Raw genomic sequence first — 57671 nt, forward strand, 5'->3', positions numbered from 1 at the left:
GGGGTTTTTAAGAAGCATTGTAAGGGAGCTTCAAAATGCAGATGAAAAGAAATATATAGATGATGTTTTAAGGGAGATACAATACCACCTCTTTAGAATGGGCGTTGAAATTTCAAGCAAATTTAAAGATATACATATAACAAATGAAAACGTTAAATTCCTTGAGGAGAATATTGATAAGATGACATCAAGGCTTCAGGAATTGAAAAATTTTTTATATCTTTCAGGAGTTAAACAATCAACATATTCAAATGTAATAAGAAGCATAACAAGAAGGGTAGAAAGGATATTTGTAAGGGCACTTGAAGGCAGAAATTATCCTGAAAGTTATCAATATATAAACAGGCTTTCTGATTTCTTCTACACACTTGCAAGATACTTTAATTTCATAGAAGGAGAGCAGGAAGAGATAATGAAGTTAAGATAAATTATGCTGACAAGGCAAGTGCATTCGTGAAGCTTGCTCGTGCTCAGGCACCGCGCGAACCATTCTAAGGCTCTGTTTCATCCTATATGCCAAGAACTTCTTTGTTAAGTGTGCTGGTGAATGAAATATATCTTTTATCGCAGCGCCGATATGTAATTTATCTAGTACAGCGGGCTAAATAATAAGCTTAGTTTTTAAAAGAAAGCAGCTCAAAATTAACTGAGCTGCTTTTTAATATTTAAAAAAACATTTAGTCCTGGATTATTTCAACAGCACCGGATTGCTCCATTATTTCTCTGACCCTGGAGGCCTCGTGCTTTGGGGTTTTGACTGCAACGATTATTCCTTCCTCTCCCTTTAATCCTTCAATTCCGCTTGAGAATGTCTCTATTTCATCAAAACCCTGGCGTTCGGTCTTTATAAAGGATATTTCACGGGCTGCATTATCAACTGTCCTAAATTCCTGAACCTCTGCAAGGTCACTTATAATCATATCTCTTCTATCAAATCCTATATTTCTTAGTGAATCGACGAGGAAGCTGGCCTGTTTATTGTTTGGAAATCTGGCAATAAGACGCATTATATCCATCTCCTAAAATGCTTAATAACAGTTCGATTATATTTTTCGAGATTTATTGTTTCTCACTGTTTATTATGTTTATATAAATAATAACTTATACTCTGAAAATCTTTTATAAATTTAACGAGTTGTGCTGCTCTGAAAACCTTATTGCAAAAGAATCAGCACGACAAGTAAGTTTAACAGAGTTGGAGTGATAGAAATGAATGAATTTGACTGATTATCAAAATAATAATGGCGAAATTTGACACAATATGATTGATTTTGAATGTTTTATATATTAAAATATTTATAAAGAGGTGACTAAATTGATCATAGAAGAAAGACATAGGTTGATTATGGATACACTAAAGAAAAAGGGAACGGTTAAAATCAGTGAACTTGTGGAATTAACAAACACCTCAGAATCTACAATTAGGCGTGACTTAACGTTTCTTGAAAGTATAAACGCCCTTAAGAGGGTTCATGGAGGAGCGACTCTTTTAAAGGGTGGATTTAATGAACCAAGCTATAACGAAAAACTTATTCAAAATATAGAGGAAAAAAAGTTAATCGCTGGATTTGCAGCTTCATTAATAAATCATGGCGATAGTATCTACCTGGATGCAGGTACAACAACCTTTGAGATGATAAACTACATAGACAAAAATGATATTGTTGTTGTCACAAACGGGCTTAAACATATTGATGCCCTTATAGAAAAAGGGATAGATGCCTATATACTTGGAGGTAAAGTCAGGGCTAAAACAAAGGCAATTGTAGGAATAGACGCCATAAAAAGCCTTGAAAAGTTCAGATTTGACAAAGCCTTTTTGGGCATTAATGGAGTTCACTATGAATATGGATATACAACCCCCGATTCGGACGAAGCAATATTAAAGGAAAGCGCTATAAAGCTTTCAAAGGAATCGTTTGTACTTGCAGATGAAAGCAAATTTGGAGAAGTGGCCTTTATTAAGGTAGCAGAGCTGGATAAAGCTGCGATTATTACTAATAATAAAGTAGAAAATTATGAAAAATACTCGGAAAAAACTGAAGTAAAGGTAGTGACAGAACAATGATTTATACTGTAACTTTTAATCCATCAATAGACTATATAATACATGTTAACGATTTTAAACCAGGCTATGTTAATAGAGCAGAGTCAGACAACATGTATCCCGGCGGAAAAGGAATAAATGTATCAAGAGTTTTAAACAATTTAAATGTAAAGAGTAAAGCTATGGGTTTTATAGGGGGCTTTACTGGAGAATATGTTAAAAAATACCTCGAAGATGAGGGGCTTGAAACTGATTTTATATATGTCAAGGGTGATACAAGAATAAATGTAAAGCTCAAATCCACTGAAGAGACAGAAATAAATGGATCAGGACCTGATATAGAGGAGAAGGATATAGAAAAACTGTTTGAGAAAATAGAGAAGCTAACTTCTGAAGATTTTTTGGTAATAGCAGGAAGGGCACAGAAAAGCCTGCCGGAGGATATTTATGCACAAATTTTAAAGAAGTGTTCTAAAAATGGTGTAAATGTAATAGTTGATACGACAGGAAAAACACTATTATGCACATTAAAATACAGGCCGTTTTTAATAAAGCCAAATAATCATGAATTGGGTGAAATATTCAATGTTGAGATGGTTTCCATAGAAAAAACTATTGAATATGGTAAAGAGCTTCTTAAAATGGGCGCACAAAATGTTATAGTATCAATGGCAGCTGAGGGAGCCCTTTTAATAAGCAGTGAAGGGGTATTTCATGCTTCTGCACCCAGGGGCGTCGTTAGAAATTCAGTTGGAGCAGGAGATTCTCTTATAGGTGGATTTCTTGCAAAGTATTCTGCAAACTTTGATTTAATAGAAGCCTTTAAATGGGGAGCAGCGTCGGGAAGTGCCACTGCTTTTTCATTTGATCTATGCAAAAAAGAAGATGTGGAAGCTTTATTGGATCAAGTCAAAATAACAAAGCTTATGTAAAGGATGCATGAACTACGAGGAGGTTTAATATGAAGATAACAGAGTTGCTCACTAAAGATACAATAATTCTTGAACTTAAATCCAGGACTAAAGCAGAAGTAATAGACGAACTTGTAAACAAACTCTACAGTGCAGGAAAACTCAACGATAAGGATGAATATAAGAAAGCTATTTTAGAAAGAGAAGCACAGTTCACAACGGGTGTAGGAGACGGAGTTGCCATCCCCCATGCAAAAACCTCGGCGGTTAAAACCCCAGCCTTAGCCTATGGATATTCCAGGGAAGGCATTGACTATGACTCACTTGATGGAAAACCTGCCCACATATTCTTCATGATAGCAGGTTCGGAAGGAGCTAATAACGAACACCTGGAAACCCTGTCAAGGCTTTCTGTAATGCTTATGAACGAAGAGTTTAGAAGGAAGATTGAAAACGCAAAAAGTGAAGAAGAAATTTTAAATATAATAGATGAACAGGAAAGGCTTGATGCAAAGGAAGAAAATAATAGAGGCAGCAGTACGGATAAACTAGTACTTGCTGTAACAGCCTGTCCTACAGGCATAGCTCATACCTACATGGCAGCAGATGCCTTAAAAAACAAGGCTAAAGAAATGGGCGTAAACATTAAGGTAGAAACTAATGGCTCAACGGGAGTCAAGAATAGATTAACTGAAGAAGAGATTGCAAAGGCAGAGGCAATAATAGTAGCAGCTGACAAGCAGGTAGAAATGGCGAGATTTGAGGGGAAAAAGGTAATCCAGGTTCCCGTGGCACAGGGGATAAAGAACCCTGAAGAGCTTATAAATAAAGCCCTTAGGGGAGAAGCCCCAGTATATCATCACACAGGAAAAACTGAAGAACATGCAGAAAATGGCAGAAGAGAAGTGAGAGGATTTTATAAACACCTTATGAACGGTGTTTCAAATATGCTTCCTTTTGTTGTAGGTGGAGGTATATTAATAGCCATTTCATTTATGTTTGGAATTAAGGCCTTTGATCCTAAGGACCTATCATTTAATCCATTTGCAAAACTTTTAATGGATATAGGTGGAGGAAACGCCTTTGCCCTTATGGTTCCTATACTTTCAGGTTTTATAGGTATGAGTATTGCAGATAGGCCAGGATTTGCACCGGCTATGGTCGGAGGTTTTATTGCAGCAAACAACGGAGCAGGCTTCCTTGGCGGACTTATTGCAGGCTTCCTTGGAGGATATATCGTTGTATTTTTAAAGAAGGTATTCAATAAGCTACCAGCCTCCCTTGAAGGCATAAAACCTGTACTTTTATATCCACTATTTGGTATATTCTTAACAGGTGCAATTATGCTGCTCGCTGTTGTTGGACCTGTTAAGAGTTTAAACATGGGAATACAGCACTGGCTGGGTTCAATGGGTACAGCCAATAAAATCATTTTAGGGTTGGTACTCGGTGGAATGATGGCCGTTGACATGGGTGGACCGATAAATAAGGCGGCATTTACCTTTGGTATTGCTATGATTGATGCTGGAAACTATCTGCCCCACGCTGCAGTTATGGCAGGGGGTATGGTTCCTCCACTTGGAATTGCTATAGCTACGACATTGTTTAAGAATAGGTTTACAGAAAGGGAAAGGGACGCAGGTAAGACATGTTATATTATGGGAGCATCCTTTATTACAGAGGGTGCAATACCATTTGCAGCCTCAGATCCGGGCAGGGTAATACCCTCATTAATTGTTGGTTCAGCTGTGGCAGGAGCCTTATCCATGGCATTTAACATAGGGCTTCCGGCTCCCCATGGAGGAGTATTTGTAATACCAATAGTTAAAGGCAATCCATTATTATATGCTCTGGCTATATTAATAGGATCATTTACAACTGCCTTTATGCTTGGCATGCTAAAAAAGCCGGTAGAAGAGAGGTAAATAGGCCACGGCATGTACCGTGGCCTATTCCTTTGGAAATAACAATCCTTAGCAGTAAACAAGTTTTAGACTATAATATTTTCCTCTTTATAACCTCCAGTACGCCATTCCTTTTATAGCTTCCTGCAATATATCTGGCCTGTCTTTTAACTTCTTCGGGGGCATTCTCCATGGCGTAGCTGTGATATGCTGATTTAAACATCTCCAAATCGTTAAAATAATCTCCAAACACCATTGTTTCCTCAGGCTTTATATTGAATTTTTCCTGAAGAAATTTTATGGCTACCCCCTTGTTTACGCCTTTATCCATAATATCAAGCCAGATCTTGGCGGATACAGTAACTTGCAGCTTATCGCCCCAATCGGGTTTTAAAATTTTGTTGGAGTTTTCAGCAGATCCTTTAAAGTCACATATTGCTATCTTTAAAATATCGTCATTTACTTCTTCAAGGTTTTCTATTATTTCATATTTTAAATAATATTTTTCAACTTCCTTTATAAAATCATTATAGTTTTTTTCCACATACGCTGCTTTTTTGCCGCATAAAATTATCTCACAACCCTCAATTTGTCTTATGATTTTTATAAGAGAGTTAACTACTTCTTTATCAAGGGTTTTAGAATATAGTTCCTTATTTTTATATACAACGTAGCTTCCGTTTTCAGCAACATATATAATATCATCTTTAACTTTAGAGAATTTATTTTTCAGATTGTAATATTGTCTGCCGCTTGCGGCAACAAATAGTATATTTTTTTTCTTTAACTTTTCAATTATATGAAAAAATTCATCACTAAGTTTGTCATGTTCATTAAGCAGTGTGCCGTCCATATCGCTGGCGATTAGCTTTATCATATGCATCTTCCTCTCTATTGATGTGTCTTGCTTTATTGTTTATGAGGTAATACTATGAAAAATCATACCTGAAATAATCAGAATCATCCCTATCAACGATAACCCTTCAGGAAATTTTCCATGAAATACCAATATTTCTCCCAGTAAAGTAAATATTACTGATCCTGATTGTGTAGCTTCAACTGCTGCGAGATTCTTGACATCACCATTTGTGATATCAGTAGCTGAAAAAAACAATATGGTGGCGACAACCCCGGCACAAATGGCTACTATTAAAGACTGTAATATTTGTTCTCTGCAGGGAGCACCAATAAATATTATACCATAAATCGACAGAATAAGCCAAAAAGGCATGCTTGCCAGGGTCATACCAAATACTCTCTGGTATGCATCCAGTTTTCCTTCGCAAATTTCCATCATTTTACGATTACCAATGGGATAAGCAAATGCGGCTACAAGGACTGGAACAATACCAATAATTACTTCTTTGATAGACGAATTGTTTGCTCTATTTATTTGTATTAAACCTATTCCTATTAGAATTATAGAAGAAATCATTAAAGATTTAAAAGGAATTTTACATCTGACCTTGTAAAATCCACTTTGAGTTATAACTACTTTATAAAATAACGGAGAAAGAAGTGAGCCTGCGATAATTGTAATTTGCCAAGTTCCTGCAATTAACCACGCAGGACCATAACTAGCTGCAAAGCTTAATGGTGCATAAAATAACCCAAATCCAACGGTGCTCCAGAGGAGCCATGAGAATATGTTCTTTCTTATTTCTTTTAAAGCAGGTATTAAGTTTCGCCTGCTCCCCACAATTAATATTAGAAAGGGCAGCATAAATATATAACGTAATGAAGCACTCCATACCCAGCTTCCTCCTGAAATGTTCATCTGTCGGTTTAATATAAAGGTAAAGGCAAAAAAGAAAGAAGCTAATATCCCGAGCAGAATTGCCTTCAAGATAATTTCCCTCCTGATTAACAATATACATTTTCAATTAATATACAGTATATTCCAAGTCTTTTCCCAGTGTGAATTTAAAAAATATCTTCCTTATACGATTTATGATGTAGAAGAATTTATTTAGGAAATTTTTAAATTAGCTTTTTTAATTGCAGCAAATGTGGTCAAGTTTATATCAACAAAACATTTCCAAAAAATGAATGCTTCAATTGAACTGTATATTATTCGGTAATTGAACTCAGTTGAAATCAGAATATATTGTGTAGATTGAAGAAGTATGACTTGTTTTTCTGGGGCTGCTAAGCCTTTATGGATTAGATATATATTTGAGGTTGCCATTTGAATTATGTATAATATGATTAAAATGTAATAGATAAATGATAGGATCTTTAATATTTTATAAGATAAAGGAGGAAATATATGAAAAGCATTATTCCTAACATTTACGTTGAAAATTGCAAGGAAGCGATTAAATATTATCAAGAAGTTTTTGGCGGACAATTAAAGAATGTTCAATTAGCGGATAATGTTGAAATGTTTAAAGGACATGAAGGAAAGATTATTCATGCTGAATTACATATCAATGATGAATGCCAAATATATTTTGCAGATATATTTGGCGAGAAAAAAGAGAGTGGTAATATAGATTTAGTCCTTGAATTAGATAGTGAGGATGAGATAAACAGGTTATATTCAGCACTTTCTCAGGAAGGTTCTATAGAGTTTGAATTACAGAAAACATTTTGGGGTGCTTATCACGCAGTGGTTACTGATAAATTTGGAAACACATGGTCATTAAATTATGCTTTAAAATAAACAATTATTATTGGGAAAAGATATGGAGGTTTAATTATGAAACCCAGGGTAGCATTTATATGCGTTCACAATTCCTGCAGGTCACAAATGGCGGAGGCTTTGGGAAAGCTCTTTGCTTCCGATGTATTTGAATCATACTCAGCAGGAACGGAAACAAAGCCGCAGATTAATCAGGACGCTGTGAGAATCATAAAAGACTTATATGGCGTTGATATGAATGAAACCCAGTATTCGAAGCTTCTTACAGATATACCTGAAGTGGATATCGTTGTAAAAATGGGCTGCAATGTCGTGTGTCCATTTTTACCATCAAAATATGAAGAGGACTGGGGGCTTGAGGACCCAACTGGCAAGGGTGATGAGGAATTCATAAAAACAGCCAGAAAAATAGAAGAGAAGGTTAAGGATTTAGCCAAGAGAATTAAGAATAAGGAAATTAAGCTTTAGAATACAAGTAAAGGTGGTGGCGTTAATGAAGGTAAACGCATCAAAGGAAGTTATAGAAACATTAAAAAAAGCTCTAAAGAATGAGGGCAAGGATGCAGTAAGATTTGAAATTGAGGGTTTTGGCTGAGGCGGTCCAAACTTTAAAATTGTTCTGGATGAACAAAGGGAAAATGACAGTGTTTATGAAGTTGATGGAGTGAAGTTTGTAGCTGAAGAAGAAATCTCATTCCTCGTTGAAGGCCTTGAACTTATTGTTTCAGGTGGAAAAGTATCAATTAAAACCTCTGGATGCTGCTAAAAAAAGGGCGGTCTTTTTAAGAGACCGTCAGATTGTTGATAAACCCCATGATTTTCAAGAAAAATCATGGGGTTTTAATATTTACGGTTTCAAAATTATGCGATAGCATAAAAAATTAAAAACAGTCGCAATTTTAGTAGATGGTTTATACTAAAATTTTTAAAAAATAATTGGGCTAACGCCCTAGCAATCTTTTTCATATTCTGTACTGCCGCAGTAAGTAAGCACCTTTTAATATTATAACAGTAATAAATGGTAACATTAACCGAAGTGGTGCATAGAATGGTTTATATAGATAATGATATATATTAGTTATTTTTAAGTTAATTTTAATTATATATATTGACCTTATATAGATAATGGTATATATTTTACATAGATAGTTATCTATATAAAGGGGGGATTAAGTGAAACGGAATTATGATGAAAATGCAAAAATCATCAAAGCACTTTCAGACCCTAGTAGACTTAAAATAATAGATATCCTTTCCTGCGGCGAAAAGTGTGCCTGCGATATACTGCAGTACTTTGACTTCACTCAGCCCACACTTTCACATCATATGAAGGTGTTAATGGAATGCGGTATTGTAGAATGTAGAAAAGAAGGGCTGTGGAGCTACTATTCCCTTAATAGCTCAAACTGCAATAAACTTATATTATTTCTTATGAATCTTGTAACAGATACAGATGAATGTATCTGCAAGGACAAAGCTAAGTGTGAATGTAAATAGAAGGGGTGTATGATTATGAAAAAAATGATTATTTTTGAGCCGGCAATGTGCTGCCCGACAGGAGTCTGTGGCCCATCAGTTGACCCGGAACTGTTAAGGATTTCTACTGTGATAAACAACTTAAAAAATAAGGGTATAACAGTTGAAAGATATAATCTTACCAGTAATACACAAATATTTATTGAAAACAAAGTAATAAATAAGATGCTGATTAAGGAAGGTGTAGAGATACTCCCGATTACTATGGTTGACGACGTTGTGGTAAAAACAAGGGCCTATCCAACGGATGAGGAGTTCTGCAGTCTATTAGATGTTCCAGCCGATTATCTAAAAGCCAGTGTGAAAAAAACATCCAATGAATGTGGTTGTGAGGGTGGATGCTGCTAAAATAGAAAAGAGGGATGTTAATGTTTAAGAACTTTAATATATCAGATATAAAGCTAACGAAATATTTGTTTTTCACGGGAAAGGGTGGAGTCGGCAAGACTTCAACAGCCTGTGCCACAGCAGTAGCTTTAGCCGATGGGGGCAAGAAAGTCATTCTTATCAGCACTGATCCAGCTTCAAATCTTCAGGATGTTTTTAATACCAATTTGAACAATAAGGGGGTACCCATAAAGGAAGTTCCTAATTTAGTAGTTGCAAACTTTGACCCGGAGGAAGCTGCTGCTGAGTATAGAGAAAGCGTAATAGCTCCCTATAGAGGCAAGCTCCCGGAGGTCGTTTTGAAAAATATGGAGGAGCAGCTTTCGGGTTCATGTACCGTTGAAATTGCTGCATTTAATGAGTTTACAAACTTTATAACCGATGAAAAAGCAGCACTGGAGTATGATCATATTATATTTGATACTGCACCAACAGGCCATACCCTTAGAATGCTTCAGCTGCCTTCTGCATGGAGCAATTTTATAAGTGAAAACACCCATGGTGCATCATGCTTGGGACAGCTTTCCGGACTTGAAGACAAAAAAGAAGTTTATAAAAATGCAGTTAATACATTGTCAGATGAAGAGAAAACTATGCTTATACTTGTATCTCGCCCTGAACCGTCGCCATTAAAAGAAGCTGAAAGGGCATCCAAGGAGCTTAAGGATATAGGGATAAATAATCAGGTATTAGTTATAAATGGTGTGCTTGAAGAACATGATGACAAGCTTTCAAAGGCTATTTTTGAAAAGCAGCAAAGGGCATTAAAGGATATGCCTGAGGGTCTTAAAAATATTGAAACCTTTAAAATTCCACTTAGACCATATAATGTAACTGGAGTGGAAAATGTAAGGGCATTTCTGAAGAACGGTGATGCTAAATTTAGAGGTGAAAATTTAAATGTTGATAGTATTCCTAAACTAAAGGATGTACTAGAAGACCTGTATAACAGCGATAAAAAAGTAATCTTTACAATGGGCAAGGGTGGAGTAGGTAAAACAACCATAGCTGCTGCAATTGCTTTAGGTTTAGCTAGGAAAGGCAGGAAGGTCCATTTAACAACTACCGATCCGGCGGCACACTTAAAATTTGTGTTGGATGAAAGCTATGGTATTACCTTAAGCAATATCGATGAAAAGGAAGAGCTTGAAAGGTATAAGGAGGAAGTGTTAAGCAAGGCAAGAGAAACGATGAGTGAAGATGATATTGCTTATATAGAGGAGGATTTAAGATCCCCTTGCACCCAGGAAATTGCAGTATTTAGGGCCTTTGCTGAAATAGTTGAAAGGTCGGAAAATGAGGTTGTGGTTATTGATACAGCACCAACAGGGCATACGCTGTTGCTTTTAGATTCCACTCAAAGCTATCACAAAGAAATCCAGCGTTCCCAGGGAGCTATTCCAGAATCAGTTAAAAAGCTTTTACCTAAGCTTAGGAATGAACAGGAAACAGAGGTAATTATCATAACTCTTGCTGAAGCAACTCCTGTTTACGAGGCTGTGAGGTTACAAAGCGACCTGAATAGAGCAGGTATCCACAGTAAGTGGTGGATTATTAATTCAAGCTTCTACGCCGCTGACACAACCAATTATATTTTAAAGGCAAAAGCAAGTAATGAAGTGCACTGGATTAACAAGGTAAATGAAATTTCCGGGGGGAATTTTGCGGTTATAGAGTGGATTGCAGAAGAGGTTAAGGGGAAAAAACTTAATGATTTGCTGGATTAGATACCATAGAAAGGCTGTTTCAAACTATTATGCAGCCTTTCAAATTCTAGTCTTATCAACCAATTCATTTTATTGTAAACTTGTCTTCAACTTTTATTATTTCAAGATTACTTAAACTATTTTCCATCCGTCTTCCGTAGAGTTGTAGCAGTACCGGCATCTATACCCCTATGGTTTCTCATTTCATCAGAAGCTCAATTAGTCGAAGATCAAAATAGAGTCATCAGAAATATAGTTGATAAAATAACATATGCAAAGGAAGGGGATAATATAAACGCAGAAATAAATTTTTTTGGCATACGGGATATTAGGATGCTTTGATCATAAAACCATGAGATGAAAGAGAATGTGAGGGGAATGAAATTTATGAATGGGATGAAACAAAAACCAAACCGCTTGATAAATGAAAAATCTCCGTACCTGCTTCAGCATGCATATAACCCTGTGGACTGGTATCCCTGGGGAGATGAGGCATTTGAAGTAGCAATTAGAGAAAATAAACCTATTTTTCTAAGTATAGGTTATTCTACATGCCACTGGTGTCACGTTATGGCACATGAAAGCTTTGAGGATGAAAAAGTTGCAAGGCTTATAAATGAAGTATTTGTGCCTATAAAGGTCGATAGGGAAGAAAGGCCGGATATAGACAACATATATATGACTGTCTGTCAGGCTATGACAGGACATGGAGGATGGCCCTTAACTATTATTATGACGCCTGATAAAAAGCCCTTCTTTGCAGGTACCTATATTTCAAAGCACAGCCGCTACGGGAGAAAGGGATTGGTGGACCTTATAAATGAAATTAGAATGCTGTGGGAAAATGAGCATGATGAAATTATAGACTCTGCTGAAAAAATTACATATACTATTCAAAAATTCCTGAAGGAATCTCCAGGGGATGAAATGGGGGAAGATACACTTTACACAGCATATATACAGCTTGAGTCAATGTTTGATATGCAGTATGGAGGCTTTGGTACTGCTCCTAAATTCCCAACTCCACATAACCTTTATTTCCTGTTGAGATTTTACAGAAGATTCAATAAAAATGAAGCATTGGATATGGTGTTGAAGACCCTTGATTCTATGTCCCTTGGTGGTATATTTGATCATATTGGATTTGGTTTTCACAGGTACTCCACCGATAGGAGATGGCTCCTGCCCCATTTTGAAAAGATGCTCTATGACCAGGCTTTAATAGCCATGGCCTATACAGAGGCATATCAGATAACCGGGAGCGAGAAGTATAAAGAAATGGCTGAAAAGATTTTTGAATATGTAATGAGGGATATGATGTCGGAGGAAGGGGCTTTTTATTCTGCTGAGGATGCAGACAGTGAGGGAGAGGAGGGAAAATTTTATACATGGTCAGTCGATGAAGTTATGGATATACTTGGAGAAGAGGAAGGAAAGCTTGCTGTTAAGTTGTTCAACTTTAAGAAGGAAGGAAATTTCAGGGATGAAGCTACGGGGGAAAGAACAGGATTTAATATAGTAAATTTTTCAAAGGATATTGAAAAACTAGCAGAGGACTTAAAGATAAATGATATTAAAGAAAAGCTTAAGAACATAAGGGAGAAGCTTTACAATGCCAGAGAAAAAAGGGAGAGGCCCCATAGGGATGATAAGATACTTACTGACTGGAATGGACTCATGATTGCATCGCTGAGCAAAGCAGCTGCCGCACTTGGAAATAAAAAATACGCTGAAGCTGCTAAAAAGGCTGCGGATTTTATACTCGATTCATTTGGAGAAAATGGAAGGCTTATGCACAGATACAGAAAGGGAGAGTGGAAGGTAATTGCAAATGTAGATGACTATAGCTTTCTTATATTTGGGCTTCTTGAACTCTACGGTGCCTCCTTCGAAGAGAAATATTTAAAATATGCCCTAAAGCTTAACGAAGAATTGATAGATTATTTCTGGGATGAGAAAAACGGAGGATTTTATTTTACATCAAAGGATGAGGAAGAGATACTTATAAGAACAAAAGAAGTATATGATGGGGCTGTACCTTCAGGAAATTCTGTAGCACTTTTAAACTTATTAAGGATAGGAAGGATTACAGGAAATTCAAAATATGACGATTTTGCAGCAAAGCTTCAAAGAGCCTTTTCAAAAAGTGTTATGGATACTCCCATGGGTTATACACAAATGCTTGTAGGTTTGGATTTTAGCCTTGGTCCATCATTAGAAATTGTGATAGCAGGGAAAAGAAACTCTGAAGATACTCTAAATATGATAAAGGTACTTCAAAGAAGGTTTATACCAAATGCGGTTTTACTTTTAAATCCGGCAGGGGAAGAAAATCCAGAGATACATTCAATTGCTGAATATACCAGATTGCAAAAAAGTATAGATGGCAGGGCAACCGCATATGTGTGCAGGAATTTTGCCTGTTCAGAACCTGCAACAACTGTAGAGGAAATGCTAAATAAATTATAATAACCCGGTCGGTGGAAACACTGGCCCGGGTTATTATATAAATATTAATTTTTTTATAACAATTTATTATACCTTATGACAAAATGCGAATAATAAGAATACTATAAATACCAGTATATGGAATAATGTGCTTAATAATTACATTTTTTTAAACAAAAAAAAGAGAATATGTCGTTTTACATCAGAAGAATATGATTATTCCATACCACAATACAACACAAAATTATTTTTTAAAATGTTAAAATGAAATCAAAGGTATGTGGGGAGGGGTATTATGCTTGAAAAGAAGGAAATATGCTCATGCAGAAATATACTTGATGGCAGCATTGAGTACATATATCGATATTTTTTGATTGAAGATACCAAGAGTATTATAATTAATGAACAGAGGGTTGACGTTCCATCCTATGGAATCGAAATATTAAGGGAGCTTATCTTAAATGGACAAACTGCAGACCTGTATGGAGAGAGGCTTGATAGCATTTCTTCAACTATGGGCAAAGTTCTGGAATTAATAGAATATCTGAAGGATAATGAAGTATCACCAATCCATCTTGTTGATATAGTTGGAGAAAAGGCTGATGAATGGGTGGTAGATTTTGAGGAGGCAGCAAAGTCATTATTAAAATCTATGGCTTTGGCATGATATATAGAATGCCGTTATAAAAATCTATGTCAAATTATGATAGATTTTGTATAACAAAAAATATTAATAATTTGAAACTTTCCTCGATATTCCTCCGTCTAATACTATGAGGAGGGAAAGGGAATGAAACTAATAAACAGACTTCTGCTTATCTTAACAAGCATGGTTTTAATATTAATGATTGCAGATGGAATAGCAGGTGCTATCAAGGGTTAGGGGGCCTTAATGAGGCTCTTTTTATTTTTGAAATTTCAAAAAGCATAAACTATAATGTATGTGAGGGATGAAGATGATTATTGGTGTAGGAATTGATATAGTTGAAATAAAAAGAATAATTAAACTGGTTGAAAATACAAAATTTATGGAAAGATTTTTTACTCCCATAGAGAGGGATTACCTTAAAAATAAGAACCCTGAAAGCACCGCAGGTTATTTTTGTGCTAAGGAAGCTGTAGTCAAAGCTATGGGCACGGGTTTTAGCGGCTTTAAATGGACAGATGTGGAAATAATAAAGATAAATTCTGTTCCATGTGTAAGACTTCATGGAAGGGCTGAAGAGATTGCAAAAAGTATGGGTATTAAGAAAATACACCTTTCCATTACCCACTCAAAGGAATATGCAGGTTCAACTGCCATTGCGGAGGGATAACTATGTATGCTGCCTTTGTAAAGGATATGAATGAGATAGATAAAAGGGCTGTTGATGAATATAAAATACCTGGAATACTTCTCATGGAAAATGCGGCCATTGCCATTTATAGGCGAATAAGGAAGCATGGTTTTAAAAGCGTTGTAATAGTATGTGGAAGCGGCAACAACGGAGGAGATGGATTTGCACTTGCAAGGCTTTTAAAAGTAAATGGCTATGACGTGAACGTATTTTGTTTCAATGACACATCTAAGATTTCAGGGGATGCAAAAATAAACTTTGATATAATAATTAGCATGGGATTTGAAATTAAAAATAACCTTAATGAACTTGAACATAAAATCAGGGAATGTGATGTGGTAGTTGATGCGCTGTTCGGTACAGGATTTAAAGGTGAGGTAAAGGATATTTATAGGGACGTAATAGATTGTATTAACAGAAATGCAAAATATATTATATCGGTTGATATACCCTCGGGAATAATGGGCGACAGCGGTGAAAAGGGAGGTATTTGCATATATGCGAAGGAAACAATAACCTTTGGATGTTTAAAAATGGGTCACATCCTTGGGGATGGAAGAATTGCATCAGGCAGGGTTTTTGTTGACCCTATATCCATTCCTGAAGAATGTATAAAAAAACAAAATATATTGTACACAACAAACTATGGGGATTTTCCATTATCGATCATTGACAAAAGAGAAATAGATACCAATAAAGGGGATTATGGAAAGGTATATATAATTGGAGGAAGCTTCCTCATGTCAGGTGCAGTGATACTGGCAGCAAGGGGAGCACTTCATGCAGGTGCCGGCCTTGTAACCTGTGTTGTTCCCGAAGAAATACTGGATAGAGTGGGAAGTTCAGTTGCAGAAACTACTTATATGACATTTGACAGAAGGGATGGACATAGCTTCATATCCTGCAGCAATCTGGATGCTATAATAGAAAGGGCAGACGTAATTGCAGCTGGGGTAGGGCTTGGAGCATCTCAGCAGATGACGGATTGTATTTCATATATTTTACGTAAATCTGAAAAACCGGTTGTTGTAGATGCAGATGGGATTAACATGCTGTCGGGCATTAAGGATGTTTTGAAAATTAAAAAATGCCCCCTTGTCCTGACACCCCATCCCGGAGAGATGTCAAGGCTCACAGGTCTTTCCATAGATTATATAAATAAAAACAGGGTAAGGGTTGCACGAGAATTTGCAAAGAACTATAATTGTATAGTACTTTTAAAGGGGGCAAGCACCGTTGTAAGTGATGGTACAAGGGTTTACATAAACACAACGGGAAATCCCGGCATGGCATCTGGAGGATCCGGAGATGCACTTACAGGAATGATAGCGGCATTAATAGGCCAGGGATATAGTTCCTATGATTCTGCGGTGCTTGGAGCCTATATACACGGCAGGGCTGGCGACGATGCCTATGAGCAGTACGGATATGGCCTTACAGCATCGGATATAATAAAGTTTATTGGCAAATATATCAAATAGTAATACGAAGCCTCAGAGGGGAATAAGTATAATATATGAGTTCTTAAAAAAGGTGGTATAACTTTGAAAAAAATCCTTCCGTTTATATTGCTTATTCTCCTTATGGTTCCATCCTGCAGCGGAAGAAAGGCCGATGAATTCTATAGAGCCAATAAAAAGCTTACCACTATGAAAAGCTATAGTGCCCTTGCAGAAGTTATGGTATATGGCAACAAGGGGATGTCAAGATACATGGTGAAGCAGTACTGGATGGAGCCAAACAAGCTAAGAATCGAAACAATTGAACCGGATTTTTTAAAGGGCAAAATATTAGTTTATGATGGCCTTAAATGGAAGATTCATCATCCTCTAATAAATCAGAAGTATGAGGTTAACAGTTTAAAGGGTGATGATCAGCTTATATACATAGGAATAGTACAAAAGAGTGTATTGTCAGGGGAGGATGCAGTTTATAAATTTGCTGAAAAAAACGGATTAAAATATATAGAAGTAAAAAGCACACTTGCTGACGGAAATGAGTATAGAAGGCATGTGGCGCTTTTCATGGAAAGGAATGAGTATTATCCTGAAATACTGGAGATATACGATGATAAAGGAGATGTTAGGATTAGAGTTAGTTATTCTGAATTTAACTACAATGTTGAACTGAAGGATTCTCTTTTTAATCTGGATTAAAGCATAAAATTACAGAGGAGGACAGAGATGTTTGAACACTACAGACCATATTATGCCGAGATAAATCTTGATAATTTCAGACATAATTTTAGGGAAGTAAAAAGGCTTGCTGCAGGGAAAAAAATTATTGGAGTTATAAAGGCGGATGGCTATGGACACGGTGCGGTGGAACTTGCAAGGGTACTTGAAGAAGAAAATGTTGATTATTTTGCAGTTGCTGTAATAACTGAGGCTATTGAACTTAGAAAAAGCGGATTTAAAAAACCTATACTGATACTTGGTTATACACCTGAAACCTTTGCAAAGGAAATAGTAGAGTATGATATAACTCAGGGGGTTTTCACCTATGAACTTGCAGAGGCCATATCAAAGGAGGCACAGAGGCAGAATAAAACTGCAAGGATTCATATTAAATTAGATACAGGAATGGGAAGGGTTGGTTTTCTTCCATATGAAGACTCCGTGAAAAGAATCAGGGATATATCAAAACTAAAAAACATTTGTATGGAGGGCATATTTACACATTTTGCTGCTTCGGATGAGAAGGATAAAAGCTTTTCATACTTTCAAATGGAAAGATTTACAAAAATGATAGATATCCTAGCGGGGGAGGGGATAGAGTTTGAAATTAAGCATATGGCAAATAGTGCAGCCATAATCGACTTAAAGGATAGTTATTTCGATGCGGTAAGGCCTGGTATAATGCTCTATGGATATTATCCATCGGATGAGGTAAACAGGGATATAATATCCTTAAAACCTGTAATGTCCTTAAAGGCAAGGATTGTCCACATTAAGGAAGTTCCAGAAAACACTCCAATAAGCTATGGAAGAAAATTTTATACCAGAAGGATGAGCAAAATTGCAACACTGCCCTTTGGCTATGCTGATGGCTATACACGTCTTTTATATGGCAAGTCCCATGTTATTGTTAATGGAAGGCTTGCACCAATTGTGGGAAGAATATGTATGGATCAGTGCATGGCTGATGTAACAGAATGTGGTGATGTAAATGTTGGAGATGAAATAATAGTTATGGGAAGTCAGAATGGTGTATCAATAACTGCAGACGACATTGCAGCAAATCTCGGTACCATAAATTATGAAGTTTTATGTACCGTTTCAAAAAGGGTCCCCAGGGTGTTTGTTGAAAATGGTGAAATTGTTAAAGTAAAAAACTATATTTAAACATATTTTTGCGAATAATGGAAAGAATGTTATATAGAATAAAAAAATCCCTCAAATCTTTGACACTATAATGTACATAGAGTATAATTTATATACATAGGTGAATTTAGGGGGTAAAAACATGGCGGAAAATAAAAAAATTGTTGTAAGCCTCCCGAAAAGTTTGCTCGAAGAATTTGATAATGTATTAGATTGTAAGAACAGCAAAAATAGAAGTCAATTTATAAGGGAAGCTGTCATATTATATATTAAGGAGCGTAAGAAGAAGAATATGAGAGAACTTATGAAAAGGGGCTATGAGGAAATGGCTGAAATAAACTCCGAAATAGCAGAGTGCAGCATAGCGTGTGAAAGCGCTGAACTAGCTAAATATGAAGCAGTATTAGCGGAGAGTGATTTTATAGATGGCGCAGGTGGTGAAAAGAGGAGATATATATTATGCTGATTTAAGCCCGGTCATAGGTTCAGAGCAGGGTGGAATTAGGCCAGTTCTTATAATACAAAACGATATAGGAAATAAATACAGCCCTACGGTGATTGTTGCTGCTATTACATCTCAGATTAACAAGGCTAAGCTTCCAACCCATGTGGAAATCAGCTCTGAAGAGTATGGACTGAACAGGGATTCCGTAGTTCTTCTAGAACAGATAAGAACTATTGATAAAAGAAGGCTCAGGGACAAGATAGGCCATATAAGTGATAATTTGATGACTCAGGTAGATGAATCGCTTATGATAAGCTTAGGGCTTGTTGAATTATAACCCGGCATTTGTGCTGGGTTTTTACATTTTATATATTGGATATGAAAATATGGAAGAGGATAAACTATCAAGAAAGTATGGAGATAATATAAATGGGGAAGTGATAATGTGAAGTATGTAATTCTCACAACCAGGGGATGTAATAGATGTGATCTTGCAAGGAAGCTGCTTGAAGAAAATGGTGTTGAGTACAGGGAAGTTGATGCAATTACATCTGGGGGTATAGAGCTGGTTTTAAAATACAACACAAATATGATGCCTTCAATAATAGATATTGAAAACAACAGGGTTTTCAGTATAAGTGATTTCAAGAGGTTTTTGGAGATGCAAAATTACCGGTATTAATTAAAAATGTTTTAAATACTGGAATAAATTGATATAATAAAGATGATTTGATAATATGCCATTAGGCTTAATATAAGGAGGTTAAAATATGGAGAGAGATATCCAGAAGCTGCGTGGAGTGGCTAAGACCATAAGAGAGGATATTATCAAGATGTTGACTGAGTCAAAGTCAGGCCATCCTGGCGGCTCTCTATCGGCGGTTGAAATATTAACTGCACTGTACTTCAGCGAAATGAAGGTTGATCCTAAGAACCCGAGATGGGAGGAAAGGGATAGGTTTGTTCTTTCAAAGGGACACGGGGCGCCAGTGCTTTACGCAGTTCTTGCTGAAAGGGGATTTTTTGAAAAGAAGCATTTAAGTACCCTCAGAAAGATAGGCTCAATTCTTCAGGGGCATCCAAATATGAACGACACCCCTGGAGTTGACATGTCAACAGGTTCACTTGGGCAGGGACTTTCAGTGGCAAATGGAATGGCACTTGCAGGAAAGCTTGATAACAAGGACTATAGGGTATATGTTCTCCTCGGTGATGGTGAACTTGAAGAAGGTCAGGTCTGGGAAGCTGCAATGTCAGCAGCCCATTATAAGCTTGACAATTTAACTGCCTTTGTGGATTACAATGGGCTTCAAATAGATGGACCAGTTGCAGAAGTTATGAATCCCGCTCCAGTAGGTGATAAATTCAGAGCCTTTGGATGGAATGTCATTGAAATCGACGGACACTCTTATGAAGAAATATTTTCAGCAATAGACAATGCAAAGGCAACCAAGGGCAAACCTACAATGATAGTTGCAAAGACTGTTAAGGGCAAGGGAGTCAGCTTCATGGAGAATTCTGTAGGCTGGCATGGTTCAGCGCCAAACAAGGAACAATGTGAGGCTGCTTTAAAGGAAATAGGGGGTGCTATATAAATGGCTAATCTTGCAACAAGGGAAGCCTATGGAAAGGCTTTAGTTGAGCTTGGAAAAGAAAATAAAAACGTAGTTGTTCTAGATGCGGACCTTTCAAAATCAACTAAGACAGCTGATTTTGCAAAGGTTTTTCCGGAAAGATTCTTTAACATGGGAATATCAGAGCAGGACCTTATGGCAACGGCTGCAGGGTTTTCAACCTGTGGAAAGATACCATTTGCAAGTACATTTGCCATGTTTGCAGCTGGCAGGGCCTTTGAACAGATAAGAAACTCCATATGCTATCCTGAGCTTAACGTAAAGATAGCTGCGACCCATGCAGGGCTTACCGTGGGTGAGGATGGTGCATCTCACCAGGCTATTGAAGATATATCCCTCATGAGGAGCCTTCCAAATATGACTGTAATAGTTCCTGCAGATGACATAGAAACCATGGCTGCAGTGAAGGCTGCTGCAGAGCATGAAGGACCCGTTTATATCAGGCTTGGAAGGTCATCTGTTCCAACGATAAATGATAATCCATCATATAAGTTTGAAATTGGAAAGGCTGTAACCTTGAAAGAGGGTAGGGACGTTTCAATATTTGCAACAGGTATAATGGTGAGCATAGCGCTTAAAGCGGCAGAAATGTTAGAAAGCGAGGGCATAGATGCAGAAGTTATCAACATACATACAATAAAGCCTATAGATGTTGATGCTATTGTTAAATCCGTAAACAAAACAGGTGCAGCAGTGACATGTGAAGAGCACAACGTTATAGGAGGCCTTGGAAGTGCGGTATGTGAGGTGCTTTCTGAAAATATGCCGGCTCCTGTAAAGAGGATAGGAGTCATGGACACCTTCGGAGAATCTGGAAAGCCTGATGAGCTTTTAAAGGAATATGGACTTACTGCTGAAAATATTGTAAATGCGGCTAGAGAAGTAATAAATAGAAAGAAGGTTAAATAAAGCCTTTAAAAAAGATTTTATTAAAGTTCTAAAGCTCATGGTGGCTGAGAAGGCAGGTGAATTCGCTAAACCAACATACACGCGAATTACACTTGGTCTTCTCAGCCACCTTTTTTTGAAAGTACTGCTATGTTTAAGACTTCTTAATCCACCGTTTGGCAAGCGTATTAGTGAATGAAACATATTTTTTTATCGCAGCGTCGGTCTGCAGGTATTTTTTGTTCTTATGCAATGGGCTTTTCAGAGTATCACAACGCGTTAACTTTATCTTTTTAATAGACACCGTAAAAATAAGAATAACTTGTAAAGATAAGACGCTTATGATATATGTTATAGTAAGGAGGGGTTGGCGTATTATGAATAAGCTGTTAGGCTTTTTAAAGGATATTTTTAAATGTGCAGCAATTGGAATAATCATTTCCTTCATAGTGATGATTATTTCCTGGGGAACAGGTTACATTTCTTATAAAAGAGACATGTCAATTTTTAAAAGAGATTTAAAGCCTGAAATGGAAGGCAATGATATTAGAAGAGTTCAGATGCTTCTGAAAAAAGGTGGATATTTTACCGATGATATAACAGGAAAATTTGATGATAAAATGGATAAAGCTTTAATGCTTTTTCAGGAAATGAATAATCTTCCTGTTACGGGAAACATTTTAAAAAGTGATTTTGAGCTTCTTTCAAAGAAGGTTCACCTCTACAACAGGGTGAAAAATGCGGCATACTACGTTAGTGCTTTGGGATTGATGTTAAGTACAGCCTTTTTTATTACAAGGGATGGAACTAGACCTTTGATTTATAATGATGAATGGAGGAAGCATTTTGTTGTACTTAATTTAGCTCTTGTAATAATGTTTATAAGCTTCACTATAGGAATTTCGGCCATGATCTTTCAAGGGCTTGTGCATTAAAAACTGCCATATGGCAGTTTTTTTATGTGGATTTTTATTTTAAAGGATAAATGTAAAGATAATACAAAAAATAAAATATAATTTAATATGTGCCAATTTACGAATAAAGAAAAGTAAAATTAAGTATAAATAAGCATTGAGATGACAATATGCATCTATTGCATAAAGTATTAAATGAAGAATTTGCAGTGTGTAAAAGTGGGTGATAGTATATTTTATGCATAGCGAAATGTTAAAGAAAAGAGGGATAAGATGAGGGACAAGATAAAAAAAACTATCATGGATTATTTTTATATTACTATTGGTATTATGCTCGTGGCATCAGGCATTTATTACTTTCTGGTTCCAAACGATCTTGCGGCAGGAGGGGTAAGCGGCCTGGCGATAGTCATTAATCACTATATACCAACCATTTCGGTAGGACTCTTAATGCTTACAATGAACATAATCCTGTTTATAATTGCATTTATACTGATTGGACCGAGTTTTGGAGGAAGAACTATATATGCAAGCCTTGGACTGTCAGGGGCTATATGGATTTTGGAGAGACTCTTTCCCATTAAGGAGAAAGTAACAGGGGATTTACTTCTTAGCGTTTTATTTGGAATACTTCTCACAGGCATTGGAATGGGAATTGTATTTAATAGAAATGCCTCTACAGGAGGAACTGATATAATTGCTAAAATGCTGAATAAATTTTTTCATATTGATGTTGGGAAAGCTCTTCTTATGTCTGATTTTTCAATTACTCTGATGGCGGGACTGACTTTTGGAAAAGAAGTTGGTATGTATGCACTTCTTGCAGTAATAATAAATGGATTTCTAATAGATGAGGTAATAAATGGCCTTAATATGGCAAAACAGGTGACTATTATAAGTACAAAGGGTGATGAGATTAAAAAATACATAATGGAACATCTTGGAAGAGGGTTGACGATATATAATGCCAAGGGTGCATATACAGGAGAAGAAAAGGAAGTTTTGATGGCAGTTATGAGCAGAAAAGAGTTTGTAAGGCTGAGGGAGTTCATAAGGGAGATAGATCACAAAGCCTTCATAACTGTAAGCAACGTGCATGAAGTTTTAGGAGAAGGATTTAAAGAACTAATCGGTGATTAGGAATTTACGGTACTGGAGTATTATTACTCCAGTTATTTTTATGCCATTATATATCGATATTCAAAATATGAATGGAATCTTATATAATTTTACCGTATTATAATATTTTTTTTATAAAATTAAAATATAGAGAAGAAAAATTGTGATTTTAAGTATATCCGATACACTATTTTAAAATGGCAATTAATGTTTTTTTAAAATTTTTATTAAAACGCACACAATTTTATATTTATGTGTTATCATAATAACAAACAACCAAAGGAACTTAAATAATTTAGCTGAGGAAAATGATGAAAAAAGTCTAAAAGTTATTTAATAGTATGTTTAATGTTTTATGCTATAATATCCTTAGAGGTTGATTAAAATTGTGTCGAAGCAAGGAGTGTTGGTATGATAGAATTAAAAAACGTGTCTAAGGTATATAGAAATAATCACATCGCCCTATCCAACATCAACCTGACTATTAAAAAAGGAGAATTCGTATTTGTTGTTGGTCCTAGCGGTGCAGGAAAATCCACTATAATAAAACTGCTTATGAAGGAAGTTGAACCTACAAACGGTGAAATATATGTAAACGGTATGAAACTTACCGAGTTAAAAAGAAAGGAAGTACCGTATTTTAGAAGGAACCTTGGAGTAGTTTTTCAGGATTTCAGACTTCTTCAGGATAGAACGATATTTGAAAACGTTGCTTTTGCTATGGAAATAATTGAAGCAAGCAGTAGGGAAATAAAAAAGAGAGTTCCACAGATGCTTACACTGGTTGGATTATCCTCAAAGGCAAATCAGTATCCTCATCAGCTTTCGGGTGGCGAACAGCAGAGAGTCGCCATTGCAAGGGCACTTGCGAACAACCCATCTATTTTAATATGTGACGAGCCGACGGGAAATCTTGATCCGGATACCTCGTGGGAAATAATGAAAATCATAGATGATATAAATAAATCAGGAACTACAGTCATTATGGCGACCCATGCCAGAGATATAGTAGATAAGATGAAAAAGAGAGTCGTAGCTATTGAAAAAGGAGTCATAGTAAGGGATCAGCAAAGGGGTGTTTATGGATATGAAGATTAGAACATTTGGATATTACATAAAGGAGGGGCTAAAGAGCATAGTTAAAAACCGGGTTATGAGCATTGCTTCAATTTCTACTGTAGCTGCTGCGCTTTTTATACTTGGAATATTTATGATACTGGTTGCAAATGTTAACAGCCTAATAGGTGATGTTGAAAATACCATTGAAATAAAAGCTTTTTTAGAGGATAACGTTACTACTATCCAGAGAAATCAGATAGAAAAAGATATCAAAGCTATAAGCGGTGTTAAAGACGTTAGATATGAGTCTAAGGAAGAGGCCCTTGAAAAAGTTAAAAACAGATTAGGTAATAATCAGGAACTGACGAAAGGATTTGAAGCTGAAAACCCTTTTCCTGCAGCATATATAATAAAAGTGGACAACCCAGAGGTTGTCAAGTCGGTTTCAAGTCAGATATCTAAAATCGGTGGGATTTATGAAGTAAAGGATGGACAACAGTATATAGACAAAATAATTAGCATCACAAGGCTCGTAAAGGTTTCAAGCCTTGTTCTTATGATTATACTTGGCACTATATCAATATTCCTGATTTCAAATACAATTAAGCTTGCAGTATATGCCAGAAAAAGGGAAATAAACATAATGAAATACATTGGAGCAACTGACTGGTTCATTAGATGGCCATTTTTGATAGAGGGTGTGCTTCTTGGTATATTTGGTGCTATAATATCAATTCTTGTGCTTTATTTTGGGTACAGGTATGTTAATAGCGCTGTTTCGGCAGAGCTATGGGTATTTGCTCTTGTCCCGCCATCACAAATAATCTCAAGCCTGGTATGGCAGTTTACTCTTATAGGTATGGTAATTGGTGGACTTGGAAGTTCTATATCACTTAGAAAATTTTTATCAGTCTAGGGGGTGGAAAGATGAAGAAAAGGTGGCTTTCTTTGCTTTTAGTTTTTATATTCTCATTTTCAACTTTATCCTTTGCCTTTGGTGAAACCATAAAAGATAAGCAGGAACAATTAAACCAGGTGAAGGATAAAATTGACGATCTGCAAAATAAAATTGAAGATGTAAAGGACCAGAAGGAAGATGTATTAGCTGAGATTGATAAAATTAGCTCCGAGATGGACAAGCTTCAGAATGAAATAAACGGTATAAACAAACAGATGGGTGCCGTAAAGGCGGAAATAGATCAGACCAATAAAAATCTCGAAAAGGCTGTAAAGGAGTATGAGACTGAAAAGGGGCTATATGCAGAGAGACTTAGAGCCATGTATATAAATGGTTCTGAAGGATATCCTGAAGTACTTCTTTCATCAAAGAGTTTTTCCGATTTTATTACTAATATCGACATGGTAAAGAAGATAATGGAGTATGACAAAAAGATTCTTACAGAAATGAAGCAGAAGCAGGATGAAATACAAAAGCAAAAGGAGAAGCTTGAGTCTAAACAAAAGGAGCTTGCACAACTTCAGGCAAGTGTTGAGCAGAAAAAGGCTGCCCTTGCAAAGGAGAACGCTGAAAAACAAAAATACTACAGTAAGTTAAAGCAAGACCATGCAGCCCTTGAAAAAATGCTTGATGAAGAAGAGGAAGAGTCAAGGGCTTTATCTAAGGAGATTAATAGATTATTAGCCAGTGCACCTTCAAGAGGAGGAGGCAATACATCATATTCAGGTTCAAAAACAGGTATTTTAAAGGTAAGTGATATAGGACGTATACCTCCAATTACATCACCATTTGGATGGAGAGTACATCCAATACTTAAGGTTCCAAAGTATCACTCAGGCATAGATATCGGAATACCATCTGGAACTCCGGTTTATGCCATGTCTGATGGAACAGTCATAATTGCAAGATACTACGGCAGTTATGGAAATACCGTAGTTATAGATCATGGTGGTGGAATAACATCACTTTATGCACATAATTCAGCGCTTCTTGTAAGCGAGGGACAGCAGGTTAAAAAGGGCCAAATGATTTCAAAATCAGGAAGCACAGGTCGTTCAACAGGACCTCACCTTCACTTTGAAGTTAGACAAAATGGAGATCCAATTAATCCAATGCCATACTATGTTGTTGGTCAATAAAGAAATGAAAAGTGTTTGCACTGTTGTGCAGGCACTTTTTTAATTATACTGTATGAATTATTTATTTTTGAAAGGCTAAAATGTTATAATGTATTAATAAGAGAAATAAAATAACAAATAAGTAGATTTCGAAATGAGGTGTTTTTAATGGCCGAAAAAAATGACAGCTTTTATGACAAGACTAGAGGCAAAAAAAAGCTTTCAATTAGAAATGTTATAATACTCATACTGATTACGAACTTAATTACAGCCGGTGTGATTTTATATGCTCCCATAGCAGGAAGAAGGACTGTAAGCGCAGATGAGTATAAATTTTTAAATCAATTTAAAAAAATGATAACTGTAAAGGATATAGTTGAGAATAATTATATAAATAAGGTTGATGAGAATAAAATGGTAGAAGGGGCAATAAAGGGAATGGTAGATGCTGTTGGAGATCCCTATACTGTATTTCTCAATCAGAAGGAATATCAGGATCTTATGACCCAAACTACAGGCTCCTATGCTGGAATAGGTACTTATGTTGGAGATAAAGAAGGAAGAATAGTTGTTATTGCACCAATAGAAGACAGCCCGGCTGAAAAGGCAGGTATAAAATCAGGGGATATAATTTTAAAGGTTAACGATCAGGATGTTTCAGCAAAGGAAATGGATAAGGCAGTTTCACTTATGAAAGGAAAGCCTGGCACAGCGGTTAAGTTAACGTTATATAGAGAAGGGGTAGGAACAAAGGAAATTAGTATAACCAGGGCTACGATTACAATGAAGACAGTAAAGGGAGAAATGTTAAAGGACAATATAGGTTATATTCGAATAACCCAGTTCGACGAAAATACGGCTAGCTCCTTCAGAAACACTTTGAACGGGCTGAAGGCAAAGGGAATGAAGGGCCTTATACTTGACCTCAGGGATAATCCAGGTGGACTATTGGTTTCATCTACAGAAATTGCCGATATGATTTTAGGTGAAGGTAAAATAGTATCTACTGTTGATAAAAGTGGAAAGGAGGAAGTAATCAAATCTGATCAGAATAAACTTGATCTACCACTTGCTGTACTTGTGAATGGAGGAAGCGCCAGTGCATCGGAAATACTGTCGGGTGCTATAAAGGATTTTAAGGCAGGAACTCTAATTGGAACAAAGACTTTTGGAAAGGGAATTGTTCAAAACATTATCGATTTGCACGATGGTAGTGCTGTTAAGGTTACCATGGCAAAGTATTATACACCATCGGGAGCTTCTATACAGGGTGTTGGAATTACGCCTGATATAGTTATAGATCTGCCTGAAAAAGTTAAGCAGAATCCTGGAGATATAAAACCTGAGGATGATACTCAGCTTCAAAAGGCAATAGAAATCATTAAATCTAAGATATAATTAGTCCGTTATATTTAGTTTTATGTATGTTTTGCTATTTTATTGGCGTTTATGATTACCTATTGGATTCGACAATATGTTAATTAGAAAAGTGCTACCGGAATATATATATTCCGGTAGCACTTTTTATACATCTGTCTTTACACCAGTATTTACATAGTATATACTTATATATATACATCGATGTTAGGAGGGGGTAACATGAAGGATGTAAGAAAGTTAACTTACACGGCATTATTGACAGCTATGGCTATGGCTATACCATTTCTAGTGGTTTTAAAGGTTCAAATTCCACCCTTTACAGCAACATTAACAGCCCATGTACCTATGTTTATTTCTATGCTATTGGGCCCTGGGGCAGCAATAATGGTAGGGTTGGGATCTGCCCTTGGATTTTTCATGAATCTTGGTTTAGTGGTAGGTGTCAGGGCATTTATGCATGTTTTCGTAGGGCTTGCAGGAGCAGTGCTTATTAAAAAGGGGATACCCTTCAATAAGGTGGTCGTGGTTACAGCGCCACTCCATGGCCTTCTTGAAGCCCTTGTGGTGGTGCCTTTTACAGGTTTTAACGTCTACAGCATACTTATGATAGTTGGAGTTGGAACAATACTGCATCACGCAGTTGATGGAATTATATCTTCAGCATTAATTAAGATACTCGAGACAGTAAATGTATATGATTCTATAAAAAGTGCATAAACACGAAATGGACAGTTTCACTAAAAGTGGCTGTCTTTTTTTTATTTATGAATATATTATAGATTAGCTTGTTCATAATTTGTTAACGGGTCTGTCACTTAGGTGTCACGGTTGCTAAATAAGATATGAAATATGAATTAAATAATCAGGAGGGAAAATGGATGAAAAGAAAGGTGGTCAAGGCTATGGCAATTACTCTATCAATACTTGTAGTTGCTGTAGGGGTATACTTCGTAATAAAAAAATACACGGGAAGTAAGGGGACAGCTTCAAACAACTCTTTTTTGATTCAAACCGTAAGAAAGTCCGACATAACGGTTAGTGTCAAGGCAACGGGGAGTGCCTATGCTTCAGTGATTAAGGAAGTAGCTCCAAATAACAGCGGGGAATTAAAGAATTTAAATGTCAAAATAGGGGATACAGTTAAGAAGGGAGATGTCCTCTTTAAAGTTGAAAGTGAGCAGTTAAGACAGCAGCTTAACAATGCTAAATCAAATCTTGAAACACAGAAGCTGAAGCTTGAAAGCTTAAAGAAGCAGCTGGAAAATCTAAACAGTTCTGAAAATGCAAATAATAATACTAATAATAATGCTCAAAGGACAAGTGCTGAAGATCTACAAAATCAGATAGATATGCAGGAACTTCAAGTAGAGGATGCACAGAATAATTTAAATTATGCACAGCAGCAGTATAACAACATGACTGTTAAGTCTCCTATTAATGGAGTTATAACGGCAATAAATAACAACAATGGAGATGATGTTCAATCAGGGAAACCGGTTCTTACAATAGTAGATACATCTTCTTTAAAGATAAAGGCGTCAGTCGATGAACTCGACATTTCAAAGGTAAAGGCAGGGCAAAAGGTAAAGGTAACATTTAATGCCATTGAGAATAAAACTTACGATGGGGTAGTTGAGTCGATTTCAGATATGGGAACAACCCAGAACAACGTTACAACCTACGATACGGTAATTACACTCAATGATATATCAGGAGTTAAGGTTGGAATGACTGCAAACATAGAAATCGAAACTGCAAGCAAACAGCAGGTATTGGTTGTTCCCGTAGAGGCGCTGATTGAAAGAAACGGCAAGAGTTATGTCATGGTTGAAGAAACGAATAATAATTCGTCCAGTGCAGGTGTAAATGATGAAACAAATACACAAAGAAATGGGGTGCAACAAGGAAGTGCGTCATCACAAAGTCAGCTCCGTGGAAATGTTGGGGATTCGGGAAACAGTTCATTCCAGAGAGGAACACAGGGATCTAATAATAGATGGTTAACCAATGTAAATGGAAGATTAGTAGAAGTGAAAACTGGAATTGAAAACGAAAATTATGTAGAGATAACTGAGGGACTAACCGAAGGCCAAAGAATACTTGTGACAATACCACAAACAAGTGGAAGCAGCAATAATACCAATAATACTCAGAGAAGAAATAATATGGGAGGCTTTGGTGGAGGAATCGGAATGCCGGGCTTTAGACAATAAGGAGGTGAACTTCATGGCTGAAGTTTTTAAAAACAGTGAAGTCATAAAAATGACTGGTATTGGAAAGACATATAAAATGGGAAGTAGTGAATATGTGGCTTTAAAAAATATTGATTTAACCATACATAAAAGTGAATTTGTTGCAATTATAGGACCTTCCGGAGCAGGGAAGACGACACTTATGAACATAATAGGCTGCCTGGACACCCCAACTCAGGGGGAATATATACTTGATGGTATTAATACAAAATGCAGTGATAACAAGCTGGCTGAAATAAGAAACAGCAAAATAGGTTTCATATTTCAAAATTATAACTTACTTCCAAGGCTCAGTATTATTGAAAATGTAGAACTCCCCCTTTTATATATGAATATTGCTTCCAGGGAAATCAGAGAAAGGGCCCTGGAAGCAATAAGAAAAGTAGGTCTGGAATTCCATATAAAACATAAACCTACTGAGCTTTCAGGAGGACAGATGCAAAGGGTTGCCATAGCAAGGGCCCTTGTAACAAAACCGCAGATTCTTCTTGCCGATGAGCCTACAGGAGCTCTTGACAGCAAGACTGGTAAGGAAATCCTTCAGATACTTAAAGATTTAAACGATGAAGGCAATACCATAGTATTAATAACCCATGATATGAATATTGCCAGTGAGGCAAAAAGGATAATTACAATAAAGGATGGGGAAATTATATCCGACGTACCCAATGAAAAGTTTTATAAAGGGGTGAGTGTATGCAGTTAAGAAGGCTTATAAAAATGGCTGCAACTTCCATCTGGGCGAATAAGATGAGGTCCTTCTTAACAATGCTCGGAATAATCATTGGAATCTCCTCAGTAATAGTACTGGTTGGTATTGGAGAAGGTACCAGAAAACAGGTGCAGAATCAGATAGAGAAGCTTGGAACAAATCTTATTACTGTAAATTTAACAGGGAGAAGAAACGTTGGATTATCTAATAGCGAAATTGAAGAGTTAAAGACCAAGCCAGGAATTAAATCCATAGCCCCTTCACTTCAAAGCAGCGTTAATCTTAAGGCAGGTACAAAAACATACAGTACAACCCTTGAAGCTTCAACGCCGGAATACTCGGAAATTAGGAAAATTAATGTAAGCAGCGGACGATTTATTACAAAAAGAGATGTGGAAAACAGATATCAGGTGGCGATTGTTGGAATAGATGTAGCAAATGAACTCTATGGCACAACAAATGTGGTAGGGCAGTCAATGCAGGTCAATGGAGTTAGCTTCACCATAATTGGAGTTTTAGAACCTCAGGGAAGTTCAATGGGAGGTTCAGGAGATGATAGAATAATAGTGCCCTTAAGCACAGCACAGAGATTGTTGAAAAATACGGAAATAAGAACATTCTATATTGAAGCATCGAGTAAAGATGAGGTGAACAATGCCAAAGGATATCTTGAATTATTCCTGAGCAAAAAATTTAAAAATGATACAAACAGCTATAGAGTGTTTGACCAGACAAGCCTCCTGGATACTGCCAATGAAACAAGTAAGAGTATGACCATGATGCTTTCGGGAATTGCAGCCATATCGCTTATAGTTGGTGGAATTGGCATAATGAATATAATGCTTGTATCTGTAATAGAAAGGACAAGGGAAATAGGAATAAGAAAGGCTGTGGGAGCAAAGAGAAGGACAATTTTAGTTCAGTTTCTGATAGAGTCAGCAGGAATAAGCTGTCTTGGAGGAATAATTGGAGTTTTGGTTGGCTTTCTAACTGCCCATGGAATTAAGACTTTATTGAAGATGCCAGTGTCGATATCAGGCATCGTGGTAGTGGGTTCAGTTACTTTCTCTGTTGTTGTTGGAATTATATTTGGAATGTACCCGGCAAGTAAGGCTTCAAAACTCAACCCTATTGATGCTCTAAGATTTGAATAGTGAAATGATTCCTCTACGAATAACCGTAGAGGAATTTTAAATTTATAGCGATTTTTATATAATAAATATGAGGTGATACCATGAATGGGACCATTTTAATAGTTGATGATGAAGAAAGACTGAGAAATCTTATTGAAGCTTATCTTAGAAAAGATGGATATAATGTAATTCAGGCAGAAAATGGAGCTGATGCAATAAAAACTTTAAAAAGAAATCAGGTGCATCTTGTTGTGCTCGATGTTATGATGCCTGTTATGGATGGCTGGGCAGTTTTAAACGAGATGAGAAAATTCACTGATATTCCTGTTATAATGCTTACCGCAAAATCTGAGGATGAGGATAAGCTTCTGGGATTTGAATTTGGAACTGATGTATATTTAACAAAGCCCGTGAGTCCTAAGATAGTAAGTGCAAATGTAAAGGCTCTTATGAAAAGAACTTATCATATTCAAAACAACAGCATCAAGAGAAGCGATTTTGATGGTTTATACATCGATGAGGAATCACATAGGGTTACGGTAAATGAAAGTGAGGTTTACCTTTCACCAAAGGAATTTGAACTGCTGTCGTACCTGGTTAGAAACAGGGGAATAGTTTTAAACCGGGAAAAGATACTGGATGCGGTATGGGGAATTGATTACTATGGAGAACTTAGAACGGTAGACACACATGTTAAGAGGCTTCGAGAAAAACTTGGCGAAAAGGCTTATTTAATATCCACCGTTAGGGGAAGCGGTTATAAATTTGAGGTGAAAAATGAAGTTTAGAAAAAGCATTACAAAAAAGCTCTTTATAGTGAACGCTATTATATTTGCCGCATTTATATTGAGTACTTTAATCATTCAAACCTTATTCTTTGAAAAATTCTATATAAATAAAAAAAAGAGTGAACTCCGAGGAATGATGCAGAAGTTTAAATCAAGCTATACAAATGCAAAAAGTGATGGAGAGCTGGATAGTATAATTAATGAATTACAGGATGAATATGGGTATAAAATTGTTATAATAGATGGATTCGGCAGAATAAAGCCTAATATATATTCCTTTGATGTGAGGGATGAAATTGACAAAAACAGGATAATACGTGAAATTAGTCTGTATGTCAGAAACACTAATTTACTGGAAGATATAATGAGTAAAGATGGCATAACAACATATGTAACTGAAAATAAAGTTTTTGCCAGAAGAAATATAATTTGTGCCTTCTATAGTAAACAAAATAATGAATTTGTGTTTACAATGGCATCCTTTCAGCCAATCGATGAGGCTGTTAGCGTTATCAGGGAATTTTACGTTTATTTTTTCATTGGAGCAATAGTAATAGTAGTTTCCCTATCGTTAGTATATTCAAATATGATAACAAAACCTCTTATTGAGATAAACAGAACTGCAACCAAAATGGCAAAACTTGATTTTGGTGAAAAGTGCAGGGTTAATAGTGATGACGAAATAGGAAATCTTGCAGCATCCTTGAACTTCCTCTCTGAAAATCTTAATAATGCACTAACTTCATTAAGGGGGGCCAAGGAAAAACTGGAAGAAGACATTGTAAAGGAAAGAAAGCTTGAAAAAATGAGAAGGGAGTTTATAGCTGCGGTATCCCATGAACTAAAAACTCCTATTAACCTGATAGGAGGTTACGCAGAAGGGTTGAAGGACGATATTTTTGAAGATAAGGACAAGGAGTATTATCTTGATGTAATAATAGATGAATCGAAGAAAATGGGAAATCTGGTTTCAGATATGCTGGATTTATCCCAGCTTGAATCGGGAAACTTTAAGCTTGCGAAGGAAGAATTTTATATTGATAAACTTATTGGAACAACGGTTAAGAAGCTTACAGGTATCATTAATCAAAAGAAAATCGATATTACAATGAATCTGATTGATGATATCAAGGTTTTTGCTGACTGGAATAGAATTGAACAGGTTATCACCAACTATCTGACCAATGCAATAAGACATACTGATAATAACGGAAGTATAACAATCAATATGAAAGATGCTGATAACAATGTGATCGTTGAAGTAATAAACACGGGGGATAAAATTCCTGAGGATGAAATAGCAAATATCTGGGATAAGTTTTATAAAATTGATAAATCAAGAAATAGAAGCCTTGGCGGAACTGGAATAGGTCTTGCAATAGTAAAGAATATTATGTTGCTTCATGAGGGGAGCTTTGGGGCAGAAAATACAGAAGATGGTGTTAAGTTTTATTTTAGTTTAAAAAAGGCATAGAATTTAGAGTCAAATAAATAATTCCACTGGCATAAAATACTATGTGCCTTAATTCTTTTTTGTGCATATACTTATTTTAAGAGTAAAAATCAATTAGATGGGGGATTTTTCATGGCAACTAAAAAGTGTTACCTGGTATCAGCAAATACATCAGCAGGATTTGTTTCCTTTTTTGGCTATGTGCTTAAAGATGCAGAGAGGGCGTATATTATTAAAGGTGGTCCGGGCTGTGGTAAATCTACATTTATAAGGAAGGCAGGGGAAGAACTCTTAGACTCAGGGTTTGATGTGGATTTCATTTACTGCTCTGCTGACAAAGATTCCCTGGACGGTATTTTTGTACATGATGTAAATATGGCAATTGTGGATGGAACTGCACCACATGTTATTGAGCCTAAATATCCTGGAGCCGTTGAAAGGATACTTTATTTTGGGGATTTCTGGGATATCGATTATTTAAGATCTCATAAAGATAAAATACGTTACTTTATTGATGAAATAGGCTATGAATATAACAAATATTTTAATTACATGAAAAATGCAAAGCTTATACATGATAAACTGGAGGCTGAATACACTAAGGGAATGGATTTTGATAGGGCTGATATTTTAACAGAGCAAATGATTAAAGAAACCATCATAGGTAAGAAAAATAAAATGGGAAGTGAAGTGCATAGATTTGCCGGTGCACTAACACCACAGGGACAGGTCTCATTCTATAATCAACTTACGGTTGGAATTAAGAACAGATATATTCTAAAGGGGAGACCAGGCACAGGAAAATCAACTATGGAAAAGAAAATAGCCAAGGCTGCACTTGAAGCAGGTTATGATGTTGAATATTACCACTGCGCCTTCGACCCAGATAGCATTGATATGATTATAATTCCGGAGTTGAGTTTTGCGATGCTTGATGGAACAGCACCACATGTGTTTGATCCGGAAGAAGGGGATAAACTTGTCGATATGTTTAGATTCGTAAATACTAAAATAGTTCGTGAAGAGGAAGACCCAATAAAATCTATAGCTGAAGAGTACAGAGAGGAAATCAACAAGGCCAAAAAGGTATATGAAAGAATAAAAAGACTCCATGATGAGTTGGAAAAATACTACGTTGATGCAACGGATTTCAATGAGGTGGATGCTTTAAGAAGAAGGATTGTAAATTATATAAAGGCAATGAAGGAGCAATAAATAAAACTGGAAATTGTTTAAATGGCTGGTTTTCTAATCAGCTATTTTTTATTTGATATATGTTGACGGTCCTTATTTGGAGAGATATAATCAAAATATCGAACGGATGTTCTTGAGGTGAAAGTATGAGTGAATTTAAGATAGTTTCAAAATTTAAGCCCATGGGTGATCAGCCCCAGGCCATTGATAAGCTTGTTGAAGGCATAAAAAGGGGAGATAAATATCAAACCCTTCTTGGGGTTACAGGTTCAGGCAAGACATTCACAATGGCAAATATAATAGAAAGGGTGCAGAAGCCAACCCTTGTACTGGCACACAATAAAACCCTTGCGGCTCAGCTTTACAACGAGTTTAAGGAGTTCTTTCCAAACAATGCTGTAGAGTATTTTGTCAGTTATTACGATTACTATCAGCCGGAGGCATATGTTGCCCATACAGATACCTATATTGAAAAGGATGCCTCCATAAACGAAGAAATCGATAAGCTAAGACACTCTGCAACTTCAGCCCTCTTTGAGAGGAGAGATGTTATAATAGTTGCAAGTGTGTCCTGTATATATGGACTTGGAGATCCTTTTGAATACAGGGAATTGGTGCTGTCCTTAAGAAAGGGTATGGAAAGGGATAGAGATGAAGTTTTAAGAAAGCTTGTTGACATACAGTACCAGAGAAACGACATAAATTTTACGAGAGGTACCTTTAGGGTTCGTGGTGATGTTGTTGAGATATTTCCTGCATCATCCTCTGAAAGGGCCATAAGGGTTGAGTTCTTTGGCGACGAAATAGACAGGATATGTGAAATAGACGTTTTAACGGGGGAAATACTTGGAGAGAGAAAACATGTTGCTATATTTCCTGCATCACATTATGCTGCATCAAGGGAAAAGATTGAAAAGGCAATTGAAAATATAGAAAAGGAACTTGAGGTAAGGCATAAGGAGCTTTTAGACCAGGGTAAGCTTCTTGAGGCACAGAGGCTTCAGCAGAGAACCAACTACGATATTGAAATGCTCAGAGAAGTTGGCTATTGCTCTGGAATTGAAAACTACTCAAGGCATTTCGATGGAAGAAAACCCGGGGAAGCGCCTTATACCCTTTTAGACTATTTTCCTGAAGACTTCCTTCTTTTCATAGATGAGTCCCATGTTACACTTCCACAGGTAAGGGCCATGTATGCAGGGGACAGGTCGAGAAAGGAAAGTCTTGTTGAATACGGTTTCAGGCTTCCATGTGCCTTTGATAACAGGCCTTTGAAATTTGATGAGTTTGAAAGGAAGATAAATCAAGTTGTGTTCGTAAGCGCTACGCCTGCAGAATATGAGACATCACATTCCACACAGATAGTTGAGCAGATTATAAGGCCAACGGGGCTTGTGGATCCTGAGATAGTAATAAGGCCTGTTAAGGGGCAGATAGATGATCTAATATCTGAAATTCGGAAAACTGTTTCAAGGGGATTCAGAGTTCTTATTACAACGCTTACAAAGAAGATGGCAGAGGATTTGACGGATTATCTTAAAGAGGTTGAAATAAAGGTCAGGTATATGCATTCTGATATAGATACGATTGAGAGGACGAGAATTATTAGAGATTTAAGGCTTGGAACCTTTGATGTTCTTGTCGGTATTAATCTTTTGAGGGAAGGACTTGATATTCCTGAGGTAGCCCTTGTTGCAATACTTGATGCAGACAAGGAAGGCTTCCTGCGTTCTGAAACATCCCTAATTCAGACAATAGGAAGGGCAGCCAGAAACGTAGAAAGCAAGGTTATAATGTATGCAGATACTATTACAGGATCAATGCAAAGGGCCATAGATGAAACTAACAGAAGAAGAAAAATACAGATGGAATACAATGAAAGGCACGGAATAATACCAAGGACAGTTATTAAGCCTGTACACGATGCAATTGAAGCTACAAAGTTGGCTGAAGAAAAGGCTGAATATGTTGAAAGTGGAACGAATATTGATGAACTTATTAAGTCCCTTGAAGAGTCAATGAAGGAGGCTGCAAAGAACCTTGAATTTGAGAGGGCGGCTGAGCTGAGGGATAAGATACTTGAACTTAAAAAGCAGTTAAATTAGAATAAAAAAGGCGCAATGTGCTGGCAGATATTTGCCGGCACATTGACTTGATTAGGATTTTTTATAATGGATATAATTATGATGTAAGTGACAGCTGTAAAGATTACAAGTTATGTTACTGTCACCATGGGAGAGGTGAAAAGATGTCAAAGGATAAGATAATTATAAAAGGTGCAAGGGAGAACAATTTAAAGAACATAGATGTTGAGATTCCAAGGGATAAGTTTGTAGTTCTTACAGGCCTTTCCGGCTCAGGTAAGTCCTCACTTGCCTTTGACACCATATACGCAGAGGGGCAGAGAAGGTATGTTGAATCCCTTTCTGCGTATGCAAGGCAGTTCTTAGGTCAAATGGACAAGCCGGATGTGGATTACATTGAGGGGCTTTCCCCTGCAATATCAATAGACCAGAAGACTACAAGCAAAAATCCACGTTCAACAGTTGGAACTGTAACCGAGATATACGATTATTTAAGACTTCTATATGCCAGAATAGGTGTCCCCCACTGCCCAAAGTGTGGAAAGGAAATAAAGCAGCAGAGCATCGATCAGATTGTAGAGCAGATCATGGCTCTTCCTGAAAGAACAAAGATGCAGGTGCTTGCTCCCATAGTAAGGGGAAAAAAGGGAGAGCATGTAAAGCTTCTTGAAAATATCAAGAAGAACGGATATGTAAGGGTAAGGGTAGATGGAGAAATAAGGGATGTTAATGAAGAGATAACACTTGAAAAGAATAAAAAACATAACATTGAAGTTGTTATAGATAGAATAGTGGTTAAGGAAGGAATAGAGTCAAGGCTTGCAGACTCAGTTGAAGCGGCACTTAAACTTTCAGAGGGGCTTGTTATAATAGACGTAATAGATGGAGAAGAGATGCTCTTTAGCGAAAACTTTGCATGCCCTGACTGCGGAATAAGTATAGGAGAGCTTGCTCCGAGAATGTTTTCGTTCAACAGTCCCTATGGAAAGTGCCCCAAGTGTGATGGACTTGGAACCCTTTTAGAGGTGTCCCCTGACATGGTAATACCAAACAGGAAGCTTTCAATAAATGAAGGAGCAATTCTGCCATGGGGAAGCCTGAAGGAGGATTCATGGGCAAATTCTATATTAACGGGCCTTTCAAAGCATTATAACTTTAGTCTTGATGAGCCTGTTGAAAATCTTCCTGAAGAAATTATCAACATGCTTCTCTATGGCAATAATGGTGAGAAGTTCAAGGTGCAGTTCAATAGGGAATATGGCAAAGGGGAGATTATGTATTCCTTTGAGGGGGTAATCCCTAATCTTGAGAGGAGATACAGGGAAACTAACTCTGACTACATGAGGGAAGAAATAGAAGGGTATATGGAAAAGAAAAAATGCCCAAAATGTCATGGCTCAAGGCTTAGGGAGGAGAGCCGTGCCGTAACAGTTGGAGGGCTTTCAATAGATAAGGTATGCGATATGCCAATAAGGGATGAACTTGAATTTTTCAACAATGTATCCCTTACGGAAAAGCAGAGGACAATAGCTGCTCAAGTTTTAAAGGAAATAAAGTCAAGGCTTACATTCCTTATAGACGTTGGTCTTGACTATTTAACTCTTTCGAGGGAAGCATCAACTCTATCCGGCGGCGAGTCCCAGAGAATAAGGCTTGCGACACAGATAGGCTCAAGCCTTATGGGAGTTTTATATATACTTGATGAGCCAAGCATAGGGCTTCATCAAAGGGATAACGACAGGCTCCTTGCAACCCTAAAACATTTGAGGGATCTTGGAAATACCCTTATTGTTGTTGAGCATGATGAGGACACAATGAGAGAGGCAGACTATATCATAGATATAGGCCCTGGAGCTGGTGCCCATGGCGGAAAGGTAGTTGCTGCCGGTACTCCTGAAGAGGTTGCAATGTCGGAAGAATCCTATACTGGTCTCTATCTTTCAGGGAAAAGAAAGATAGAGGTTCCAAAGGAGAGAAAGAAGCCAAATGGGAACTGGATAGAGATAAGAGGCGCAAAGGAGAACAATCTTAAGAATATAAATGTAAAGTTTCCACTTGGAGTCTTTACCTGTGTAACAGGTGTTTCCGGCTCAGGTAAAAGTACACTTGTAAATGAGATACTTTATAAAGGAGTTGCAAGGGAGATTAACGGGCTAAAGGAAAAGCCGGGTGATTACAGGGAAATTCGGGGAATTGAAAATATCGATAAGATTATAGATATTGATCAATCACCAATAGGAAGAACACCCAGGTCAAACCCTGCAACCTACACAGGCGTGTTTGATCATATACGGGAGATATTCACACAGACGCCTGAAGCAAAGATGAGGGGATATAAACCGGGAAGGTTCAGTTTTAATGTAAAGGGCGGAAGGTGTGAAGCCTGTGGAGGAGATGGAATAATAAAAATTGAAATGCAGTTCCTACCTGATGTTTACATCCCATGTGAGGTATGTAAGGGAAAGAGATACAACAGGGAAACCCTTGAAGTTAAATATAAGGGGAAAAATATTGCTGATGTTCTTGACATGACAGTTGAAGAGGCACTTGAATTCTTTGAAAACATTCCGAGAATCAAAAACAAGCTGCAGACGCTTTATGATGTAGGACTTTCATATATTAAGCTTGGGCAGCCATCAACTCAACTCTCAGGCGGTGAAGCACAGAGGGTTAAACTTGCAACAGAACTTTCAAGGAGAAGTACGGGCAAAACTCTCTATATTCTTGATGAACCGACAACGGGACTCCATATGGAGGATGTAAGAAAGCTTATTGACATAATTAAGAGACTCGTTGAGGGGGGAAATACCGTTGTTGTAATTGAGCACAATCTTGATGTAATAAAATCAGCCGACTATATTATAGACCTCGGTCCTGAGGGAGGAGACAGAGGAGGTACAGTAATTGCCTGTGGAACTCCTGAAGAGGTTGCTGAAAATGAAGCTTCGTACACTGGAATATATTTAAAGAAGGTACTGGAGAGGGGTTAAGAGATAACATATCCGAAGGAACGACATAAAGGATAAAGAATATAGTATGAGTAATATGATTATAACTGCCTGGAGAGTGTGCCGGGCAGTTTTTTCTTTAAAGGCTGTAAAAATTATGCTACTCTGAAAAGCCCATTGGAATAAAAGCAGAAAATGTTTACAGGTAGGCGCTGCGATAAAAAATATATTTCATTCACCAGTACGCTTTGCAAAGAAGTTCTAAGGCTTGGGATTTGAAAAATCAAGAACTTTCGTTAAACTCGCTTCTCTCAAACAAACGAAGGTTCTAGGATTTTTCTGCATCCCTTCGCCTAGAACTTCTAATTGCCCGCTTTATGTGAATTTCATATATTTTTTATCTCCGCTTAGTTTCTGAACTGGAACAACGGATTAATCTAGAAACTGTGTTTTTAGTATTAGGGTAAAATCCGGGAGTACAGATTTGGCTTTTACTTGATATACTACTTGAAATTTATTCCATATTCGTTTTAGGAATGGGCTTAACTAGAAGTATATTGAGTTAACTTGGCATGTACGATAAAATTTTCAAAAATCATTAGAGGACTTAAAATAGATATAAATATTAGATCTATTAAATAAATTGCTGAAATAGTTTAAATCAGGAATTACTCCTGATTTTTATTTATATTATGGATATAATTGTAAATGTTGTTATAGTAATCAATGGTAAAGAAATTATCCGGTAGATTTATAAGTTGAATTTTATGGTATAATATTGTTGATTTTAAATAAAGGGTGATGATATGAGTGCTGGATTGATTTTAAGATATGTAATAATAGCCATAATATACATAATACTTTTTAGAATAGTAAGGATTATGTATTTGGATTTAAAGGGAATAAGGAGTGATGATGAAAGAAAGGATATAACATATGCCCTTGAAGTAATAGATGTACCCGGGAGCATTGGCATTGCAAGGGGAAGTCTCTACCCTGTGCATAAACTAACAAGCATTGGGCGCAAGGCGGATAACAGTATTACGCTAAATGATCCCTATGTTTCAAGCTATCACGCCCAGATTTATATTGAAAACGATGGCCTTTTTATAAAAGATTTAAACAGTACAAATGGCACCATAAAAAACGGCATAAGGATTAAGGGTGTTGAGAGACTTCAATCCGGCGATGTAATAGAAATTGGAAGAACATCATTTAAGGTTGTGGAATAGAGGGATTGAAATGGAAAAATACGAGAAGTCGATATTAAAAGCAATATATACAGTTACAATGCTTATGTTCTTGGTACTGGCTTTTATAAAAGGAGGCTTCAACTATATTCCCCTGGTGCTTGGACTGTCATCCTGCGCGCTTATTGCCTGTGCTCATTTTATCATAAAGAGGTTCTTCCCGAAGGGAGATAAATATCTGCTTATAATATCAGCCTTTTTAGCGCAGTTAGGCCTTGTCATGATATACAGGCTCGATTCAGTAAATACAAATGTGGCAATTGTAAAGTTAAAATCAGTAAGGCAGGTATGGTGGTTTACAATTGGCATGGCAATTTATATTCTTTTGGTTGTATTTCTTCCAGAGATTAAAAGGTTGGAAAAGGTTAAATATGCTTATATTGTGGCTGCAATAGCGCTGCTTGCTTCTACTTTATTTCTTGGAAGCGAAATTAAGGGGTCCAGAAATTGGCTCAATTTTGGGTATTTCAGCATACAGCCATCGGAGATTGCAAAGCTGTTTTTGATTTTATACCTGGCCTCAGCCATACAAGATATCAAAAATGCATATGATACCATAAAGGTTGCAATTCCTGTTTTCATATGCATTATGCTGCTTGTTGTTGAGAAGGACCTTGGCGCAGCCCTTATATTCTTCGGAGTTTTTATGGCTATGCTTTATATTGGTACTTCAAATAAAAAATACATTTTAATAGGAATTGCATGCTTTGCACTGGGAGGGGTTTTGAGCTATTTTCTGTTCAATCATGTAAGGATAAGGGTTGATATATGGCTAAATCCATGGGCAGATAAATCAGGAAAAGGCTATCAAATACTTCAATCATTGTTTGGAATAGCCGCAGGAGGTCTTTTTGGTAAAGGATTGGGAGAGGGAAATCCATATCTCATACCTGAAGCACACACCGATTTCATTTTTTCGGCAATAAGTGAGGAGCTTGGGCTTATGGGTGCAATGGCCATTATTCTTCTATATCTTTTGCTTGTTTACAGAGGCCTTAGGGCTGCAATATATGCTAAGGACAACTATTCAAGGCTTGTTGCGGTAGGTATTTCGAGTATGATAGCCTTTCAGGTATTTGTAATTATTGGAGGAGTAACTAAAATGATTCCCCTCACAGGAATAACCCTCCCCTTTGTTAGTTATGGCGGAAGCTCCATGGTTTTAAATTTTACCTCAATCGGTGTTCTTCAAAGAATTTCTGAGTCGGGGAGGAAGTACTATGAATGATAAGAATCTAATTAGAAATATCAAGATTCTGCTTATATTTTTTTCACTATGTTTTTTCAGCATGATAGTATATCTAACCTATTTTGATATATTTGTGGCGGATAAAATAGCAAACGATACCTCAAACCAGAGGGTGAGACTTGAAGAGAGTAAAATATTAAGGGGTTCTATTCTGGACAGAGATGGCGATATAATTGTGTATAGCGAAGTTAAAAATGGAAAGGATCAGAGAAGGGTTTATAAATATGGGGAGGAGTTTGCACATTTAACTGGATATAACAGCTATAAATACGGTAAGAGCGGAATAGAGCTTGCTTATAACGATGTGCTTATAGGAAGGGCTTCTGCATCCTATGATATGGTTGGTAACTTTTTTAAAGGACTAAGAGAATTTATAAACAAGGACACTAAAAGAGGAGATGACGTTTATTTAACCATAGATAAAAACCTTCAGAATAAAGCCTTTAACGTTCTTGGAAACGATAGGGGAGCCGTTGTGGTATTAAACCCAAAAACCGGGGAAATACTTGCGATGGTTTCAAAACCATCCTTTAATCCGCAGGATTATTTTGATGATAACACGAATAAAATAAAGGTGTATAACAGTGAGCAGTCAGGAGCACCTCAGGTAAATAGGGCAGTAAGCGGAAACTATACTCCAGGTTCAACATTTAAAATTATAACAACTGCATCGGCTCTTGAAAATATTGGTAATATAAATAAGAAGTACTTTAACTGTACGGGTAAGCTTAAAATAGGCAACTATGTTTTATCCGACGCAGGAGGCGAGGCCCACGGAAGGTTGGATCTTCAATCTGCCTTTAGGGTGTCCTGCAATTCAACCTTTGGGCAGATAGGGATGGAACTTGGATATGACAAACTTAAGAATACTGCTGAAAATTTTATGTTTAACGGGGACATATCCTTTAATGACGAATACAGTATTTTTAATGTTAGAGAAGGATCAATAGATATAAAAGACGAAAAGGATAGAGCCTACCTTGCACAGAGCGCAATAGGCCAGGGCGAGGTTACTGCAAGCCCTCTTCAAATGGCCCTTGTTGCATCGTCAATTGCAAACGATGGGGTTATGATGAAACCCTATGTAGTTAAGGAAATAAAGGATAGATATGATGTGAGCCTTTATCAGGCAAAGCCTGAAAAACTTACATCGCCGGTTTCAAAGGATGTTGCAGATAAAATCAAAGGTTACATGGAGGAAGTTGTAAAGGAAGGTACCGGAAAGAATGCCAGAATATCAGGAATTAAGATTGCTGGGAAAACAGGTACCGCGGAGGTAGGTGAAAATCAGGAACCCCATTCATGGTTTGTTGGCTTTGCACCTGTAGAAAATCCACAGATTGCCTTTGCGGTCATAGTTGAAAATGGAGGTGCCGGAGGAAAAAGAGCAGCAGAGATTGCAAGGGAGGTTATGAGGGCTTACTTTAAAAAATAACGGCTGGCATATGATGCTAAGCGCCATATGTCAGCTTTTTAAATTTTTTCTCAAACACTTGTTCGATAGTTTATGCTGATATATACTATATATGAAGTAAGTTTACATAAGGAGAATGTTTTTATGACGGGGAAAACCCACGTTGGTATAGGAGTTATGGCAACAGTCATACTATCGGAATATTTGCCTGTGGACTTGTCCATAGTATCCCTTGTGGCATGCGCATTTTCTTCTATACTGCCTGATATAGATCACCCAAATAGTATAATAAATAAGTACATACTTCCCGTTAAAAACAAAGCTGTAAAAGCATCGATATATATAACACTGGGAGTATTTTTGTATGTTCTGAACTATTTTTACTTTGATGAGGTATATCTTAAGGCTGTTGGGATATTTTTAGTATTAATTGGAGTGTCCTCCCACAGAAATGGAATAACCCACAGCCTTACAGGGCTTCTGTGTTTTACAGGCGTGTATGGCTATATGGCTTTAACATACGGATGGAAAGAGAGCATTTTGCCATTTACAATAGGATATGGAGCCCATCTTATAGGAGATATGTTTACCGCCAGGGGAATTGCCCTCTTTTTCCCATTCAGAAAAAAGAGGTACAAAATGCCTTTAACCTTTTCAGTAGGTACCTGGTGGGGAAATCTGATTGAGGGCCTGATTATTTCGGGGGGATTAATATACCTTACCTGGAGGCTTCCGATTATATTATCAAAGCTTAAATAAGATGTTATTGAATTAATTTGTTGTACTAGATAAATTTACAGATCAACGCTGCGATAAAAAATATATTCCATTCACCAGTACCCTTAGAAAAACATCATATTAAGTGAGGAGGGAGAGCATGTTTGACATCCAGGAGGCACTAAAAAACCTTCCAGACCACCCAGGGGTATATTTAATGAAAAACTCTGAGGGAGAAATCATATATATAGGAAAGGCAGTGTCCTTGAAGAACAGGGTAAGGCAGTATTTTCAAAATTCAAGAAACCATAGTCCAAAGGTTATTGCTATGGTTAAGCATATAGAAGAATTTGAATATATACTTACAGACTCAGAGCTTGAAGCCCTTATACTGGAGTGCAATTTAATTAAAAAGCACAGACCAAGATATAATATCCTCCTTAAGGATGATAAACACTACCCTTATATAAAGGTAACTCTTAATGAGGAATATCCCAGGGTTATGGTAACAAGAAAAATGGTAAAGGATGGAGCAAAGTATTTTGGGCCATATACAGATGTTTCTGCAGTGAGGGAAACTATAAACCTGATAAATCAGATATACCCCATAAGAACATGCAGCAGGCCACTTTCCTTTGGAACCCAGGTAGGAAGGCCATGCTTAAATTTTCATATTAACAGATGCATAGGTCCATGCCTTGGAACAATCCCAAAGGAAGAATACATGAAGATGATAAATGAAATAATAGCTTTTCTTTCAGGAAAGCATGATGAACTTATAAGAGAGCTTAAGATGAAGATGGAGAGGGCTGCTGAAAAACTGGATTTTGAAAGGGCAGCAGAGCTGAGGGATCAAATACAGTCCATACAGAAAATTCAGGAGAAGCAAAAGATAATATCTTCAGCACTTGAGGATGAGGACGTAATAGCCTTTGCTAAAAATGAACAGGGCACAGCTGTTCAGGTTTTCTTTATTAGAGGAGGAAAGCTTCTTGGAAGGGAAAGCTTCTACTTTGAAGATATTGAGGACGACGACGGAATATTACTTTCACAATTTATAACTCAGTTCTACACTGATAAGGAATACGTCCCAAGGGAAATACTTCTTCAGAAGGAAATAAATGAGATAAACTTAATAGAATCATGGCTTTCAAATAAGAGAGGAAGCAAGGTTCACATAAAGGTGCCAAAACGAGGGGATAAAAATGATCTCATAGAAATGGCACAGAAAAATGCAGAAAATGCCCTTGAGCAGTTTAAATATAAGTATATTATGGAAAAGCAAAAAACACAGGGAGCACTGGAAGAATTAATGGAGATATTAGGAATTGAAAAGTTTCCAAACAGAATTGAAGCCTTCGATATATCGAATATACAGGGGACGGACCCTGTTGCATCAATGGTTGTTTTTGAGGGGGGAAAACCAAAAAACAAGGATTACAGAAGGTTTAAGATTAAAACCGTTAAAGGTCCAAACGACTATGCGAGCATGGAAGAGGTTATCAGAAGAAGGTTTACAAGGGGTATAAACGAAATATTGGAGCTTAATGATTCAGGTAGAGACCTTTCATATGGCAAGTTTTCACTTCTTCCTGACCTTCTTCTAATAGATGGTGGAGAGGGCCAGGTGTCAGCTGCCCAAAAAGTACTTGACGATTTAGGCCTAAATATTCCTATTTGCGGTATGGTTAAGGATGATAAGCATAGAACCAGAGGGCTTATTTTTAATGGGGAAGAAATACAAATATATAAGGATTCAAATGCCTTTAAACTTATAGCACGTATTCAGGATGAGGCACACAGATTTGCAATAACATATCATAGAAGCCTCAGAGGCAAGAGCAGCGTATCATCGGTACTTGATGAAATACCCGGTATAGGAAAGAAGAGAAGGCTAGCTCTTATGAAATACTTTGAAAACATCGAGAAAATTAAGAAGGCATCCATTGAGGAGCTGTGCAGAGTTGAGGGAATGAACGAAAAAGCTGCTATAGCAGTTTATGAATTCTTTAATTCAAACGAACAGGAGTGATGTATATGAGAAAGATGGTTGTGGATACCCATACCCATACGGTTGCAAGCGGGCATGCATATAGTACACTTATTGAAAATTGTCTTGAAGCCAGCAAAAAGGGAATGAAGCTTATTGCAATGACTGACCATGGTCCTGCAATGCCAGGGGGAGCCCATGAATTCCATTTTGGAAATCTCAAAGTAATTCCAGAATCAATTCATGGTGTTGAAGTGTTAAGGGGCGTTGAGGCCAACATAATTGATTTTGACGGCAACCTTGACCTGCCGGATGAAAGGATAATTAAGCTTGATATAGTAATTGCAAGCCTTCATGATGTATGTATAAAACCAGGTAGTAAAAGGGATAATACAAAAGCCCTTATAGGTGCAATGAGGAAAGGCTTTGTTGATATAATTGCCCATCCGGGAAACCCTTCATTTGAAATCGATGCTGAGGAGGTTTTGAAAGCTGCAAAGGAATATAACGTGCTTGTAGAGATAAACAACAGTTCATTTACAGGGTCCAGGGCTGGAAGTTATGAAAACTGCAGAAGGATAGCGGAAATCTGTGCAAAGGAAAACGTGTTTATCACAATAGGAAGCGATGCTCATATATGCTATAGCATAGGAGAGTTTCAAAAGGCAGAAGAACTAATTAAAGAAGCAGGAATAATGGATGAATATATAATCAATACAGATCCTGATAAGATAAAGAATTATTTAAGGTCAAAGGGAAAATTGAAAACAAGAAATCTGTAGTCACCTTGTGGTGGCTCTTTTTCATGTATAAAATGTACGTAAAGAAATATAAAATGATGCCACAGGGTAGAAGAATGTAACAATTTGCTTGATTAATGCATTATTTATATAATATACTGTAATTGTCTTGATTTCTATTTTATAAACACGATTATATGGATATTAGTTTAATTGTCGCACCTTAAGGATTCTAATCAAAAGTAAGCAATTGGGAGATGGATATATGAATTTCGAAACAGTAAGGAACGAATTGGAAAAAGTGTTGCCAAAGCACGTTATAAAGTATAATGAACCAATGAAAAAACATACATCCTTTAGAGTAGGAGGGCCTGTAGATATACTTGTAACTCCTACTATAACGGAGGAAGTTGTAAGTGCCATAGAATTTTGTAAAAAATATAACATTCCCTATTTTGTTATGGGAAACGGAAGCAACCTTATTGTAAGGGATGGGGGTTACAGGGGGCTTATAATTAAGCTTGCAAAATTCAATAAAATAACCGTTGAAGGAAGTACATTGATAGCTGAATCCGGAGCACTGCTTTCAGCTACAGCCGGTGAGGCTTTAAAACACAGTCTGAAGGGTATGGAGTTTGCATCAGGAATTCCTGGAACTGTTGGAGGAGCCGTAGCAATGAATGCAGGTGCCTATGGCCCTGAAATTAAAGATATAATAGACTATGCCGTAGTTCTCGACATGGACTGCAACATATTTAAATTAAATCGTGATGAACTTAATTTATCATATAGAAACAGCATAGTTCAACAAAAAAATTATTTGGTCCTTGAAGCGGCATTTACCCTGGAAAAAGGAGAATATGAGGCCATTAAAGCACGAATGGATGAGCTCAACAGGAGGAGGGCCGACAAACAGCCTCTAAACTATCCAAGTGCAGGAAGCACCTTCAAAAGGCCGGAAGGAAACTTTGCAAGTAAGTTAATTGATGATTCAGGACTGAAGGGATTGTCGGTTGGAGGTGCAATGGTATCTGAAAAGCATGCAGGCTTTATCATAAATTATGACAATGCAACTGCAAAGGATGTATTGGAGCTCATAAAAAAAGTTCAACAGGTTGTAAAGGAAAAGTTCAACGTTTTACTTGAACCCGAGGTTAAAATAATAGGCGAGGATTAATCCAAGCCTATATTTTTATTTGTGAGGGTATTTGTAAGATATAACCTGAGAAAATTTCAAGGGCGTCAGCATGCTAGTAGATGGAATACATTATTTTAGCACAGCGTCTTTGAAAGCTAAAACTAGTACAATAAGTTACTTTAATATACTATATATATGTATTATAATATTTTAAAATAAATGATATACTTTGTATGTAATTAATCTAAACGGGAGGACACAGGATGAAGCTTATTGCAGATTACCATACACATACCATATACAGCCACGGGAAAGGGACTATAAGGGATAACGTTGAGGCTGCTGTAAAGAAGGGGCTTAAGGAAATTGTAATATCAGATCACGGGCCGGGGCATATAAACTTTGGTGTAAGCAGAAAGAATTTAAGAAAAATGAGAAGAGAAATAGATGAGCTTAAAAAGGAATATCATGATATAAATATACTTCTTGGGGTTGAAGCAAATCTTATAAGCTGTGATGGAGATATCGACTTAATAGATGAGGACTTTGAAATACTTGATAAGGTTTTAATGGGTTTTCATGGGGGAGTGAAGCCTAAAACTCTAAAGGATGGATATAAGCTATTTTTAAGAAATTTTCTTGCAAAGATGATACCTGCATTGAGTGAAAAATGCAGAAGGACAAATACTGAAGCCATGATAAAGGCAATAAACAAATATAAAATAGATATCATCACCCATCCAGGAGCTAAAGTTGACATTGATACAAGGGAACTTGCCAGGGCAGCAGCAAAGAAGGGGACTGCCCTTGAAATAAATTCAAGTCATGGATATTTAACTGTAGAATATGTTAAAATAGCCATGGAGGAAGGGGTTAACTTCGTAATCGACAGCGATGCCCACAGGCCTGAAAACGTTGGAAACTTCCTTCGCGGAATAGAAATAGCCAAAAAGGCCGGACTGAGTGAAGATAGGATTTTAAACGCAGCAGGTAAAACAGTATGATTTTTTAACTAAGGAGGTATATTATGCAGTTTGTTATAGTAACTGGTTTATCCGGGGCTGGAAAAACACAGACGATAAGATGTCTTGAGGATATAGGATATTTTTGTGTTGATAATCTGCCACCGGCCCTTATCCCTAAATTCGCTGAAATATGCTATCAAACAGCAGGCAGGGTTGATAAAATTGCAATAGTTATCGATATTAGAGGTGGGAAGTTCTTTGATGACCTTTTCCAGAGTTTAAAGACCCTTAATAATATGGGATACGATTATCAAATATTATTCCTCGAAGCGTCTGACGAAGTTATAGTTAAGAGGTTTAAGGAATCAAGAAGGAATCATCCCCTTGCATCAGGCGGAGACATAATGAAGGCCATTCAGGATGAAAGGGATAGGCTCTCTGAGGTTAAAAGCAAGGCAGATCATATAGTAGATACTTCAAACCTGACAACAAGGCAGCTGAGGGAAGAGCTTCAAAGGATATTTGTTATAGGGGAAAAGTTTGAAAGCCTTGTAATAACCATTATGTCCTTTGGATTTAAATACGGAATTCCTTTAGATGCGGATCTTGTTTTCGATGTGAGATTTTTGCCAAACCCCTATTATGTTGAAGGCCTAAAGAAGCATTCTGGAAATGAATACAATGTTAAAGAATATGTATTAAAGTGGCCTGAGGCAACAGAGTTTATAAATAAGGTCAACGACCTTCTTGAATTTTTAATACCTAACTATATAAAAGAAGGTAAATCAAGGCTTGTTATAGGTATTGGATGTACCGGAGGACGCCACAGATCAGTGGTAATTGCAAACGCAATATATGAAAGTCTCAAGAAAAACGAACACACTGTCCTTATAAATCATAGAGATATAGTACAGGATGTTGTGGAGGATGTAAAATAATGAATTTTTTTGATTGGTTAAAACCAGGGATTAAAATCAAACGATGGATCATGATGGGGATGCTTGGGCTGAGTGTGCTTATTCTTGGAATGTCTAAACTTCTTTACAGAGCTATTCCGGATAGGTATTCACTTTTATACGCATATTTAGGTATTCTGGGGCTTATAATGATATACTCATCACTAAGACTGTTTATGAAAAGCATATTGGGACTTATCGCAGGAACCAATATGACAGGCCAGATTAACAGGCAGAGAATAGGAAATCTTCTATACGAGCAAAGACTCCTCGTAAGAGGGCCAAGGATTGTTGCCATAGGCGGTGGAACAGGGCTTTCTACAATGCTCAGGGGTCTTAAGGAATACACCACAAATATAACGGCTATTGTTACCGTTGCAGACGATGGAGGAGGCTCAGGGGTTTTAAGAAAAAATCTTGGAATGCTTCCACCTGGAGATATAAGAAACTGCCTTGTAGCTATGGCACATACAGAACCCCTCATGGAGGAGCTTATGCAATATAGGTTTAAAAGCGATGGAGACTTAAGCGGCCAGAGCTTTGGAAACCTGTTTATTGCTGCAATGACAGGAATATCCTCAAATTTTGAGGAAGCCATAAAGAAAATGAGTGACGTTCTTGCAGTTAAGGGAAGGGTCTACCCTGTAACCCTTGACGATGTTAAGCTTTATGCGAAGCTTTCGGATGGAAGTGTAGTTAAGGGAGAGTCCTTTATACCTGAGGAAGCAATAAAGAGGGGGGCAAAAATTGAAAAGGTTTATCTTGAACCTTTAAACCCTAAGCCACTTGAGGATGCCCTGTTTGAAATAGATAATGCAGATTGTATAATAATGGGACCGGGGAGCCTTTATACGAGCGTTCTGCCAAATCTTGTAATTAAAGAGGTGGCTGAGAGGGTTAAAAAGTCAAAGGCTCCGAAGGTATATGTTTCAAATATAATGACACAGCCTGGAGAAACTGACGGATATAAGCTGTCAGACCATATAAAGGCCCTTGAAAAACACTGTGGGGAACTAATAGACTATGTAATTGCTAACAACGGAACAATACCTGAGCCCTATTTTGAGAAATACAGGGCTGACGGCCAGAATATGGTAGAGATCGACAAGGAAAATGTCCGTGGAGGAATCAGCATAATAGAAGAGGATCTTGTTTATATAAATGATAAGGGCCTATTAAGGCATAATACCCAAAAGCTTGCAAATACAATTATGAAGCTGATACTGAAGAAGGTATTTCCAACAAATAGACGAAGGATACTTGATTACTATTATCTTTCAGAAAGGGTGAAGGATAAACAAAGGGAGGTGAAATGATGTCCTTTTCTTCCATTACGAAAAACGAACTGTGCAGGCTGGTCGATGAGAAAAGGTGCTGCCAGATAGCAGAGCTTGCAGGTATTTTGAGAATGAGCGGTACAATTCATATAAATGGAAAGCAGAGCTTAGGGCTTAGAATAACTACTGAAAATCCGGCTATTGCAAGAAGGGTCTTTTCCCTCTTAAAAAATTTGTTTGAAGTGCATGCGGACATACTCGTTAAAAAGAACAATTCATTGAAAAAGAACAATGTGTATCTTATCGTTGTAAACAGCGATATGGGTGCTAAGGAGATACTTTTAAAAACAGGTATACTCAAATCCCAGGACCATGGAAACATAAGCTTTACAAATAAAATAGGATCTGAAATAATAAAGAGGGGTTGTTGCAAAAAGGCTTTTTTACGGGGGACTTTTCTAGGAGGAGGCTCAATAAGCAATCCTGAAAAAACCTATCATATGGAGTTTGTTGCAAATACTCCGGAGTTTGCAGAGGACCTTATGAAGCTCATTAACTCCTATGGTTTGACTTCAAAGGTTATACAGAGAAAAAACAGCTATGTGGTTTATCTTAAGGAAGGTGAACAGATCGTTGACCTGTTAAATATTATAGGCGCTCACTCTGCACTGCTTAATTTTGAAAATGTAAGAGTTTACAAGGAAGTTAGAAATAACGTAAACAGGCTTGTAAATTGTGAAACTGCAAATCTTAACAAAACGGTTGATGCAGCTGTAAGGCAAATAGATTCCATAAAGTTCATTCAGGAAAAGGTTGGTCTTAGAAAACTCCCTCCTGGTCTTAGGGAAGTTGCAGAAATAAGGCTTAATTATCCTGATATATCATTAAAGGAGATTGGAGAAATGTTAAATCCACCCATAGGTAAGTCAGGGGTTAATCATAGATTAAGAAAGATTGAAAAGATAGCAGAGGAATTGAGGGATTAGCGGGTATGTGACGGCCCGCTTTTTTTGGTATAATAGTTTTATGTAATTAAACGGGTAAGGAGTTGAACTTATGACAAAGCATCAGGAGATTATAAAATATATTAATAGTTTAAAGGTAGGCACCAAGATTTCTGTAAGATCCATTGCAAATGCCCTAAATGTTAGTGACGGAACGGCGTACAGAGCCATAAAGGATGCTGAAACACTTGGAATTGTAAGCACTATACCAAGAGTTGGTACTGTCAGGATTGAAAAGGTTGAAAAGCGGAACATCGAAAACCTTACCTTTGCAGAAGTTGTAAATATTGTTGAGGGAACAGTCCTTGGAGGAAAGGATGGACTTCATAAAACCTTAAATAAATTTGTGATTGGTGCCATGCAGATAGATTCTATGAAAAAGTATATAACTCCCGGAAATCTTCTTATTGTGGGAAACAGAGAGGAAGCACAGAGCCTTGCCCTTGAAAATGAATGTGCAGTATTGATAACAGGAGGTTTTGGCTGCAGCGATGCAATACGAGCCCTCGCAAATAAAAAACAGCTTCCAATAATCTCCTGTACCTATGACACATTTACAACAGCTTCAATGATAAACAAGGCTATATTTGAAAACCTTATAAAGAAAGATATCATTCTTGTTGAAGATATTATGAAAACCGATGCTGAATATGTAAAGTCAAACGACACTATTGATAAGCTGAGGGAAAAAATGCGAAGGACTCGGCACGGTAAATTTCCAGTGCTTGATGAGAATGAAAAGCTTGTTGGCATTATAACTTTGAAGGACGTTGCAGCTGATGTTCCAGGAAGTGAATTGGTTTCAAAATATATGACAAGGGACCCTATAACTGTAACTCCCAAAACCTCTGTAGCATATGCAGCTCATATGATTGTATGGGAAGGCATTGAGCTTATACCGGTTGTAGATAACAAAAAGCTTGTGGGAGTTGTAAGTCGCCAGGATGTTATAAAGGCTCTTCAATATGTAAATAAACAGCCTCAGGTTGGGGAAACAATAGATGATCTTGTGCTTAAAAACTTTACCTATACGAATACGGATAGGGGTTTAAAATTTACAGGAAAGATAGTTCCAGAAATGTTAAACCCTATTGGAACTGCAAGCTGGAACGCATTAACCCTTATTATGTCGACAATTGGAACCATTGTGCTGCGCCAGAGAAACCATCTGAACGTTGCGGTGGATTCCTTCACTGTATTATATGCAAAGCCGGTTCAGGTAGATTCCAGTGTTGTTGTTCTGGCTAATATAATCGACATAGGAAGAAACTTTTCAAAGGTAGAAATTGAAATGATATCCGATGATGATAAGGAACTTGTTGGTAAGGCGCTTTTAAGTGCAAAGATACTGAGAAAGTAGGTGAGATGATGGCGAACTTTGTCCACTTACACGTTCATACTGAGTACAGCCTTCTCGATGGCTCGGCGAGGGTTAAAAAGCTTGTAAAAAGGGCAAAGGAGCTTGGGATGGACTCCCTTGCAATAACTGACCATGGCTCTATGTATGGCGTTGTAGATTTCTATAAAGCCTGCAGGGATGAAGGGATAAAGCCTATAATAGGCTGTGAAGTTTATGTAGCCCCAAGGAGCCTTTACTCAAAGGAGGCAGGCATCGATGCTGCAAACTATCATCTTATTCTTCTTGCAAAGAGCAATAGGGGATATAAAAACCTTATGAAGATAGTTTCAAAGGCATTTATAGATGGTTTTTATTATAAGCCGAGGGTTGACTATGATCTATTAAGGGAATTCTCTGAGGATATAATTGCAACAAGTGCATGCCTTGGCGGGGAAGTTCAGCAGATGCTTCTAAATGGGAACTATGAGGAGGCAAAGAAAAAGGCCCTTATGTATCAAAACATCTTTGGAAAAGGAAGCTTCTTTCTTGAACTTCAGGATCACGGTATAGAGGAACAGAAGAGAGTAATAAAAGAACTCCTTAGGCTTTCTGAGGACACAGGAATACCACTTGTTGCAACAAACGACGTTCATTATATAAACAAGGAAGATTCAAAGGCCCATGAAATACTGGTATGCATACAGACGGGAAAGACAATAGATGATCCGGATAAACTGGAATTTTTAAGCGATGAGTTTTATTTAAAATCTCCTGCACAAATGGGTGAGCTTTTTAGTTATGCACCATCAGCCATTGAAAACACGGTAAAAATTGCTGAAATGTGTAATGTAGAGTTTGAGTTTGGGGTTACAAAGCTTCCAAAGTTTGAAACACCTGACGGAATGGATTCAAAGGAATTTCTAAGAAAACTATGTTTTGATGGGCTTAATGAAAGATACAAAAATCCTTCCAAGGAAGTTATAGACAGATTAAACTATGAGCTTTCGGTAATAGAGCAGATGGGATATGTAGATTACTTCCTGATTGTGTGGGACTTTATAAGATTTGCACGGGAAAATGGAATTATGACAGGACCTGGAAGGGGTAGCGCAGCAGGGTCCGTCGTTGCATATGCCCTTGGAATTACCAAGATAGATCCTATAAAATATAATTTACTGTTTGAGCGCTTTTTAAACCCTGAAAGGATTTCCATGCCCGATGTTGACTCTGATTTTTGCTATGAACGCAGACAGGAAGTGATTGACTACGTTGTTTCCAAGTATGGAAAGGACAGGGTTGCACAGATAGTGACCTTTGGTACTATGGCGGCGAGGGCTGTAATCAGAGACGTTGGAAGGGCCCTTAACTATCCATATGCCGAAGTTGATGCTATAGCAAAATCTGTGCCTATGGAGCTTAATATGACAATAGACAGAGCACTTGAGATTAACCCTGAGCTTAGAAAGGAATATGAGGAAAACGAAAGAGTTAAGCATCTCATTGATATTGCAAGAAGCCTCGAAGGCCTTCCAAGGCATTCCTCAACCCATGCAGCGGGAGTTGTTATTTCATCGGCGCCGCTTACTGAATATGTTCCGCTTGCTAAGAATGAGGATGTTGTTGTTACTCAGTTTCCTATGACAACCCTTGAAGAACTTGGGCTTTTAAAGATGGACTTTTTAGGCCTTAGAACCCTGACAGTTATAAGGGACGCAGTAGAGCTTGTGGAAAAAAACAAAGGGATAAAGATAGATCTTGATAAACTGAATTATGATGACAAAGAAGTATATGATATGATAAGCAGGGGTGAAACGGAAGGCATATTCCAGCTTGAATCAACAGGAATGACCAACTTTATGAAGGAACTAAAACCTTCAAGCCTTGAAGACATAATAGCCGGCATCTCACTTTACAGGCCTGGTCCAATGGATCAAATACCGACATATATAAAGAACAAGAACAATCCTGAACATATTGAATATCTGGATGAAAAGCTAAGGCCAATACTTGATGTTACCTATGGAGTTATGGTATATCAGGAGCAGGTAATGCAGATTGTTAGGGACATCGCAGGATATTCCATGGGAAGGGCGGATCTTGTTAGAAGGGCCATGGGTAAGAAAAAACATTCCGTAATGGAGCAGGAGAGGAAGAACTTTATATATGGCCTTGAAGACGAGAATGGAAATATAATAGTCCCGGGAGCAATACGCAACGGGGTTAGTGAAGAGGTTGCAAAGAAACTATTTGATCAAATGGAAGAATTCGCTAGTTACGCTTTTAATAAGAGCCATGCAGCAGCCTATGCCGTTGTTGCGTACCAGACAGCTTACCTGAAAAAACATTACCCCGTTGAGTTTATGTCAGCGATGCTTACCAGCGTTATGGGAAGCAATGAAAAGGTAGCCTTCTACATTCATGCATGTAGGAAGATGGGCATAGAGGTTTTGCCACCTGATATAAATGAAAGTTACGTTAATTTCTCCGTTGCAGGGGACAAAATAAGGTTTGGTCTTGCAGCTATAAAAAACGTAGGAAAGGGAGCTATTCAGGCTATTATAGAGGCAAGGGAGAAAAAGGGAAATTTTGAAGGATTTACTGACTTCTGTGAAAAGGTTGAGTTGTCGGATATAAATAAAAGGGCAGTAGAGAGTATGATAAAGGCGGGAGCATTTGACTCCCTTGGACTTAAAAGGGCTCAGCTTCTTAATGTATATGAAAAGGTCATGGACTCTGTGGTTAATAACAGGAAAAGAAACATTGATGGCCAGATATCTCTATTTGGGTTCGATACATCTTCAGAGGTAAAGAAAAAGGATGATTTTCCAGATATAAAGGAATTTGATAAAAAACATCTCCTGGCAATGGAAAAGGAGATGCTCGGATTATATATAAGCGGACACCCTCTTGACGAATACAGCAGGGAGCTTGCAAACTTTACGAACACAGGCATATCAGACATAATAACCATAGGCCATGAGGATGGGGCAGAAATTGAATTAAAGGTACAGGATGGGCAGAGGGTTATAATAGGTGGAATAATTTCAGATATAAGCATTAAGTCTACCAGAAACAACGATATAATGGCATTTTTAAAGGTTGAAGATATGGTTGGGAGCATTGAAGTGCTTGTTTTTCCAAAAGTTTATCAAAAGTGCAGCAGGTTGATATCCGAAGACAGCATTGTTTTAATAAAAGGGAGAATAAGCATTAAAGAGGATGAGCAGCCCAAAATAATTGCAGAGGATATTGAACAGCTAAATAAAATATCTGTTAAAATAAATAAATTATTTATTAGGCTTGATGAAGA

General features: G+C 37.2%; 51 protein-coding genes (2 of these 51 running past the window's edge). 48 read left to right on the forward strand and 3 right to left on the reverse strand.

Annotated features, from left to right (window positions below; all coding sequences use genetic code 11):
- A protein-coding gene (locus EDD71_RS00555) for a cob(I)yrinic acid a,c-diamide adenosyltransferase (RefSeq protein ID WP_133626802.1) crosses the window boundary here: on the forward strand, positions 1–427 show its 3' portion. 122 nt of this gene lie to the left of the window's left edge; the window shows 427 of its 549 coding nt (coding positions 123–549); its start codon lies beyond the left edge, outside the window; its stop codon occupies positions 425–427.
- Between the two features lie 250 nt (positions 428–677).
- Here EDD71_RS00555 and EDD71_RS00560 read toward each other — a convergent pair whose 3' ends face one another.
- Positions 678–1007 (reverse strand): hypothetical protein, encoded by a 330-nt coding sequence (locus EDD71_RS00560; RefSeq protein ID WP_133626803.1) that lies wholly within the window; start codon positions 1005–1007, stop codon positions 678–680.
- Positions 1008–1315: 308 nt separating this feature from the next.
- Here EDD71_RS00560 and EDD71_RS00565 point away from each other — a divergent pair, with 308 nt between their 5' ends.
- The 3 genes from EDD71_RS00565 to EDD71_RS00575 are packed head-to-tail and all read left to right on the forward strand — an operon-like array spanning position 1316 to position 4883.
- Entirely contained in the window at positions 1316–2068 is a 753-nt protein-coding gene (locus EDD71_RS00565) for a DeoR/GlpR family DNA-binding transcription regulator (protein WP_133626911.1), read from the forward strand.
- The gene (pfkB, locus tag EDD71_RS00570; protein WP_133626804.1) at positions 2065–2979 is read left to right on the forward strand and encodes a 1-phosphofructokinase; all 915 of its coding nucleotides are present in this window, start codon (positions 2065–2067) and stop codon (positions 2977–2979) included. Before EDD71_RS00565 ends, pfkB begins: the two co-directional genes overlap by 4 nt.
- Positions 2980–3008: 29 nt before the next feature.
- A complete protein-coding gene (locus EDD71_RS00575) occupies positions 3009–4883 on the forward strand; it encodes a PTS fructose transporter subunit IIABC (RefSeq protein WP_133626805.1) in 1875 nt (624 codons plus the stop codon).
- A gap of 70 nt (positions 4884–4953) precedes the next feature.
- On the opposite strand, the gene EDD71_RS00580 is transcribed toward EDD71_RS00575, so the two are convergent.
- Together EDD71_RS00580 and EDD71_RS00585 are read right to left on the reverse strand one after the other, a co-directional pair.
- Positions 4954–5739, reverse strand: coding sequence for a Cof-type HAD-IIB family hydrolase (locus EDD71_RS00580; protein WP_133626806.1), 786 nt, complete (start codon positions 5737–5739; stop codon positions 4954–4956).
- A 39-nt stretch (positions 5740–5778) separates the two neighbouring features.
- Positions 5779–6711: a DMT family transporter gene (locus EDD71_RS00585; protein WP_207669251.1), complete on the reverse strand. Its 933-nt coding sequence runs from the start codon at positions 6709–6711 to the stop codon at positions 5779–5781.
- 420 nt (positions 6712–7131) lie between these two features.
- Between EDD71_RS00585 and EDD71_RS00590 the strand changes: the two genes are divergently transcribed.
- The 44 genes from EDD71_RS00590 to EDD71_RS00805 form a co-directional block, all read left to right on the forward strand.
- Positions 7132–7527 (forward strand): VOC family protein, encoded by a 396-nt coding sequence (locus EDD71_RS00590; protein ID WP_133626807.1) that lies wholly within the window; start codon positions 7132–7134, stop codon positions 7525–7527.
- A 36-nt stretch (positions 7528–7563) separates the two neighbouring features.
- Positions 7564–7974, forward strand: coding sequence for an arsenate reductase ArsC (locus EDD71_RS00595; protein WP_133626808.1), 411 nt, complete (start codon positions 7564–7566; stop codon positions 7972–7974).
- Between the two features lie 705 nt (positions 7975–8679).
- Positions 8680–9003 carry an ArsR/SmtB family transcription factor gene (locus EDD71_RS00600; protein WP_133626809.1) on the forward strand — a complete coding sequence of 108 codons (324 nt, stop codon included), beginning with the start codon at positions 8680–8682 and terminating at the stop codon, positions 9001–9003.
- Positions 9004–9018: 15 nt separating this feature from the next.
- On the forward strand, positions 9019–9390 hold the full coding sequence (arsD, locus tag EDD71_RS00605) for an arsenite efflux transporter metallochaperone ArsD (RefSeq protein WP_133626810.1): 372 nt from the start codon (positions 9019–9021) through the stop codon (positions 9388–9390).
- 20 nt (positions 9391–9410) lie between these two features.
- Positions 9411–11156, forward strand: a complete 1746-nt coding sequence (gene arsA, locus EDD71_RS00610; protein ID WP_133626811.1) for an arsenical pump-driving ATPase — start codon at positions 9411–9413, stop codon at positions 11154–11156.
- A gap of 366 nt (positions 11157–11522) precedes the next feature.
- Positions 11523–13604, forward strand: coding sequence for a thioredoxin domain-containing protein (locus EDD71_RS00615; protein ID WP_133626812.1), 2082 nt, complete (start codon positions 11523–11525; stop codon positions 13602–13604).
- 274 nt (positions 13605–13878) lie between these two features.
- Positions 13879–14250 (forward strand): DUF6514 family protein, encoded by a 372-nt coding sequence (locus EDD71_RS00620; protein ID WP_133626813.1) that lies wholly within the window; start codon positions 13879–13881, stop codon positions 14248–14250.
- Between the two features lie 289 nt (positions 14251–14539).
- Positions 14540–14899 carry a holo-ACP synthase gene (acpS, locus tag EDD71_RS00625; protein WP_133626814.1) on the forward strand — a complete coding sequence of 120 codons (360 nt, stop codon included), beginning with the start codon at positions 14540–14542 and terminating at the stop codon, positions 14897–14899.
- A 2-nt stretch (positions 14900–14901) separates the two neighbouring features.
- The gene (locus EDD71_RS00630) at positions 14902–16401 is read left to right on the forward strand and encodes an NAD(P)H-hydrate dehydratase (protein ID WP_133626815.1); all 1500 of its coding nucleotides are present in this window, start codon (positions 14902–14904) and stop codon (positions 16399–16401) included.
- 63 nt (positions 16402–16464) lie between these two features.
- The gene (locus tag EDD71_RS00635) at positions 16465–17076 is read left to right on the forward strand and encodes a hypothetical protein (protein WP_133626816.1); all 612 of its coding nucleotides are present in this window, start codon (positions 16465–16467) and stop codon (positions 17074–17076) included.
- A 27-nt stretch (positions 17077–17103) separates the two neighbouring features.
- On the forward strand, positions 17104–18264 hold the full coding sequence (alr, locus tag EDD71_RS00640) for an alanine racemase (RefSeq protein ID WP_133626817.1): 1161 nt from the start codon (positions 17104–17106) through the stop codon (positions 18262–18264).
- Between the two features lie 121 nt (positions 18265–18385).
- Positions 18386–18709 (forward strand): CopG family ribbon-helix-helix protein, encoded by a 324-nt coding sequence (locus tag EDD71_RS00645; RefSeq protein ID WP_133626818.1) that lies wholly within the window; start codon positions 18386–18388, stop codon positions 18707–18709.
- Entirely contained in the window at positions 18669–19025 is a 357-nt protein-coding gene (locus EDD71_RS00650; RefSeq protein WP_133626819.1) for a type II toxin-antitoxin system PemK/MazF family toxin, read from the forward strand. Before EDD71_RS00645 ends, EDD71_RS00650 begins: the two co-directional genes overlap by 41 nt.
- Before the next feature lie 108 nt (positions 19026–19133).
- The gene (locus EDD71_RS00655) at positions 19134–19370 is read left to right on the forward strand and encodes a glutaredoxin domain-containing protein (protein WP_133626820.1); all 237 of its coding nucleotides are present in this window, start codon (positions 19134–19136) and stop codon (positions 19368–19370) included.
- 88 nt (positions 19371–19458) lie between these two features.
- Positions 19459–20283, forward strand: a complete 825-nt coding sequence (locus tag EDD71_RS00660) for a transketolase (RefSeq protein WP_133626821.1) — start codon at positions 19459–19461, stop codon at positions 20281–20283.
- Entirely contained in the window at positions 20284–21231 is a 948-nt protein-coding gene (locus EDD71_RS00665; RefSeq protein WP_133626822.1) for a transketolase family protein, read from the forward strand. It begins immediately after the preceding gene.
- A 356-nt stretch (positions 21232–21587) separates the two neighbouring features.
- Positions 21588–22145, forward strand: coding sequence for a peptidoglycan-binding domain-containing protein (locus EDD71_RS00670; RefSeq protein WP_166636276.1), 558 nt, complete (start codon positions 21588–21590; stop codon positions 22143–22145).
- A gap of 252 nt (positions 22146–22397) precedes the next feature.
- The gene (locus tag EDD71_RS00675) at positions 22398–23264 is read left to right on the forward strand and encodes a YitT family protein (RefSeq protein ID WP_133626824.1); all 867 of its coding nucleotides are present in this window, start codon (positions 22398–22400) and stop codon (positions 23262–23264) included.
- A 390-nt stretch (positions 23265–23654) separates the two neighbouring features.
- The gene (ftsE, locus tag EDD71_RS00680) at positions 23655–24341 is read left to right on the forward strand and encodes a cell division ATP-binding protein FtsE (RefSeq protein ID WP_133626825.1); all 687 of its coding nucleotides are present in this window, start codon (positions 23655–23657) and stop codon (positions 24339–24341) included.
- On the forward strand, positions 24331–25218 hold the full coding sequence (gene ftsX, locus EDD71_RS00685; RefSeq protein ID WP_207669243.1) for a permease-like cell division protein FtsX: 888 nt from the start codon (positions 24331–24333) through the stop codon (positions 25216–25218). Before ftsE ends, ftsX begins: the two co-directional genes overlap by 11 nt.
- Before the next feature lie 11 nt (positions 25219–25229).
- Positions 25230–26399: a murein hydrolase activator EnvC family protein gene (locus EDD71_RS00690; RefSeq protein WP_133626827.1), complete on the forward strand. Its 1170-nt coding sequence runs from the start codon at positions 25230–25232 to the stop codon at positions 26397–26399.
- Positions 26400–26546: 147 nt separating this feature from the next.
- Positions 26547–27776, forward strand: coding sequence for a S41 family peptidase (locus EDD71_RS00695; protein ID WP_133626828.1), 1230 nt, complete (start codon positions 26547–26549; stop codon positions 27774–27776).
- A gap of 201 nt (positions 27777–27977) precedes the next feature.
- A complete protein-coding gene (locus tag EDD71_RS00700; protein WP_133626829.1) occupies positions 27978–28475 on the forward strand; it encodes an ECF transporter S component in 498 nt (165 codons plus the stop codon).
- Between the two features lie 161 nt (positions 28476–28636).
- Positions 28637–29971, forward strand: a complete 1335-nt coding sequence (locus EDD71_RS00705; protein WP_166636277.1) for an efflux RND transporter periplasmic adaptor subunit — start codon at positions 28637–28639, stop codon at positions 29969–29971.
- A gap of 13 nt (positions 29972–29984) precedes the next feature.
- Entirely contained in the window at positions 29985–30716 is a 732-nt protein-coding gene (locus EDD71_RS00710; RefSeq protein WP_133626831.1) for an ABC transporter ATP-binding protein, read from the forward strand.
- Positions 30707–31876 carry an ABC transporter permease gene (locus tag EDD71_RS00715; protein WP_133626832.1) on the forward strand — a complete coding sequence of 390 codons (1170 nt, stop codon included), beginning with the start codon at positions 30707–30709 and terminating at the stop codon, positions 31874–31876. Before EDD71_RS00710 ends, EDD71_RS00715 begins: the two co-directional genes overlap by 10 nt.
- An 80-nt stretch (positions 31877–31956) precedes the next feature.
- Entirely contained in the window at positions 31957–32643 is a 687-nt protein-coding gene (locus tag EDD71_RS00720; RefSeq protein ID WP_133626833.1) for a response regulator transcription factor, read from the forward strand.
- Complete coding sequence (locus EDD71_RS00725; protein ID WP_133626834.1) at positions 32633–34117, forward strand: sensor histidine kinase; 1485 nt, start codon at positions 32633–32635, stop codon at positions 34115–34117. Before EDD71_RS00720 ends, EDD71_RS00725 begins: the two co-directional genes overlap by 11 nt.
- Positions 34118–34228: 111 nt before the next feature.
- A complete protein-coding gene (locus EDD71_RS00730; RefSeq protein ID WP_133626835.1) occupies positions 34229–35311 on the forward strand; it encodes a PRK06851 family protein in 1083 nt (360 codons plus the stop codon).
- Between the two features lie 125 nt (positions 35312–35436).
- Positions 35437–37395: an excinuclease ABC subunit UvrB gene (uvrB, locus tag EDD71_RS00735; RefSeq protein WP_133626836.1), complete on the forward strand. Its 1959-nt coding sequence runs from the start codon at positions 35437–35439 to the stop codon at positions 37393–37395.
- Positions 37396–37538: 143 nt separating this feature from the next.
- Positions 37539–40364: an excinuclease ABC subunit UvrA gene (gene uvrA, locus EDD71_RS00740; protein ID WP_133626837.1), complete on the forward strand. Its 2826-nt coding sequence runs from the start codon at positions 37539–37541 to the stop codon at positions 40362–40364.
- 764 nt (positions 40365–41128) lie between these two features.
- Positions 41129–41554 carry an FHA domain-containing protein gene (locus tag EDD71_RS00745; RefSeq protein ID WP_133626838.1) on the forward strand — a complete coding sequence of 142 codons (426 nt, stop codon included), beginning with the start codon at positions 41129–41131 and terminating at the stop codon, positions 41552–41554.
- A gap of 10 nt (positions 41555–41564) precedes the next feature.
- Positions 41565–42800, forward strand: a complete 1236-nt coding sequence (locus tag EDD71_RS00750; protein WP_207669244.1) for an FtsW/RodA/SpoVE family cell cycle protein — start codon at positions 41565–41567, stop codon at positions 42798–42800.
- A complete protein-coding gene (locus EDD71_RS00755) occupies positions 42793–44256 on the forward strand; it encodes a peptidoglycan D,D-transpeptidase FtsI family protein (protein WP_133626839.1) in 1464 nt (487 codons plus the stop codon). Before EDD71_RS00750 ends, EDD71_RS00755 begins: the two co-directional genes overlap by 8 nt.
- Positions 44257–44379: 123 nt before the next feature.
- Positions 44380–44994: a metal-dependent hydrolase gene (locus tag EDD71_RS00760; protein ID WP_166636278.1), complete on the forward strand. Its 615-nt coding sequence runs from the start codon at positions 44380–44382 to the stop codon at positions 44992–44994.
- A gap of 118 nt (positions 44995–45112) precedes the next feature.
- On the forward strand, positions 45113–46984 hold the full coding sequence (uvrC, locus tag EDD71_RS00765; protein ID WP_133626841.1) for an excinuclease ABC subunit UvrC: 1872 nt from the start codon (positions 45113–45115) through the stop codon (positions 46982–46984).
- A gap of 5 nt (positions 46985–46989) precedes the next feature.
- Positions 46990–47724, forward strand: coding sequence for a phosphatase (locus tag EDD71_RS00770; RefSeq protein ID WP_133626842.1), 735 nt, complete (start codon positions 46990–46992; stop codon positions 47722–47724).
- 223 nt (positions 47725–47947) lie between these two features.
- On the forward strand, positions 47948–48859 hold the full coding sequence (gene murB / locus EDD71_RS00775; RefSeq protein WP_133626843.1) for a UDP-N-acetylmuramate dehydrogenase: 912 nt from the start codon (positions 47948–47950) through the stop codon (positions 48857–48859).
- Between the two features lie 224 nt (positions 48860–49083).
- Complete coding sequence (locus EDD71_RS00780; protein ID WP_133626844.1) at positions 49084–49824, forward strand: PHP domain-containing protein; 741 nt, start codon at positions 49084–49086, stop codon at positions 49822–49824.
- Between the two features lie 23 nt (positions 49825–49847).
- Positions 49848–50723: an RNase adapter RapZ gene (gene rapZ / locus EDD71_RS00785; RefSeq protein ID WP_133626845.1), complete on the forward strand. Its 876-nt coding sequence runs from the start codon at positions 49848–49850 to the stop codon at positions 50721–50723.
- Positions 50723–52057, forward strand: a complete 1335-nt coding sequence (locus EDD71_RS00790) for a gluconeogenesis factor YvcK family protein (RefSeq protein ID WP_133626846.1) — start codon at positions 50723–50725, stop codon at positions 52055–52057. Before rapZ ends, EDD71_RS00790 begins: the two co-directional genes overlap by 1 nt.
- On the forward strand, positions 52057–53004 hold the full coding sequence (gene whiA / locus EDD71_RS00795) for a DNA-binding protein WhiA (RefSeq protein ID WP_133626847.1): 948 nt from the start codon (positions 52057–52059) through the stop codon (positions 53002–53004). The genes EDD71_RS00790 and whiA overlap by 1 nt, the downstream gene beginning before the upstream one ends.
- Before the next feature lie 70 nt (positions 53005–53074).
- Complete coding sequence (locus EDD71_RS00800) at positions 53075–54382, forward strand: DRTGG domain-containing protein (protein ID WP_133626848.1); 1308 nt, start codon at positions 53075–53077, stop codon at positions 54380–54382.
- Between the two features lie 5 nt (positions 54383–54387).
- Positions 54388–57671: the 5' portion of a DNA polymerase III subunit alpha gene (locus EDD71_RS00805; RefSeq protein WP_133626849.1), read on the forward strand. It continues 193 nt past the right edge of the window; the window shows 3284 of its 3477 coding nt (coding positions 1–3284); its start codon is at positions 54388–54390; its stop codon lies off the right edge, out of view.

This window comes from Fonticella tunisiensis, from assembly GCF_004364155.1.
Taxonomy (GTDB): Bacteria; Bacillota; Clostridia; order Clostridiales; family Caloramatoraceae; genus Fonticella; species Fonticella tunisiensis.

Coding starts and splice junctions, on each gene's coding strand:
- EDD71_RS00760 (WP_166636278.1), top strand. CDS start 44,380: ATGACGGGGAAAACCCACGTTGGTATAGGAGTTATGGCAACAGTCATA.
- EDD71_RS00745 (WP_133626838.1), top strand. CDS start 41,129: ATGAGTGCTGGATTGATTTTAAGATATGTAATAATAGCCATAATATAC.
- EDD71_RS00575 (WP_133626805.1), top strand. CDS start 3,009: ATGAAGATAACAGAGTTGCTCACTAAAGATACAATAATTCTTGAACTT.
- EDD71_RS00595 (WP_133626808.1), top strand. CDS start 7,564: ATGAAACCCAGGGTAGCATTTATATGCGTTCACAATTCCTGCAGGTCA.
- alr (WP_133626817.1), top strand. CDS start 17,104: ATGTTTGAACACTACAGACCATATTATGCCGAGATAAATCTTGATAAT.
- uvrA (WP_133626837.1), top strand. CDS start 37,539: ATGTCAAAGGATAAGATAATTATAAAAGGTGCAAGGGAGAACAATTTA.
- EDD71_RS00630 (WP_133626815.1), top strand. CDS start 14,902: ATGTATGCTGCCTTTGTAAAGGATATGAATGAGATAGATAAAAGGGCT.
- EDD71_RS00620 (WP_133626813.1), top strand. CDS start 13,879: ATGCTTGAAAAGAAGGAAATATGCTCATGCAGAAATATACTTGATGGC.
- arsD (WP_133626810.1), top strand. CDS start 9,019: ATGAAAAAAATGATTATTTTTGAGCCGGCAATGTGCTGCCCGACAGGA.
- EDD71_RS00770 (WP_133626842.1), top strand. CDS start 46,990: ATGAGAAAGATGGTTGTGGATACCCATACCCATACGGTTGCAAGCGGG.
- EDD71_RS00690 (WP_133626827.1), top strand. CDS start 25,230: ATGAAGAAAAGGTGGCTTTCTTTGCTTTTAGTTTTTATATTCTCATTT.
- EDD71_RS00650 (WP_133626819.1), top strand. CDS start 18,669: ATGGCGCAGGTGGTGAAAAGAGGAGATATATATTATGCTGATTTAAGC.
- rapZ (WP_133626845.1), top strand. CDS start 49,848: ATGCAGTTTGTTATAGTAACTGGTTTATCCGGGGCTGGAAAAACACAG.
- EDD71_RS00710 (WP_133626831.1), top strand. CDS start 29,985: ATGGCTGAAGTTTTTAAAAACAGTGAAGTCATAAAAATGACTGGTATT.
- EDD71_RS00790 (WP_133626846.1), top strand. CDS start 50,723: ATGAATTTTTTTGATTGGTTAAAACCAGGGATTAAAATCAAACGATGG.
- EDD71_RS00725 (WP_133626834.1), top strand. CDS start 32,633: ATGAAGTTTAGAAAAAGCATTACAAAAAAGCTCTTTATAGTGAACGCT.
- EDD71_RS00645 (WP_133626818.1), top strand. CDS start 18,386: ATGGCGGAAAATAAAAAAATTGTTGTAAGCCTCCCGAAAAGTTTGCTC.
- EDD71_RS00715 (WP_133626832.1), top strand. CDS start 30,707: ATGCAGTTAAGAAGGCTTATAAAAATGGCTGCAACTTCCATCTGGGCG.
- EDD71_RS00670 (WP_166636276.1), top strand. CDS start 21,588: ATGAATAAGCTGTTAGGCTTTTTAAAGGATATTTTTAAATGTGCAGCA.
- murB (WP_133626843.1), top strand. CDS start 47,948: ATGAATTTCGAAACAGTAAGGAACGAATTGGAAAAAGTGTTGCCAAAG.
- EDD71_RS00700 (WP_133626829.1), top strand. CDS start 27,978: ATGAAGGATGTAAGAAAGTTAACTTACACGGCATTATTGACAGCTATG.
- ftsX (WP_207669243.1), top strand. CDS start 24,331: ATGAAGATTAGAACATTTGGATATTACATAAAGGAGGGGCTAAAGAGC.
- arsA (WP_133626811.1), top strand. CDS start 9,411: ATGTTTAAGAACTTTAATATATCAGATATAAAGCTAACGAAATATTTG.
- EDD71_RS00705 (WP_166636277.1), top strand. CDS start 28,637: ATGAAAAGAAAGGTGGTCAAGGCTATGGCAATTACTCTATCAATACTT.
- EDD71_RS00560 (WP_133626803.1), bottom strand. CDS start 1,007: ATGCGTCTTATTGCCAGATTTCCAAACAATAAACAGGCCAGCTTCCTC.
- EDD71_RS00660 (WP_133626821.1), top strand. CDS start 19,459: ATGGAGAGAGATATCCAGAAGCTGCGTGGAGTGGCTAAGACCATAAGA.
- EDD71_RS00675 (WP_133626824.1), top strand. CDS start 22,398: ATGAGGGACAAGATAAAAAAAACTATCATGGATTATTTTTATATTACT.
- ftsE (WP_133626825.1), top strand. CDS start 23,655: ATGATAGAATTAAAAAACGTGTCTAAGGTATATAGAAATAATCACATC.
- EDD71_RS00730 (WP_133626835.1), top strand. CDS start 34,229: ATGGCAACTAAAAAGTGTTACCTGGTATCAGCAAATACATCAGCAGGA.
- EDD71_RS00800 (WP_133626848.1), top strand. CDS start 53,075: ATGACAAAGCATCAGGAGATTATAAAATATATTAATAGTTTAAAGGTA.
- EDD71_RS00695 (WP_133626828.1), top strand. CDS start 26,547: ATGGCCGAAAAAAATGACAGCTTTTATGACAAGACTAGAGGCAAAAAA.
- uvrC (WP_133626841.1), top strand. CDS start 45,113: ATGTTTGACATCCAGGAGGCACTAAAAAACCTTCCAGACCACCCAGGG.
- pfkB (WP_133626804.1), top strand. CDS start 2,065: ATGATTTATACTGTAACTTTTAATCCATCAATAGACTATATAATACAT.
- EDD71_RS00750 (WP_207669244.1), top strand. CDS start 41,565: ATGGAAAAATACGAGAAGTCGATATTAAAAGCAATATATACAGTTACA.
- EDD71_RS00665 (WP_133626822.1), top strand. CDS start 20,284: ATGGCTAATCTTGCAACAAGGGAAGCCTATGGAAAGGCTTTAGTTGAG.
- EDD71_RS00590 (WP_133626807.1), top strand. CDS start 7,132: ATGAAAAGCATTATTCCTAACATTTACGTTGAAAATTGCAAGGAAGCG.
- whiA (WP_133626847.1), top strand. CDS start 52,057: ATGTCCTTTTCTTCCATTACGAAAAACGAACTGTGCAGGCTGGTCGAT.
- EDD71_RS00615 (WP_133626812.1), top strand. CDS start 11,523: ATGAATGGGATGAAACAAAAACCAAACCGCTTGATAAATGAAAAATCT.
- EDD71_RS00580 (WP_133626806.1), bottom strand. CDS start 5,739: ATGATAAAGCTAATCGCCAGCGATATGGACGGCACACTGCTTAATGAA.
- EDD71_RS00755 (WP_133626839.1), top strand. CDS start 42,793: ATGAATGATAAGAATCTAATTAGAAATATCAAGATTCTGCTTATATTT.
- acpS (WP_133626814.1), top strand. CDS start 14,540: ATGATTATTGGTGTAGGAATTGATATAGTTGAAATAAAAAGAATAATT.
- EDD71_RS00720 (WP_133626833.1), top strand. CDS start 31,957: ATGAATGGGACCATTTTAATAGTTGATGATGAAGAAAGACTGAGAAAT.
- EDD71_RS00780 (WP_133626844.1), top strand. CDS start 49,084: ATGAAGCTTATTGCAGATTACCATACACATACCATATACAGCCACGGG.
- uvrB (WP_133626836.1), top strand. CDS start 35,437: ATGAGTGAATTTAAGATAGTTTCAAAATTTAAGCCCATGGGTGATCAG.